The 57,671-nt window shown below is 39.0% G+C and carries 64 protein-coding genes and 2 other annotated features (2 of these 66 running past the window's edge); of the genes, 10 read left to right on the top strand and 54 right to left on the bottom strand.

Annotated elements, in window-relative coordinates:
• From H9647_RS14955 to H9647_RS14945, 3 genes are all read left to right on the top strand, one after another.
• A protein-coding gene (locus H9647_RS14955; RefSeq protein WP_191801281.1) for an MBOAT family O-acyltransferase crosses the window boundary here: on the top strand, window positions 1–1,221 show its 3' portion. It extends 186 nt beyond the left edge of the window; 1,221 of the gene's 1,407 nt are visible here — the last part of the coding sequence; its start codon lies off the left edge, out of view; the stop codon is at window positions 1,219–1,221.
• 13 nt (window positions 1,222–1,234) lie between these two features.
• Window positions 1,235–2,380, top strand: a complete 1,146-nt coding sequence (locus H9647_RS14950) for a DHHW family protein (RefSeq protein WP_191801279.1) — start codon at window positions 1,235–1,237, stop codon at window positions 2,378–2,380.
• Between the two features lie 313 nt (window positions 2,381–2,693).
• Window positions 2,694–4,049, top strand: a complete 1,356-nt coding sequence (locus H9647_RS14945; RefSeq protein ID WP_225229310.1) for an FAD-binding oxidoreductase — start codon at window positions 2,694–2,696, stop codon at window positions 4,047–4,049.
• 240 nt (window positions 4,050–4,289) lie between these two features.
• Here H9647_RS14945 and H9647_RS14940 read toward each other — a convergent pair whose 3' ends face one another.
• From H9647_RS14940 to H9647_RS14895, 10 genes are all read right to left on the bottom strand, one after another.
• Window positions 4,290–5,219, bottom strand: coding sequence for a tyrosine-type recombinase/integrase (locus tag H9647_RS14940; RefSeq protein WP_225229318.1), 930 nt, complete (start codon window positions 5,217–5,219; stop codon window positions 4,290–4,292).
• Between the two features lie 485 nt (window positions 5,220–5,704).
• A complete protein-coding gene (locus H9647_RS14935) occupies window positions 5,705–6,589 on the bottom strand; it encodes a TIGR01777 family oxidoreductase (RefSeq protein ID WP_191801277.1) in 885 nt (294 codons plus the stop codon).
• A 10-nt stretch (window positions 6,590–6,599) separates the two neighbouring features.
• Window positions 6,600–7,619: a DUF1835 domain-containing protein gene (locus tag H9647_RS14930; protein WP_191801275.1), complete on the bottom strand. Its 1,020-nt coding sequence runs from the start codon at window positions 7,617–7,619 to the stop codon at window positions 6,600–6,602.
• A gap of 226 nt (window positions 7,620–7,845) precedes the next feature.
• Window positions 7,846–9,264, bottom strand: coding sequence for an alanine/glycine:cation symporter family protein (locus H9647_RS14925; RefSeq protein WP_191801273.1), 1,419 nt, complete (start codon window positions 9,262–9,264; stop codon window positions 7,846–7,848).
• Between the two features lie 349 nt (window positions 9,265–9,613).
• Window positions 9,614–10,096 (bottom strand): hypothetical protein, encoded by a 483-nt coding sequence (locus tag H9647_RS14920; RefSeq protein ID WP_191801271.1) that lies wholly within the window; start codon window positions 10,094–10,096, stop codon window positions 9,614–9,616.
• Window positions 10,096–10,890: a DUF3100 domain-containing protein gene (locus tag H9647_RS14915; RefSeq protein WP_191801269.1), complete on the bottom strand. Its 795-nt coding sequence runs from the start codon at window positions 10,888–10,890 to the stop codon at window positions 10,096–10,098. Before H9647_RS14915 ends, H9647_RS14920 begins: the two co-directional genes overlap by 1 nt.
• Before the next feature lie 63 nt (window positions 10,891–10,953).
• Entirely contained in the window at window positions 10,954–12,213 is a 1,260-nt protein-coding gene (locus tag H9647_RS14910; protein ID WP_191801267.1) for a M20/M25/M40 family metallo-hydrolase, read from the bottom strand.
• A 286-nt stretch (window positions 12,214–12,499) separates the two neighbouring features.
• Window positions 12,500–13,183 (bottom strand): YjjG family noncanonical pyrimidine nucleotidase, encoded by a 684-nt coding sequence (locus tag H9647_RS14905; RefSeq protein ID WP_191801397.1) that lies wholly within the window; start codon window positions 13,181–13,183, stop codon window positions 12,500–12,502.
• A 242-nt stretch (window positions 13,184–13,425) separates the two neighbouring features.
• Window positions 13,426–13,830, bottom strand: coding sequence for an RDD family protein (locus tag H9647_RS14900; RefSeq protein WP_191801264.1), 405 nt, complete (start codon window positions 13,828–13,830; stop codon window positions 13,426–13,428).
• Between the two features lie 143 nt (window positions 13,831–13,973).
• On the bottom strand, window positions 13,974–14,618 hold the full coding sequence (locus H9647_RS14895) for a GntR family transcriptional regulator (RefSeq protein WP_191801262.1): 645 nt from the start codon (window positions 14,616–14,618) through the stop codon (window positions 13,974–13,976).
• A gap of 330 nt (window positions 14,619–14,948) precedes the next feature.
• Here H9647_RS14895 and garR point away from each other — a divergent pair, with 330 nt between their 5' ends.
• The 3 genes from garR (at window position 14,949) to H9647_RS14880 (ending at window position 18,757) form a co-directional block, all read left to right on the top strand.
• Window positions 14,949–15,857, top strand: a complete 909-nt coding sequence (gene garR / locus H9647_RS14890; RefSeq protein WP_191801260.1) for a 2-hydroxy-3-oxopropionate reductase — start codon at window positions 14,949–14,951, stop codon at window positions 15,855–15,857.
• The gene (locus tag H9647_RS14885; RefSeq protein ID WP_191801258.1) at window positions 15,844–17,280 is read left to right on the top strand and encodes a four-carbon acid sugar kinase family protein; all 1,437 of its coding nucleotides are present in this window, start codon (window positions 15,844–15,846) and stop codon (window positions 17,278–17,280) included. The genes garR and H9647_RS14885 overlap by 14 nt, the downstream gene beginning before the upstream one ends.
• A 157-nt stretch (window positions 17,281–17,437) precedes the next feature.
• Entirely contained in the window at window positions 17,438–18,757 is a 1,320-nt protein-coding gene (locus H9647_RS14880) for a gluconate:H+ symporter (RefSeq protein ID WP_191801256.1), read from the top strand.
• A 48-nt stretch (window positions 18,758–18,805) separates the two neighbouring features.
• On the opposite strand, the gene H9647_RS14875 is transcribed toward H9647_RS14880, so the two are convergent.
• From H9647_RS14875 to H9647_RS14865, 3 genes are all read right to left on the bottom strand, one after another.
• A complete protein-coding gene (locus H9647_RS14875; RefSeq protein WP_225229309.1) occupies window positions 18,806–19,201 on the bottom strand; it encodes a DUF5412 domain-containing protein in 396 nt (131 codons plus the stop codon).
• A 29-nt stretch (window positions 19,202–19,230) separates the two neighbouring features.
• Complete coding sequence (locus H9647_RS14870) at window positions 19,231–19,689, bottom strand: DUF5301 domain-containing protein (RefSeq protein WP_191801254.1); 459 nt, start codon at window positions 19,687–19,689, stop codon at window positions 19,231–19,233.
• Between the two features lie 84 nt (window positions 19,690–19,773).
• Complete coding sequence (locus H9647_RS14865; protein ID WP_225229308.1) at window positions 19,774–20,586, bottom strand: class I SAM-dependent methyltransferase; 813 nt, start codon at window positions 20,584–20,586, stop codon at window positions 19,774–19,776.
• A gap of 262 nt (window positions 20,587–20,848) precedes the next feature.
• Between H9647_RS14865 and H9647_RS14860 the strand changes: the two genes are divergently transcribed.
• Window positions 20,849–21,601, top strand: coding sequence for a DeoR/GlpR family DNA-binding transcription regulator (locus H9647_RS14860; RefSeq protein ID WP_191801252.1), 753 nt, complete (start codon window positions 20,849–20,851; stop codon window positions 21,599–21,601).
• Window positions 21,602–21,681: 80 nt separating this feature from the next.
• Here the strand turns inward: H9647_RS14860 and H9647_RS14855 are convergent, their stop codons facing one another.
• The 13 genes from H9647_RS14855 to H9647_RS14795 form a co-directional block, all read right to left on the bottom strand.
• Entirely contained in the window at window positions 21,682–22,251 is a 570-nt protein-coding gene (locus tag H9647_RS14855) for a hypothetical protein (protein ID WP_191801250.1), read from the bottom strand.
• Window positions 22,252–22,263: 12 nt separating this feature from the next.
• Window positions 22,264–22,614: a VOC family protein gene (locus H9647_RS14850; protein ID WP_191801248.1), complete on the bottom strand. Its 351-nt coding sequence runs from the start codon at window positions 22,612–22,614 to the stop codon at window positions 22,264–22,266.
• 108 nt (window positions 22,615–22,722) lie between these two features.
• On the bottom strand, window positions 22,723–23,898 hold the full coding sequence (locus tag H9647_RS14845) for an alanyl-tRNA editing protein (RefSeq protein WP_191801246.1): 1,176 nt from the start codon (window positions 23,896–23,898) through the stop codon (window positions 22,723–22,725).
• Between the two features lie 124 nt (window positions 23,899–24,022).
• On the bottom strand, window positions 24,023–24,844 hold the full coding sequence (locus H9647_RS14840; protein WP_191801244.1) for a hypothetical protein: 822 nt from the start codon (window positions 24,842–24,844) through the stop codon (window positions 24,023–24,025).
• Window positions 24,822–25,382, bottom strand: a complete 561-nt coding sequence (locus tag H9647_RS14835) for an RNA polymerase sigma factor (protein WP_191801242.1) — start codon at window positions 25,380–25,382, stop codon at window positions 24,822–24,824. The genes H9647_RS14840 and H9647_RS14835 overlap by 23 nt, the downstream gene beginning before the upstream one ends.
• Window positions 25,383–26,087: 705 nt before the next feature.
• Window positions 26,088–27,212: a hypothetical protein gene (locus H9647_RS14830; protein WP_318245315.1), complete on the bottom strand. Its 1,125-nt coding sequence runs from the start codon at window positions 27,210–27,212 to the stop codon at window positions 26,088–26,090.
• A gap of 239 nt (window positions 27,213–27,451) precedes the next feature.
• Window positions 27,452–27,931, bottom strand: a complete 480-nt coding sequence (locus tag H9647_RS14825; RefSeq protein ID WP_191801238.1) for a macro domain-containing protein — start codon at window positions 27,929–27,931, stop codon at window positions 27,452–27,454.
• 255 nt (window positions 27,932–28,186) lie between these two features.
• Window positions 28,187–29,212, bottom strand: coding sequence for a glycoside hydrolase family 53 protein (locus tag H9647_RS14820; protein WP_225229307.1), 1,026 nt, complete (start codon window positions 29,210–29,212; stop codon window positions 28,187–28,189).
• 205 nt (window positions 29,213–29,417) lie between these two features.
• Window positions 29,418–29,945 carry a GNAT family N-acetyltransferase gene (locus tag H9647_RS14815; protein ID WP_191801234.1) on the bottom strand — a complete coding sequence of 176 codons (528 nt, stop codon included), beginning with the start codon at window positions 29,943–29,945 and terminating at the stop codon, window positions 29,418–29,420.
• 31 nt (window positions 29,946–29,976) lie between these two features.
• Entirely contained in the window at window positions 29,977–30,654 is a 678-nt protein-coding gene (locus H9647_RS14810) for an HAD family hydrolase (protein WP_191801232.1), read from the bottom strand.
• A 315-nt stretch (window positions 30,655–30,969) separates the two neighbouring features.
• Window positions 30,970–32,055, bottom strand: coding sequence for an alpha/beta hydrolase (locus tag H9647_RS14805; RefSeq protein ID WP_191801391.1), 1,086 nt, complete (start codon window positions 32,053–32,055; stop codon window positions 30,970–30,972).
• Window positions 32,056–32,562: 507 nt separating this feature from the next.
• The gene (locus H9647_RS14800; RefSeq protein WP_404822630.1) at window positions 32,563–33,732 is read right to left on the bottom strand and encodes an MFS transporter; all 1,170 of its coding nucleotides are present in this window, start codon (window positions 33,730–33,732) and stop codon (window positions 32,563–32,565) included.
• Window positions 33,733–33,855: 123 nt separating this feature from the next.
• Window positions 33,856–34,896: an NAD(P)-dependent alcohol dehydrogenase gene (locus H9647_RS14795; RefSeq protein WP_191801228.1), complete on the bottom strand. Its 1,041-nt coding sequence runs from the start codon at window positions 34,894–34,896 to the stop codon at window positions 33,856–33,858.
• Window positions 34,897–35,026: 130 nt separating this feature from the next.
• Here H9647_RS14795 and H9647_RS14790 point away from each other — a divergent pair, with 130 nt between their 5' ends.
• Window positions 35,027–35,935 (top strand): LysR family transcriptional regulator, encoded by a 909-nt coding sequence (locus H9647_RS14790; RefSeq protein WP_191801226.1) that lies wholly within the window; start codon window positions 35,027–35,029, stop codon window positions 35,933–35,935.
• 76 nt (window positions 35,936–36,011) lie between these two features.
• On the opposite strand, the gene H9647_RS14785 is transcribed toward H9647_RS14790, so the two are convergent.
• From H9647_RS14785 to H9647_RS14770, 4 genes are all read right to left on the bottom strand, one after another.
• Complete coding sequence (locus H9647_RS14785; RefSeq protein ID WP_191801224.1) at window positions 36,012–37,463, bottom strand: DUF4179 domain-containing protein; 1,452 nt, start codon at window positions 37,461–37,463, stop codon at window positions 36,012–36,014.
• A 21-nt stretch (window positions 37,464–37,484) separates the two neighbouring features.
• The gene (locus H9647_RS14780; RefSeq protein ID WP_191801222.1) at window positions 37,485–37,994 is read right to left on the bottom strand and encodes an RNA polymerase sigma factor; all 510 of its coding nucleotides are present in this window, start codon (window positions 37,992–37,994) and stop codon (window positions 37,485–37,487) included.
• Between the two features lie 122 nt (window positions 37,995–38,116).
• Complete coding sequence (locus H9647_RS14775) at window positions 38,117–38,509, bottom strand: DUF3221 domain-containing protein (RefSeq protein ID WP_191801220.1); 393 nt, start codon at window positions 38,507–38,509, stop codon at window positions 38,117–38,119.
• Between the two features lie 188 nt (window positions 38,510–38,697).
• Window positions 38,698–39,312, bottom strand: coding sequence for a YdhK family protein (locus H9647_RS14770; RefSeq protein ID WP_191801218.1), 615 nt, complete (start codon window positions 39,310–39,312; stop codon window positions 38,698–38,700).
• 159 nt (window positions 39,313–39,471) lie between these two features.
• Window positions 39,472–39,698 (top strand) — a binding site (T-box leader).
• Between the two features lie 82 nt (window positions 39,699–39,780).
• On the opposite strand from H9647_RS14770, the gene H9647_RS14765 reads away from it, so the two are divergent.
• Both H9647_RS14765 and H9647_RS14760 read left to right on the top strand, forming a co-directional pair.
• Entirely contained in the window at window positions 39,781–41,142 is a 1,362-nt protein-coding gene (locus tag H9647_RS14765) for a sodium-dependent transporter (RefSeq protein ID WP_191801216.1), read from the top strand.
• A 222-nt stretch (window positions 41,143–41,364) separates the two neighbouring features.
• Window positions 41,365–43,140 (top strand): acid phosphatase, encoded by a 1,776-nt coding sequence (locus H9647_RS14760; protein WP_191801212.1) that lies wholly within the window; start codon window positions 41,365–41,367, stop codon window positions 43,138–43,140.
• 99 nt (window positions 43,141–43,239) lie between these two features.
• On the opposite strand, the gene asd is transcribed toward H9647_RS14760, so the two are convergent.
• From asd to H9647_RS14640, 24 genes are all read right to left on the bottom strand, one after another.
• Complete coding sequence (asd, locus tag H9647_RS14755) at window positions 43,240–44,325, bottom strand: aspartate-semialdehyde dehydrogenase (protein ID WP_191801210.1); 1,086 nt, start codon at window positions 44,323–44,325, stop codon at window positions 43,240–43,242.
• A 132-nt stretch (window positions 44,326–44,457) separates the two neighbouring features.
• Window positions 44,458–44,720: a binding site (T-box leader), on the bottom strand.
• 74 nt (window positions 44,721–44,794) lie between these two features.
• A complete protein-coding gene (locus H9647_RS14750) occupies window positions 44,795–45,259 on the bottom strand; it encodes a hypothetical protein (RefSeq protein WP_191801208.1) in 465 nt (154 codons plus the stop codon).
• Between the two features lie 62 nt (window positions 45,260–45,321).
• On the bottom strand, window positions 45,322–45,945 hold the full coding sequence (locus H9647_RS14745; RefSeq protein WP_191801206.1) for a zinc dependent phospholipase C family protein: 624 nt from the start codon (window positions 45,943–45,945) through the stop codon (window positions 45,322–45,324).
• A 12-nt stretch (window positions 45,946–45,957) separates the two neighbouring features.
• Window positions 45,958–46,419, bottom strand: a complete 462-nt coding sequence (locus H9647_RS14740) for an arsenate reductase/protein-tyrosine-phosphatase family protein (RefSeq protein ID WP_191801204.1) — start codon at window positions 46,417–46,419, stop codon at window positions 45,958–45,960.
• A 50-nt stretch (window positions 46,420–46,469) separates the two neighbouring features.
• Entirely contained in the window at window positions 46,470–47,330 is an 861-nt protein-coding gene (locus tag H9647_RS14735) for an ornithine carbamoyltransferase (RefSeq protein WP_191801202.1), read from the bottom strand.
• A gap of 55 nt (window positions 47,331–47,385) precedes the next feature.
• A complete protein-coding gene (locus H9647_RS14730) occupies window positions 47,386–47,880 on the bottom strand; it encodes a shikimate kinase (RefSeq protein ID WP_191801200.1) in 495 nt (164 codons plus the stop codon).
• Window positions 47,881–47,907: 27 nt separating this feature from the next.
• Window positions 47,908–48,414 carry a P-loop NTPase family protein gene (locus tag H9647_RS14725; RefSeq protein WP_191801197.1) on the bottom strand — a complete coding sequence of 169 codons (507 nt, stop codon included), beginning with the start codon at window positions 48,412–48,414 and terminating at the stop codon, window positions 47,908–47,910.
• A gap of 147 nt (window positions 48,415–48,561) precedes the next feature.
• Window positions 48,562–48,981 carry a hypothetical protein gene (locus H9647_RS14720; RefSeq protein WP_191801195.1) on the bottom strand — a complete coding sequence of 140 codons (420 nt, stop codon included), beginning with the start codon at window positions 48,979–48,981 and terminating at the stop codon, window positions 48,562–48,564.
• Window positions 48,962–49,201 carry a DUF3977 family protein gene (locus H9647_RS14715; RefSeq protein ID WP_225229306.1) on the bottom strand — a complete coding sequence of 80 codons (240 nt, stop codon included), beginning with the start codon at window positions 49,199–49,201 and terminating at the stop codon, window positions 48,962–48,964. Before H9647_RS14715 ends, H9647_RS14720 begins: the two co-directional genes overlap by 20 nt.
• 23 nt (window positions 49,202–49,224) lie before the next feature.
• On the bottom strand, window positions 49,225–49,758 hold the full coding sequence (locus tag H9647_RS14710; protein WP_191801191.1) for an HAD-IIIA family hydrolase: 534 nt from the start codon (window positions 49,756–49,758) through the stop codon (window positions 49,225–49,227).
• Entirely contained in the window at window positions 49,755–50,288 is a 534-nt protein-coding gene (locus H9647_RS14705) for a DinB family protein (RefSeq protein ID WP_191801189.1), read from the bottom strand. The genes H9647_RS14710 and H9647_RS14705 overlap by 4 nt, the downstream gene beginning before the upstream one ends.
• Window positions 50,289–50,580: 292 nt before the next feature.
• Window positions 50,581–51,048, bottom strand: a complete 468-nt coding sequence (locus H9647_RS14700) for a GNAT family N-acetyltransferase (protein ID WP_225229305.1) — start codon at window positions 51,046–51,048, stop codon at window positions 50,581–50,583.
• A 118-nt stretch (window positions 51,049–51,166) separates the two neighbouring features.
• On the bottom strand, window positions 51,167–51,508 hold the full coding sequence (locus tag H9647_RS14695; protein WP_318245314.1) for a GNAT family N-acetyltransferase: 342 nt from the start codon (window positions 51,506–51,508) through the stop codon (window positions 51,167–51,169).
• A gap of 19 nt (window positions 51,509–51,527) precedes the next feature.
• On the bottom strand, window positions 51,528–51,695 hold the full coding sequence (locus H9647_RS14690; RefSeq protein ID WP_191801183.1) for a hypothetical protein: 168 nt from the start codon (window positions 51,693–51,695) through the stop codon (window positions 51,528–51,530).
• A gap of 76 nt (window positions 51,696–51,771) precedes the next feature.
• On the bottom strand, window positions 51,772–52,344 hold the full coding sequence (locus tag H9647_RS14685) for a GNAT family N-acetyltransferase (RefSeq protein WP_191801181.1): 573 nt from the start codon (window positions 52,342–52,344) through the stop codon (window positions 51,772–51,774).
• A gap of 19 nt (window positions 52,345–52,363) precedes the next feature.
• On the bottom strand, window positions 52,364–52,846 hold the full coding sequence (locus tag H9647_RS14680; RefSeq protein ID WP_191801179.1) for a GNAT family N-acetyltransferase: 483 nt from the start codon (window positions 52,844–52,846) through the stop codon (window positions 52,364–52,366).
• Entirely contained in the window at window positions 52,847–53,404 is a 558-nt protein-coding gene (pyrE, locus tag H9647_RS14675) for an orotate phosphoribosyltransferase (protein WP_191801178.1), read from the bottom strand.
• 138 nt (window positions 53,405–53,542) lie between these two features.
• On the bottom strand, window positions 53,543–54,118 hold the full coding sequence (locus H9647_RS14670; protein WP_191801176.1) for a hypothetical protein: 576 nt from the start codon (window positions 54,116–54,118) through the stop codon (window positions 53,543–53,545).
• Between the two features lie 335 nt (window positions 54,119–54,453).
• Window positions 54,454–54,837, bottom strand: a complete 384-nt coding sequence (locus H9647_RS14665; protein WP_191801174.1) for a hypothetical protein — start codon at window positions 54,835–54,837, stop codon at window positions 54,454–54,456.
• 45 nt (window positions 54,838–54,882) lie between these two features.
• Window positions 54,883–55,338 carry a hypothetical protein gene (locus H9647_RS14660; RefSeq protein ID WP_191801172.1) on the bottom strand — a complete coding sequence of 152 codons (456 nt, stop codon included), beginning with the start codon at window positions 55,336–55,338 and terminating at the stop codon, window positions 54,883–54,885.
• Window positions 55,339–55,368: 30 nt separating this feature from the next.
• Window positions 55,369–55,860, bottom strand: a complete 492-nt coding sequence (locus H9647_RS14655) for a hypothetical protein (RefSeq protein WP_191801170.1) — start codon at window positions 55,858–55,860, stop codon at window positions 55,369–55,371.
• 92 nt (window positions 55,861–55,952) lie between these two features.
• Entirely contained in the window at window positions 55,953–56,462 is a 510-nt protein-coding gene (locus H9647_RS14650) for a metallophosphoesterase family protein (protein ID WP_191801168.1), read from the bottom strand.
• Between the two features lie 17 nt (window positions 56,463–56,479).
• On the bottom strand, window positions 56,480–56,689 hold the full coding sequence (locus tag H9647_RS26020) for a metallophosphoesterase family protein (RefSeq protein ID WP_263621322.1): 210 nt from the start codon (window positions 56,687–56,689) through the stop codon (window positions 56,480–56,482).
• A gap of 172 nt (window positions 56,690–56,861) precedes the next feature.
• Window positions 56,862–57,671 carry the 3' portion of a glycoside hydrolase family 32 protein gene (locus tag H9647_RS14640; RefSeq protein ID WP_191801166.1) on the bottom strand. 672 nt of this gene lie beyond the right edge of the window, so 810 of the gene's 1,482 nt are visible here — the last part of the coding sequence; its start codon lies beyond the right edge, outside the window; it ends in the stop codon at window positions 56,862–56,864.

Below are 57,671 nucleotides of genomic sequence, written 5' to 3'. Positions count from 1 at the left end.
CTCCTAATGGATCGATATGAGCAGCGCGAGAAAATACGCCGATTTATCCTTGTATTCTCCCTGATCGTAAATATTGGCGTACTCAGTTTTTTCAAATATGCTGATTTTCTTATTCATTCTGCGAACGATCTGCTGGGTACTAACTTTGCGGCTCTCGATCTGCCGCTTCCGATTGGAATTTCTTTTTATACGTTCCAAACGATGTCCTATATGATTGATGTTTACCGGCGAAATGTTCGTGCGCAGCGGAGTTTTATCAACTTTGCAGCATTTGTATCCATGTTCCCGCAGTTAGTAGCAGGACCTATTGTCAGGTATGAAGATATTGATAAACAGCTCGCTCGCCGCCACGTATCCATGGAGCTTTTTGCAAGTGGTGTGCGCCGCTTTATCATCGGTCTAGCCAAAAAAGTACTGCTTGCCAATAACATTGGAATGCTTTGGGACACTACGCTATCTGGAAGCAGTGAATTAACCATCATGGGTGCGTGGATTGGGATTCTTGCGTTTGCTTTTCAGATTTATTTTGACTTCAGCGGTTATTCAGATATGGCCATTGGACTTGGTAGAATGCTCGGCTTTGAATTTCCTGAGAACTTTCGTTATCCCTACATATCTGAAAATGCTTCCGAGTTCTGGCGAAGATGGCATATTACGCTCGGCTCGTGGTTTCGAGATTATGTATATTTCCCGCTCGGGGGAAGCAGGGTTCGTAAGTGGAGGCTTCTCGTAAACCTATTTATTGTCTGGTTTTTGACTGGATTATGGCATGGAGCGAGCTGGAACTTTGTGCTGTGGGGCTTGTACTTTGGTTTCCTTATTGTGATCGAGAAGTTATGGCTTGGAAAATGGCTTGAAAGGATCTGGCGTCCTTTCCGGCACCTGTATTTTATAGCTGTCATCCTGATTGGCTGGACCTTATTCGCTATTGAGGATCTTGCTCTACTTCCTCACTATCTTTATGTGATGCTTGGATTTAGCCAAGCGGAATGGATAAGTAGAACGAATCTTTACTATTTACAATCGTATGGAGCACTGCTCGTGATATTAACGTTCGCCTCGACACCTATTGCAGCTCGTTTGGCATCAAAATTAAATAACAGAATGAATCGTACAGTCATGGCGATCCTCGAAGCGATTGTCTTAACCATCCTTCTGCTCGCTTCCACAGCGTACATTATTGATGACTCGTATAATCCATTTCTGTATTTCCGTTTTTAGGAGGTGATGATGATTGGATCGTAAAAGAGCAGTTATCGTAACCAGCGGCTTTCTTCTATTTATCAGCTGTTTTGGTATGTGGAGCTTATGGGAACCGGACCGGACCTTATCTGAATTTGAAAATCGTGTCTTAGCTAAGTTCCCCTCCTTCTCCTGGGACAAACTCTGGAGTGGACGATACACAGATCAACTGGACGATTATCTGGTGGATCAGTTTGTAGGTCGTGACAACTGGGTCGGACTCAAATCAGATATGGAGCGAATGTCAGGCAAAACGGAGAATAATCAAGTATTCTTTGGTAGTTCAGGATATCTGTTTGAACGGTTTACTTACGATGAGGAACAGCTGGGCCAGAATATAAAACAGATTGCTCGTTTTGCTGAGCGTCATCAGAAGGATGTAGATTCGTTATCTCTTCTGCTTGTTCCCAACTCCCAAACGCTGAATGGCGAGTATTTACCCAAATATGCGGAAGCAACGGACGCTCCCCAGTCACCACTGATGGATCAAATCTTTAGCGAACTGAGTGGACGGGTTGCGCCCGTTGATATCAGAGAAGTACTACAGCAGAAGAAAAGTACCGCACAAATCTATTATCGTACCGATCATCACTGGACGACACGCGGCGCGTACTATGGATATCAAGCCTTTGCGGATACGATTGGCCTCTCTCCTACTCCTGAAGCAGCACTTGAGGCAAAGCAGTTCAGCGATTCGTTCTACGGTACATTTTATACCAAGGCAAACCAGCGTAATATTACTCCTGATCATCTAGAATTGCTGGAGACTTCTCTTCAGGAATACGAAGTCTGTATCGAGGGACAGAACACATGTAAGAATTCTTTTTACGATTTGAATGCACAGAATGAGCGGGATAAATACAAGGTGTTTTTCGGCGGAAACTACCCGCTTGTAACGATCAACATTCCTCATGAGGAAGCTAATAAAGATCGCAGTATTATCGTGTTTAAAGACTCCTATGCTAATGCAATGGTGCCGTTTCTAGCCCAGCATTACTCTACCATTCATATGATTGACATGCGTTACTTCCGGATGGATGTAGACGAGTATCTAGAGGAACATCATTTTGATGATATGCTTCTGTTATATAGCGTAGCGACTATAGCTCAAGAAGATATTTTTAAATGGCTTAATTAACATTTAGGATCTCCGTAAAGAAAAAGTTGATGATGACTTTTATCTTTACGGATTTTTTATTTTGCAGATGAATCATTCGGTTGATCTAATTTAGTTAACTTAATATTTATTATGTAAACTAAATTAGAATTTTTTACAATGTTCGATGTTTTCTTAACACGCCTATTAGATACGATCTTAATCTCCGAAGTTTCCTCTATCAGAGTTCCATTATGAGTATTCACCTACACCATAGTCTACTGTCCTCCATATAATGGACGATACCGTGTTTGTAAGATATCGGTGTAATCCATTTTTGCACTAGGGAGTTGTTATGGTGAATTCAAAAGTGAAACTGACTGGTAAAGTGATTTTCCGAGGAGATCCGGGATATGAGGCTGCACGTAGAAATTGGGATCCTCATACAGACAGATATCCGAAAGTCTTTGTTTTTGCTCTAAAAACGCAAGATGTGGCTAATGCTATAAAATGGGCTCGTCATCATCATGTCCCCATCCGGGCCAGAAGTGGACGACATGCACTCGAGAACAACCTCTCGCAAGTTAACGGAGGCATAGTTATAGATGTGAGCAAGATGCAAAGTATTAAGCTGGATAAGAAGAATGGGACGGTCATTGTTGAGACAGGTAACCTAGTCGGGAGAATTGCTAAAACCCTTGCTGCACAAGGATTTATAGCTCCATTTGGTGACAGTCCAACCGTGGGGATCGGCGGAATCACACTCGGTGGAGGAATCGGGCCGTTACAGCGTACAATTGGGCTTATCAGCGATAATCTGATTGGACTAGAAATGGTCGATGCAAATGGAAAAGTAATTATTGCTAATCATAAGAAGAATGCTGATCTTTTATGGGCTTCCCGTGGGGGCGGCGGCGGTAACTTTGGAATATGCACAAAATACAAATTCAAAGTGCGCAAAGCCCCTGCGAAGGCTACCGTATTTAAGATTACATGGCCATGGAACCAGTTCGAAAAGGTATTGAAAGTATGGCAAAGGTGGGCTCCTTCTGTCGATACAAGACTTGGAAGTGAACTGAATATTGGTCCTAAAAAAGGCGGCAACGTCACCATGGAGGGCTTGTTCCTCGGATCAAAAACAGAGGCAGTCCGCCTACTTAAGCCGATTACATCCGTCGGAACTCCAACGGAGAGTATTATCCGGTTATTACCTTACACGGAAGTGGTGAACTTCTTATTAGCACCAGATCCAGTACTTACCCAGAAGTATAGCAACCAGTTCTCTTCAGGTTTCGGAAAGTCTGTTTTTCCTGACAAAGCCGTAAAAGTAATGCGGGAATTTCTAGAGAATGCAGAGGCAGATTCGACAGCCGGATTTTTCTTCCTCAACTGGGGCGGTGCGGTAAGCCGCGTTTCACCAAAAGCAAGTGCTTTCTTCTGGCGTAACGCCAAATTTTATGTGGAATGGAATACCTCCTGGATTAATCCAGCCGATGCTGCTAAAAATATCGCCTTAACTCGTAATACACGCCGAAAGCTACAACCCTATATCGTAGGGTCTTATATTAACGTACCAGACCAAGGCATCAAAAATTCAGGACCGGTATACTATGGAACAAACTATGCTAGATTACGTAAAGTGAAAGCGAAATATGATCCTAAAAATGTGTTTAATAACCCCCAAAGTATTCCTCCTGCTCGAAAAGGATAGACCAGCTCTAGTGTGACATTCACTATTACTCAGAGAATGGGTTAAAGCATCTTTATAAGTATGAATATGAAAACACTTTTGATAATGAAGCAAAGGGCTGCTTTATTGGCAGCCCTTCTTCTATTGATCTATGTTATTGAACCATGTTGTTAAACCGTCTTAATCCAAATTCTTAATCAAGAAATCTACTAAATCGTTTGTTAGTTTACATAATAAATATTATGTAAACTAGATTATCAATTAAGATAGATCGATCTCAAGCATAGCCATGGCTTGTTCCTTCTCTCTATTGGTAACGTGGGTATAGACGGTTGTAGTCTCAATAGATGAATGCCCGAGCAACTCTTGCACGGTTCTGAGATCGGCACCTTTACGAAGCATCATCGTCGCAAAAGAATGTCGCAATTTATGACTGGAGTATGCCTTTTTGCGGGTGATCCCTTCATTCTCTTGAAAACGATCAAACGTCTCAGCTGCAATCAACTGTATTGTCCGAATGGACAACCTTCTCCCTTGCTGGGAGATGAAGAATGCTTCTTCTTTCGATTTACGAGGTTCAATTCTCTCGGCTAGCACTTCATCAAGCACATCTCTTACTGCAGTGGGAACGGGTAACGTACGCCACTTTCTCCCCTTACCAAATACATCGATCGTACTACGCTGCGAATTATAATCTCCAACATTCAAAGAATGAACTTCTCCTACCCGCAGACCCATATATGCCATAAGCAGAAAAATCGCTAGATTGCGATTCCGATATTTCCCCTCCACCGATTTCATGAATTTCGGCAGATCTACTTCATCTAAAAATACGGGTGCTTTATTTTTCTCTGTTCTCGATTTCTTAATTCCTGTTGCCGGATTCACTTCGAGAAGTTCGAGTTCAATCAGCGCCTTGAAGAAACAATGCACCGAAGCGTGTTTACGATTCCGAGTTGAATCACTGATCCCCCGATCACGAGCCTTGGACAGAAAAGAGAGAACATGTAGCTTCTTCACTTTATCTAGTGACTTCCCATTTAGAGAAGATAAAAACTCAAACACATCACTTTTATAAGATTTAATGGTGTGGCCAGTGTACCCCGCATCTTTCAGCCAGATATCAAATGCTTCGAGTTCTTCAGCATAGGTTTCTAAAATAGTTTCTAAGATTTCTGCATTCAACATCATCACCTACCATTCTTCAAAATTAGAGTTTATAAGCAAAATACGTGTCGATCTACGTCTACGAACTTAGGTAAGTGGTCGACTCTCTTTAATAAATCGAATATAAACAGATACTGCGTATAATTTATATTATACGCAGTTTTTTGATGTAATGAAAGCTGTATTTTTTCGCTATATACGGTTGTTATACGAAGTTTAGAAATAATCCTTATTTGCTAGTAAAATAACGACGTTTTATGTAATACTATGCCTTAAAATAGCCGGTAAACCTCCTAAACCCGCTACATAATTAGACATAACAAAATAAATGCCGAATTACGCTATAAGTGTTTGCTCTCTTTTATTCCCTATATAAGCATAAAAAGAGGTGCCTGATTCGTATGAATCAGACACCTCTTTTTGCGTTGCGATTTTTGATAATGATAATGTAATTCGACATCTTATGGTAGCCGTATGTGATCCATCGAGCTTTAAATAAACAACCGGATTTATTTCAGCACAGCTTCTAATGTATCTTCTATTGTGGGATAACGAAATTCAAAACCTTCCGCTAATAATCTTTCGGGTACTACCCATCTGCTTTTTAAAATCAGTTCTGTTTCGGTCCGAATGAAAACAGCCCCCATCTCTAACATCCACCCAGGAGTAGGAATTCCTAATGGAACATGCATCTTCCTACGCATTTCAGCCATTAACTTTTCATTAGATATAGGATAAGGAGACGCCGCATTAAACACACCGCTGAGATCCTCACGCCGCTGGATAAACTGTACGATCCGGTATAGATCTTCCACATGAATAAAACTGAATTTTTGTGTTCCAGGGCCTTGCTTACCCCCGAGCCCAAATCGAGTTAGGTAAAGATAAGGAGTCATCACTCCCCCGTCTTTACCCAGCACAATGGAAATTCGTAGGGCAACCTGCCTGGTCCGTTCTAGTGTAAATGAGAAAAAGACTTCTTCCCACGCTTTTGCTACATCTACTGAGAAGCCTGTTCCGATCTCTCCCTCTTCTTCCGTCATAGGCCGATCTTCTGCATGTCTGTAGATCGTGGCCGTGCTAGAGTTGATCCATAGCTTGGGCGGTTCTATACAAGCTTCTATCGCTTCTCCTAAGATCCTAGTAGTCCGTTTCCTGGATTCCATGATTTCACGCTTGTTGCGCTCATTATAGCGGCAATTGACTGATTTTCCTGCAAGGTTAACGAGCAGATCTGCTCCTTCCAGTGCTTCAACAATTGAAGATTTATCATCCCAAGAGATATGCCCCTCTTGCCTTGATATAATGTATACGGTGTCGCCTTTGCCCTTAAATTCCTTCTCGAAAAATTGGCCGATAAACCCCGTACCGCCGGCTAGCACAACCTTCCCCATAAAGCTCACCTCATTCACTAAGATTTATACGAACCGAGTAATATCTCATGGCACTAGGTACCCCTCGAATCTCAAGTTTACCCTCATAGATTAAGCTCCGTAATCGATACTCAAAAAACGAATCGCCGATATACTGCTCCAAATACCCCATAGCTTCCCCTACGATCCGCGCTGCTTTCAAAAAACCATCTTGATTAGAGCGACTCTGTAACTTGTAGACAGTATGAAGCAAGTAATCATCTAAATAATTTTCTTCTACTGTATTTACTTCCCCATTATCCCACAGCCTAAGCACCTGCTTTGACTCGGCATATCTCAACCATTCTTGTTCGTACTTACTTCTTTGTTCTGTAGTTAATGGATAGATTCGTTTCATTTCATGAAACACTTCAATAAGGTCTTCCGTCCTAATTTCTCCCGTATGGCGATAATATTGTTGATGCTTCGGTATATTGTACTTTCTTTCACATATCCTAACAGCATTGATTTCAATTATTTCATTCTTATACTCTTTTAATAAATATTGAACGTACCTTGATCCTATTTTTTCATGAGCTGAATCTCCATCCCAGATTACAATTCGAGCTTGTTCTGGTATCTGCTGAACCATTTGGATAGGATTCAATTCACCATGATGAGTGAAATTATTATCTGTATATTCTGGATCGAGGTGAGTTCTCATCCATTCTTCACGATATCGTCTTCCTTCTGGTTCATGAAGTTTCCATATAGGTCCCACAGAAAACAGATCTGGAAAACAGATGATCCCATCGGACTTCTGTAAACTCAGCTGTTTGATGGCCTGTCTTACACTTCCTGCTGTAGAATGACCGAACACGATATGGACTGTTTCCGTCTTACGATTTGGAACTAGCCTTTGCTTTGCTGCTTCTTCCGGGGTAACGACTAGTTCATTGTATATATGGACAATGTCTGAAATGAAAATATCCTTTTGGTCAGGTTCTTCCTTATACTGCTTGACTGTATATAGATATGCGAGAAGAGCCTGCCTGACATCTTGGTCTTCCATCTGATGAATGATATCTTTCAGCTGCCTCAGCGCTATTCCCCCTTATTAAATAATGACTTCCTAATTAGAATAATTAATAGAAAATTTTGGGTATTTGTTTTATTATAATGAATTTAACCACTTCATACAATTGATGACACAAAAAAAAGCTCCTACCGAAAGGTAGGAGCCCGATTGTAGACAAACTAACTTAAACTAGTCTGTCTACAATCTTTGATAAATTACATTAGGATTTCACTTTAGGTGATTCTTCCCAGCCTGTTACATTCTCGATTCCTGGAATGGAATCTTTGTAGAATACAGGATCTTTGCCTTCTTTTCTTTGTTTTGAATAATCCTTCAACGCAGCGAATGCGACCTTTGATAAGAGCGTAATGGCTATTAAGTTAACAATAACCATGAAGCCCATAAACAGGTCGGCCATATCCCAGACAAGCTTCACGCTAGCGATCGAACCAAACATGATCATAGCAAGAACAGCAATTCGGTAAACCACAAGCGTTGTTTTGCTTGATTTAATGAACTCGATATTTGTTTCACCATAATAGTAGTTACCAATCAGCGTACTAAATGCAAATAGGAAAATCATCAATGCAAGCATACCTGACGCCCAATCACCAAAATGGATGCTCAGTGCAGTTTGTGTAAGTACAATCCCTTCTGTATTAACAGATGGATCTGTGTAAGCACCTGAGAGAAGTACCAAGAAAGCAGTACTTGTACAAATAATCAGCGTATCAATCAAAACGGCTAAAGCTTGAATTAAACCTTGTTTAGCTGGATGACTTGTTGTTGCTGTAGCAGCCGCATTCGGCGCACTACCCATACCTGCTTCATTGGAGAAGAGTCCTCGTTTAACCCCTTGCATGAGAGCTCCACCAAGCGTACCACCCGCAAATTGTTCAAAACCAAATGCATGTTTAACGATGGTAGCAATCATCGCAGGAACTTCAGTAATATTCATTATTACTGCAATTAGAGCAATACCGATATAAATAACGGCCATGACAACGACAATGTATTCAGAGATTTTAGCAATTCGTTTAATACCGCCAAAAATAATAATCCCGAACGCTACAACCATCGCAATACCGAGCCATAACGGATCAATGCCAAATGAATTTTGGAAAGCTGTTGCTACTGTATTGGCTTGAACTGCATTAAATACGAGTCCAAAGGATACTGTAATCAAGACAGCAAACAGGATTCCCATCCAACGCTTGTTAAGCCCTTGTTCCATATAGTAGGCAGGTCCGCCGCGGAACCCTTGTTTGTCCTTGATTTTATAAACCTGAGCAAGTGTACTTTCCACAAAACTAGATGCAGATCCGATGATCGCGATAATCCACATCCAGAATACAGCACCGGGACCCCCAATACCGATTGCGAGAGCGATACCCGTGATGTTACCTGTTCCGACACGAGCAGCCATACTGATGCAAAATGCTTGGAAAGCGGAAATTTCATTTTTGTTCTTCTTGTTTGATCCTTTGAGTTCACGGAACATATCTTTTATGTAAGTGAACTGCATAAAACCTGATTTCCATGTGAAGTAAAGCCCGATCGTAACCAATAAGACGATTAGAACGTAAGACCAAAGCACATCGTTAATCAAACTAATTCCTTTTTGTAAAATGTCTTGCATCTCAAACCTCCATCATGTTGTATATTCGTTTAAGGGAACGATGTCCTTAACGATCTCTTGTTAGTATTATTAACATTGAAATTTAATAACGCATTTTTTTATTATACTTATTTTTATTAATTTACGCTATATTAATTTTATAGTATAAAAATGATTTTTTCATGTCAAGATATATTACAAACAGGACATCTTGCAATTATATACACACTTATGTTTTTTTATACCTGGAGATATATACAGAGCAGAAATACAATGTCTTTTTATCCGAAATAAAAGAAATAACCTATTCATAGGAACAGGTTATTTCTCATTTCTTTGTATAGTATTTGCATAAGTGAAAATAGTATTACTAACGAGTTAAAGAAAGACCAATTTCGGATAAAATGGCACTACCAAGGTATGTGCCGGTAAATACGAATAATGCAACAATAGCAACGCGCCAAGATGTTTTACGAAGATCTGACAGACGGTCTACTACGGAGATCCCAGCGAAAGCCAAAATAGGTGTAGTAATTGATAAGAAATTAACGGCTTGAATAGCTTCTACAAAGACGTCAGAACTAAGGCAGAATACTAAAGACGTAATGGATACCCAGCCAAGCACAGGAAACTCTTGCAGTACTTTAACAGGTACTTTCTTCATTAAAGAGGAAATCAAAATGCCTATCATCGAGAACAACCATAATACAGCCAGTCCACCAATCGTATGCCATGAGACGGTAACACCCTCACCGATCCGAAGTTGTTTCATAATATCCGTAAATAGGATAAGCGAGACACTTAGCAAAAGTACAAGTCCAGCTTTCATCCAGTGTTTTTTATCCAGTACCATTATCTCACTCCTCCAGTGAACAGATTATACATAAAACGTTGCAGCGGAACAGCCAAAAATACCATGGTGTACGTTCCAAGGAAGCTTGTAAGCAATTGACTCGCTGCAGCATAACTGTTGATGACTTCAGCTTGATCTGGAGCTATCGCAATCAGGGATGAAGAAGCTCCAACCATCATACTAGATGACCCCACTCCAGAAGACATAGCCAGTGCTTCAATAGAGAAACCTAAAGAGTGAAGTACAGGTGCAATAATACTAAAGAACAAGGTTCCAAACAGTGTACCTATAATATACAGTGATAATACCCCGCGTCCTTCGCTAGAATCGAGTGTATATTTCTCAGAAATATAAGCAAGTTCACCTTCACGACCAAGCCCCAGGGTGGCTCCAATCGCTTCCCTGCGAAGACCGAGTAGAATCGCCACAGGAAGACCAAGCAGTACGGTTCCGAGGTTACCGATCTCTTGCAGCAAGAAGACCCAGCCAACATCAAGAATTTCTCTTAATTTAGGAGCAACATCCGCTCCGTAACGTGCCATAAGAGGTAACATGATGTAGATCAGATATTTACTTGCGAAGTTCACGTTTTCTTTACTGTACACCTTTTTCATAATACCGCATCTAAAAATAGTAGTTCCTAGAATCATGGCAATAAGAATAGCAAACACAAGTGGGAGCAAGTTAATGGTTATGTCGCCGATCGGTATGGACTGGGTTCCAATCCATTCTGCCGCTGTAATGAGAAATAAAGCAAATAAGATAAGATAAACAAGATGTCCTTTTGATTTCATGAACCAAAATCCTCATTTCTGTATATTCTTTGTTGTCTCATTGATCTATTTAGTGGATAAAGATTACTCCGTAATGGATGCTAGAAGTGCTTCATACTCATCGAACGTACGGCGATAGATTCTAGATTTGTCGAGCTGACCGTTCATTTTGTTAAAGACTTCTGTCAAAAATCTAGGGAAAATTTCATAAATGAATTCCGGATCAATATCTTTGAAATCATCACCATGAATCGTACCTGTAAAACCACTGTAACCGATTTGAATGCAAGGCATCATGAAAGATAAATCTCCAATATCCCCTGCTGCACTGATTGCGTTACCTTCAAGTATTTCTTCAATCGCTTCATTCTCTTTATATGCAGCCAGCGCAAATTCAGAAAGATAACGATCTTGTACAAATGGCAAATAGCCCATCTGTGTAGAAGCTTCAACCTCTCCGCCCATGGCAATGGCACTGCCTTTTGCAGCTTGATCCATCTGCTTAGCAACTTCCTTCATATATTCGACAGACTGTGTACGTAGGTCCGTTCCAACTGTGATTTGGTTAGGGATTACATTCGTAGACATATCCGACTGCATCACAATGGGGTTCATTCTCACCTTTTCTGCATCTTTAAAATGCTGTCTCTGCATACCCAGCGCTACATTGAATAAAGTCGACATGCTATACGCATTAGTACCTGAGGATGGATCAAAACCGGCATGAGACGCGCGACCTTTAAATGTGTACTTCTTATACAGAAAACCTGCTAGATCACAATTGATTTCAATGGTACGTTTCGGATATTCTCCGCCCATGGAATGAACACATACTCCCAGGTCAATATCGTCAAATATGCCACGTTTCATTGCTTCAGGTTTACCGCCGTAGTAGGTTATTTCCCCTTTCGCTTTCAGTGCATCACGATAAGGTAAATCAAGATATTCTTCCGCAGGAACAAAAATAAAGGTAAGTGAAAAGTCTAAGGATTCATATGCTTTCGTTGTAAAATAGTGCTTATATAGTGCGAGGGCTATTGCTACTTGCGTGTAATGTCCGCAGTTATGTGCTGCACCGGTTTCTTGATCTGCCTGAAAATGAGACGGTGCATAAACTGCATCGAGTTCAGCAATAAATCCAAGATTCAGCGATTTACCTGAACCGAGTGTCGTTTTAATGCCTGTGCCGCAGAATAGCTCATAAGTAAGCTCAGGATTCACTTCGAGTAAAAATTCAAGAACTGTTTGGTGTGTTTTTTGTTCCTTGTAACCTAATTCAGGATTGTCAAAAATACGGTTAGCAATTTGTTTGATTTCTTCATACTGTTTTGTGAAAGTACTCATGCTGTGTCCCCCAGTTAGGTCGTTTTATATTCAATTAAAAATATATGCATGTCAAAAGAACATCCCCATCATAAGTAAAAAGCAGAACATTGTCAATAATTTTAGGAATTTTATGTCGAATTTCGTTTTATTTCCGAACATTATGTTAATAAATCAGGTAATTGTGAGGATTTTCATAGAGTGAAACATTGAATGTTTCAACCTGCAGGTTGAGTGCAACTTCATAAAAAAAGAAGAAACCACATTGTATATAAACAATGCGGTTTCTGGTTTAAATAGTGGTTTTTCATAATATGCTATGTAACTGATGTAAATCTGAGATTTCATATGTTGGGATGATATCTGTAGAATTAACTAGCCCTTTCGGATTAAACCAGCAGGTATCAAGACCAGCAAGCTCGCCCCCTTTAATATCTGCACTTAGCGAATCGCCAATGATCAATGCTGAGGAAGGATGAAAATCAGGAATTCGATCAAATACATAATCAAAAAATTCTTTCATTGGCTTCTGATAACCGGTATCTTCAGATACAAAAATCTGTTTCATATACGGATAAAGACCTGAATTGCGCAATCGAATATCTTGCGTTCTTGAAACCCCATTGGTTACGATATAAAGATCATAACGATGTTGCAGCTCCGTTACTAATTCCATGGCCCCATCAATCAGCATATGTCCTTGTTCAAGATAGCTTCGATAGGTTTGCTCTAACTGGGTACCATCCGCTTCAAGTCCCCATTCTTTAAAGAAAAGAGAAAATCGAGTATGTAACACTTCATCTCTACTAAGCGTCCCTTCTTCAAAAGCTCTCCATAATTGCTTGTTAATCGTTCTGTAACTGGCTTCTATTTCAGGTGTGAAAGGAACCTTCATATCTTTACATAACAGCTGAAGGGCATTGTTCTCTGCCGCACCAAAATCAAGCAGCGTGTCATCTACATCAAAAAACAACGTCTTATATGTATTCATCATGTGTCATCTCTTTCTTTTATACTTTTCTGAAAATCAGTTTCTACCAGTATATGGTGAGCTTTAATTTTATACCTAATGACCTGATTAGAGTATTCATTTTTTATTTAGTTTACATAATAATTATTATGTAAACTAAATATGTTTTCCTTCTGAATATCTTCCTCCCAATAAACGCTATGGATTGATATTACAAAAATCAGGACATTGAGAAAATCCCAATCGTCCTGATTTCGTAGTCATTATTTAAATTGAACTACTTCTGTCCCCGCAATAAAATCGTGAATAGCACGTTTATCTTCTCTGAATACGACCATAAACAAGCTGATAATCCAGCCAATGCCGAACGTAATTCCATATACGAAGCCCGCTACCAGATTGCGCAGCAGCATGGTCCCGATCCCTGGAGGTCCTTCGTCTGATACCTTTTGTATTTTGATACCACATATTCGTTTCCCGATGGTACACCCTCCCCAGAAGACAGGGAGAAGCAGCGAATAAAGAAAAGTAAGCAGTTGCAATAACCAATTGTCGTTACTAGACCCGGTCAAAATATTAGACAAAATGTACAAAGGGAGACCCACGATGATTCCATCAAGCAGCCCCGCTAAAAAACGCGACCAAAAACCAGCTGGTTCACTTACCATACCGTCACCACCTATTCGTATTCGGCTATCTGTATTCATATGTAGGTAATAACGACATGTGGTATGAATCAGTTACGAAAAATAGAAAAAAATCCTGATCTTAAGTGAAGTGAGATTGTTTTCATACCTATTAGAATGAAACACTAGTCATTACTCATGACATGCAGATAAAAGTTCAAATCATTTTCTAGGTGTTTTTTCATCAAAGCTTCAGCCTTTTCGCCATCTCTTGCCTTAATTGCCTCATAGATGTCTTCATGTTCATCAATAAGATGAGGCCGATTATAGATAACAACGGTTTTTCTCAGCAAATAAATGATAGCTTGCATCCGGTCAATGATATCAATCATCATCGGATTATTGCTTGCTCTCACAATATCATTATGAAAATCCTCATTGGCAGACATAATCTCTTCTTTCGTTCCCTTTCTGCCAATCTCCACATATTCGTACAGTTTTTCAATTTCATTTTCTTTTAAAAAGATTGCCGCACATCGAGCTGAGTATCCTTCCAGCAAGATTCTGACACTAAATATATTTCGTAAGTCCTTCTCCGTCGGCTTTACTACTTTCTTTTGAACAATAAGTCCTTCATTTTCTAATTTGCGTATGGAGTCCCTTATTGGTGTTCTGCTGACGCCAAGTTCTGTAGCAAGTTTTTCTTCGACGATCTTCGTACCGCTAGAAAGCTCACCGGTTAATATTTTATCACGGAGAATTTCGTAACATTGATGATACGCCGGTCGTGAGTTGTTACCTTCAAGCACTAACTTCACCTCCGTTTTCATTACTAGTTATTACTCATATTACCAAATTAACACAGAAAAATCTTTTATATATAAATGGCAAGAGAAATATAGCATACGATAAATTCATAGTCGTCTACAACTAACACAGTTTTTGTATACAATTTAAAGTTAAATTGTATACAAAATAATCTTTATAGTATACAATAAGAACGAAAACACGAATGTAAGCGGTTGCCTATTTACTTTCCACAGAATCACTGATCTCAAGATGATAAGCGAATGACTGATTATAGTGAAGTACATGGGTAAAAATCAACTCTATGTCGAACCAGGCCTTACATAAAAAGATACTATTAGGAGGAAAAAATCATGGCGCATAAAGTAGGATTCATCGGACTAGGTATTATGGGGAAACCAATGGCTTTAAACCTCAGAAAAGCCGGACACACACTGATCGTTAATGACCTAAATCAAGAAGCAGTTCACACATTATTGGAAGCGGGTGCAACCGCTGCGAATACACCAAAGGAAGTTGCGGAAAACAGCGAAATCATCATCACCATGCTTCCTGCTTCTAAACATGTACAATCTGTTGTACTCGGTGAGAACGGAATTTTAGCTGGAGCAAAAGAAGGTTCCATTATTATTGATATGAGTTCAATTACCCCTGCTGTTACCAAAGCACTTGCTGAAGAAGCAGCCAAAAAAGGCGTCGGTTTCTTAGATGCACCAGTTAGCGGCGGTGAACCTAAAGCCATTGATGGGACATTAGCTATTATGGTTGGTGGTAAAGAAAGCGTATTCGAAGCAGCAAAAACAGTTCTGTTTGATATGGGTAGTGCTGTTACACTCGTCGGAGACAGCGGCTGCGGTGTTACTGCGAAACTCGCAAACCAAATCATTGTAAACCTTAACATTGCTGCCATGTCAGAAGCTCTCGTCCTCGCTGCAAAAGCAGGAATTGATATTGAAAAGATGTATCAAGCCATCCGAGGCGGACTAGCAGGAAGTGCAGTACTTGATGCTAAAGTTCCTTTAATCTTGGACAGAAACTTTGCTCCAGGTGGAACGATTGCGATCAATATGAAGGATATTACGAATGTAATGGATACTGCTCATGAGATTGGTGTACCTCTCCCTCTATCCAGTCACCTCTTAGAAATTTTCCATGCCTTAAAAGTGGACGGCAAACTAATGGATGATCACGGTGGTATCGTACAGTATTACGAAAAACTAGCGAATGTCGAAGTTGGGGGTCTTAGCAATGAGCACAAATAAAAGATCTGTGGAGGAAGTCTTCAGCAAAATCCCTTCTTTTGATACAACTCATGTGAATGAAACTATTCAAAAAGAACTATCAAATTTCAATAAAAAAATCATTGTTCTCGATGATGATCCAACGGGTGTTCAAACCGTACACGGCATTTCCGTTTATACGGATTGGTCTTTGGACAGTATCGAAAAAGGTTTTCAGGAAGAGAACTCCATGTTCTTTATTTTAACGAATTCACGTGGATTTACGGCTGCTGAAACAACAAAGGCGCATCAAGAAATTGCTGCAAATATCGTGGAAGCTGCGAAGAGAAATCATCGCGAATTTACCATCATCAGCCGTGGTGATTCCACATTACGCGGACACTATCCACTGGAAACACAAGTGTTGAAAGAAACCGTGGAAGCGAATTCGGATATGAAATTTGATGGTGAGATCATACTTCCTTTCTTTAAAGAAGGCGGTCGCTTCACTATTGATAATATTCACTATGTTCAATACGATACGGAGCTCGTTCCAGCCGGCGAAACCGAATTTGCGAAAGACCGCACCTTTGGTTATACCAAATCACATTTAGGCGAGTGGGCTGAAGAAAAATCGAACGGTGAATATAAAGCCGAACATATGACTTATATTTCGCTGGATAGCCTGCGCGCGGTAGATATCAAAACGATTGAACAGCAACTGCTGAAAGTCGAAGATTTTAATAAAGTGATTGTAAATGCCGTTGACTATTCTGATGTAAAAGTCTTTACCATTGCCCTAATTCGAGCAATGAATAAAGGAAAGAACTTCCTGTTCAGAAGTGCTGCGGCACTTACGAAGGTAATCGGAGGCGTGAGCGATAAAGACCTGCTCTCTCGTGATGAGATCATGAGTGAATCTACTAACCACGGCGGACTCGTTATTATCGGATCCCATGTTAAAAAAACAACGGAGCAATTTGAGGAACTAAAAAAATCAAATGACATCGAATTCATTGAGTTTGACGTTCATCTTGTGTTAGAACCTGAGAAATTCGAAAAAGAATTGAATCGAGTCATTGAAGAAACCAATAAACTTATTTTAAATGGGACAAATGTTGCCGTATATACAAGAAGAGAACGTTTAGATCTTGGAGAAGGCAAACAAGAAGAAGAGTTGAAACTTTCTGTAAAAATTTCAGATGCAGTTACAAGTATCGTAAAACGTTTAGAAGTTAGACCTTCTTATATTATTGCTAAAGGTGGCATTACCTCAAGTGACATTGGAACAAATGGTCTTGAAGTAAAAAGAGCGACGGTAGCAGGTCAAATTCGTCCGGGAATTCCTGTCTGGACCACAGGTGATGAGAGCAAATTCCCTGGGATCTCCTATGTTATCTTCCCTGGTAATGTAGGGACGAAATCGGATTTAAGAGATGTTGTTGAAATGTTAAGCAAAAAGTAATCTATTTTATTTTTAACTGAGCCCTGAAGTAAGGAGTGTAACTTAGCAATTACTCTTTCGTGAAGAATGTTTATTCATCTAAAAGTTAATATGTGAGTACACTCCTTATGGAAGTGGCCTTCTTTAATGAAGTGATAATGGAAAAGAGGAAAAACAAATGCCGATTATATCTGTTACTATTGGGGTTGTACTATTATTAGTATTAATGATGGTTTGTAAGTTAAACGCTTTCTTATCTCTAATTATTGTTTCTCTAGCAGTTGCTTTGCTAGAAGGAATGACACCGACCGAGGCCATAGGATCGATTGAATCTGGGCTGGGAGGAACACTTGGGCATCTCACCATGATTATTATCTTCGGGGGGATTCTTGGGAAGTTAATGACCGACTCAGGTGGTGCGCAGCGTATTGCGACAACGATGATTAGTGCCTTCGGTGAAAAGAGAACTCAGCTTGCGGCTGTCTTTACAGCTGCTATTGTTGGAATCGCTTTATTCTTTGAAACTGGTGTTGTTGTCTTGATTCCATTAGTATTTACGATTGCTATTGCAGCTAGAGTTCCGGTGCTTTATCTGGGTATGCCTGTAATCGCCGCCCTAATTACGATGCATGGTTTTGTGCCCCCGCACCCTGGTCCAACAGCCGTTGCCAATGTGTTTGAAGCTAATATTGGGCTCACTATGATCCTTGGAATCATTATTGCTATCCCTGCCTTTCTTCTTGCAGGTCCTGTATATACTAAGTTTTTCAAAAAAGAATTTTTAGAAATTGAAATTCCAAAAGGTCTATTTAATCCAAAAGAATTTAAAGAAGAAGAACTTCCTAAATTCGGAATCAGTCTTTTCACTGCTCTGCTACCCGTGATTTTAATCGCACTGCAAACCGTGGTTGAACTTGTTGCACCCGATTCAGCGATTGCACCCATCACTAATTTTATCGGTAACGCGAATGTAGCTCTATTAATCTCCGTTATTGTCGCGATCTTCACTTTAGGTTTAAATTTAGGCAAAAAGATGCCGGAAGTTATGCAATCTCTTAGTGAATCTGTAAGCGGTATCGGCATGATTCTCCTCATTATTGCAGGTGGCGGTGCGTTCAAACAAGTGCTGGTTGACAGCCATATTGATCAGTATATATCCGATCTTATGTCGGGTTCGAGCCTCTCTCCATTGCTTCTTACGTGGCTGATCGCAGCCATTCTAAGAATTGCGGTAGGTTCTGCTACAGTAGCAGGAATGACAGCCGCTGGTATTGCCGCACCTCTTGTTGCTGCAACCGGCGTTAGCCCAGAGCTTATGGTACTTGCTGCTGGCGCGGGAAGCGTTACCTTCTCACACGTAAATGATGCAGGTTTCTGGATTTACAAAGAGTACTTTAACCTTAGTATCGGTAAAACCATTAAAACCTGGTCTGTCATGGTAACCATTATTTCGTTAGTAGGACTTGCTGGTGTCCTCATTTTGGATCTATTTATGTAACTTTAAAAGGCACTGTTCCTACGGAGCAGTGCCTTTTTTGTATGTATTTTATTGTGTTCTAAAATCGAATTTCTCATTAGGCATGTTTAGAGTATGCCCATTAATATGTACCGTGTCGCTGTCAATCCATTTCACAGTTGCGTTATCTTCGTGATCATTCCAATAGATCGTTTTGGACTTGCCTTTCTGGTCGTTCGTTACTAGCTCCCCTCTTATCGCAAAGGATGTAGTGGCTCCTCCATTTACACGGTAAGCTTTTAATGTATATGCTCCGTCTGGTGAGGTAACTTCTGTAAGATATTCTCCTTTTGGTAATCTATTCGTATCGAACAAGGCCCAATAGACTCCATAACCTATAATACTGATACAGGCTAAACCAACAATTATAATTACGCGAAGCGTCTTTATTCTGATCTTCTTTATTTCTATTAACTCATTATCCAATATCTCTCCTCCTCTTCCTTTATATCTTATTATTGATGAGACAATACCTCCGCTGGATCATTATCACTTATGATTTTATATCCCTGAGCATATGATTTGTGATTTTTCAACTCACCACTAGTATGGATATATAAATAATTATCTGCTCCATAGACAATAGTAAATCTATCGTCATATTTGTTCCCTACAATCTCCATTTTGTAAATCATTGAATCGAAGGATGGGATATCCTTTGTTCTCATCAGTCGAATGTCAGCTAAATCATCCATTATCTTTTGAATTTGTTTCTGATCCGTAACTTCAATCCACTCTTCATCCCGTGGTGTATAACTGATTCGGAGGGATGTCACTTCATCTGTATCGCTTATGTGTCTCATAACGAGATATTGGAAAGAAGTAAAGGTACGAGCGTATTGCACCCCTATAGTCACTCCAACAAGGCTTACGATGATAAAGAGAAAAATCATAAAGAATGTCCTCTGTTTCAAACCATTCATCCTCTCGCAGGGAAGTTTTCTTATAAAAAAGACCGAGAAATATCTCTTTCGAGAAGGTTCCCGGTCCGCTCCTTATTACATACATTCTTTTTCTTTCTGACAGACGTATATCAGTTCCGGTTTCGAATCCGCGGGAGGATTCTCTTCCCAGTCTCCATACAATTCAATAACCTTAAGTCCATGTTTCGCGAGTGTTCTTTCCATCTCCATCGGATACGTATAGCGGAGTTTCAATCTGCTTTGATGAACAGACTGAACTGTTCCATCTTCTCGTTTTAATCTGCGTGATATTTCATACTCTTGCACTTGCGTCAGCGCATCGTAATCACTTTTCGTATATACATCTATTTCTTTCCCGTGCTCGTTCATATAAGTCTTCCAGTATTCCTCTTCTGCCGGTGCTAGCAACTCTTCCTTGTTAGGGAAACGCGTGTTAAATATAAATATACCGCTTTCCTTTAAGTGCTTACATACGGAATGAAGCAGATTATCTTGTGCTTCGTTCGTTAGAAAGTGCTGAAAACCATTACCTACCATAAATATAAGTGAACTTTTCACATCAAGGTTCAGTTCCTCACAATTCTGTAATTCCCAACGAATATCAGAATGCTCTTGTGCAGACTTATGTCTAGCACGTTCAAGCATACCTTCATGAAGATCGATCCCAATCATAGGGTATCCCCGCTCTGCTAAAGGGATTGTCGTTCTTCCGGTCCCGCAAGCCAGATCTATGACCGTGCCTCCCATGAGCGATGCCCATTTCTCAACAAAAGCAAAATCACTATCAAATCCTTCATTCTCCGCGTCATATAGAGCTGGATAATCGTACTCTTCTTGGTTAGTCATTGTCATATGGTCCTTCGTTAAGATATCTAAATTATCATTCATATTATTTTCCTCTAATTCCCTTATTTTCAAGTATTCTTCTTTAATGTACATGAAAATTTCTGATTTGAAAAGCATATAGAGCTTATAAACCATTTCAAACCTTTCGAATCTTGGATCGATATATCTGATATAGATCAAAACAACAAGATTTATTTACAAAATTAACACTTATCAGTCTAATATCGGGTGATTTCTATACTTTTTCTTGATTTCAAATTATAATAATCATACAAATATTGCCTCGTTTCAGAAAGGAGTTCGTATGCTCGCAGCCGAAAGACGCCAGATGATCATCGATATTGCCAACAAGGATAAACGAGTACTCGTATCCGAACTTAGCCAGAAATTTCAAGTCACCGAAGAGACCATACGGCGAGATTTAGAGAAACTGGAGAAGGAAGGGGTGTTAACCCGGACCTATGGCGGAGCTATTATGAACCGACATTCCAATGAAGATCTCCCCTTCTACACACGTCATGCTACCAATTTGCACATTAAACAAGATATCGCACAGAAAGCGCTTTCCTATATTCATAATGGTGACACATTGATGATGGATCCTAGCACCAGTTCCATTGAATTACTGAAGATATTAAATATGCGTCAAGGTCTTACCGTGATTACAAGTTCTATTATACTGCAGGAATTTGCTGCCTCAGGTCACCAGATCATTTCTACGGGGGGTACGCTAAGAGCTCCTTCTATGTCATTAGTAGGAACTGTTGCACACGATACTGCCCGAAAATATCATGTAGACAAGTTTATTATGAGCTGTAAAGCCTTATCTCTTGATCACGGTATTATGGATTCTAATGAAGCAGAATGTGAGCTTAAGCGGAAAATGATTCAACAAGCTGAACAAGTTATTCTCTTGGCTGATCATACTAAGTTTGATCGAACCGCTTTTGTTCATTTGTCTCATTTTGAAAACATTCATGTTATCATTACGGATCAGGAGCCTTCTGACACATGGAAACAACTGTTTCAGGAACATGAGATTGAACTTATCTATTAACAACATAACTTGTAAAGACAGCGTAATGAGACAAGCCGAAGTCATGAGACTACGGCTTTTTCTTATTCTATTATATGATGTTACACTCCGGGAGCTCGCCAAAATATGGCGTTCTCTGATGTGACATGAACACTAGTTCGATATGCAGATTCAGCCGTGAGTTCAAGGGGATAATAATGTTCCGGTACTAAGGCACAGAACTCTTTCTTCTGGTTGGTAGCTTCGTAATGAAATTGACTATCACATGGGCAAAGAAACCAGAACAAATTTTTGGCACGCGCAGGAAAACCTAAACTGAGATAAACTTCAGTTAGTACCGTTGCAATTACGTAACAATTCACTTTCATATCTGCATGTTCCGTCATCTCTAACACAGAAAGGGCATGAACAAGTTTCGGTGGAGGTTCATTCCCATGAATCAGACGTTGATCGACCCACTTCATCAAATTGATAATCTGTGATACTTCATCCCCTGTACCCGCAACTTCGTTCAATTGGTATTGCTCACGGAGCTTCCTAAGATGAGAATCATTTGGATGTTGATATGTAAATTCATAAGAAGGAGATATTGACTGATCGGTAGCGGTAAAGTTAGTGTATTTCAGCAACATAGTGTAGTGCACCGTGAATTCCTCCATATACCCAAACATGACCCACCTCCGCTACTCATTCATATTTTCAAAGAAACCTAGCCGGTTCCCCCAAGGATCAGCAAAAGTAGCCCATTTAGAAGGCACCTCTTCTCTTGCGTATATTTCAAAATGATCCATATGAAGTTCACTCATCAATCTGCTTCTTTCTTCTTCAATTGAAGTTACTCCGAGCCGGATGGGGCCGCTACCTTCAGAAGGAATACCTTCGGCTACTTGAAGCCAACAACCAGGTAATATCTCCCATTCAGCAAAACCGTTGTGAGGAATTAAATCAGGTGTCCTTTGTAATAACGTTGTATACCAATGCAGCCCTTTTTCAAAATCCGCTACTCGAATTTGTATGGTCAGTTCAGAAATCAAGTTATCCCCTCCAAAAGTCTGGTATTCACCTAATTCGATAACATTTCGCTGTATCCTTTCACAAAAAAAGGACAAGCCCTACTAGGCTCATCCTCTTCTAGTCTTTTTCTATTGTTCTTTAAGTGCCTGTGAGGAATATTCATAAAATGCTTGAGCATCCTCCCAAGTTGAAAATCCTGCCTGAGCCAGTATGTCGCTGCCTCCGCCTTTTCCGTTATAAGTTCCTAAGTGAGCTTTGAAAAATGCTCCGCAGGAATGACCTGCTTCCTTATTCTGTGACAAGACAACTTTATTCTCTGCCTTGCTTGCCAGCAATATCGCAGCGTGACTGCGAGCGGAAAGTGTACTTGCCAAGCTTTGCAGATCCTTAACTGATTTATCTTCAAAGATCTCAGCAATGAGGTTTCCGTCTTGATGACTTAGCAATTTCGCTGCAAGATATTCGTTATTTTGTTCTTTAAGCAGAGTAAGCTCCGCTTGTAGTTGTTTTTGCTCTTGCTCCCATTTCTCAATTCGGTGAAGAATCTCATCCTTCGCTGTTTTGAATCGGGAGGACAAGGCTCCAAGGATCCGCTGTGATTCATTAAACTCTTCTAGCGCTCTATATCCACATTTAAAATAAATACGAGTGTTACCCTTCTGTTTTTCCATTTTGAGCAGCTTAATGATACCGATTTCGCCCGTTGACGAGACATGTGTTCCACCGCATGCGTTGTATTCCACATCTTTAATTTCTACAATACGAATATCATCACTCACGGTAGGCTGTTTCACTAGGTTGATTGATTTCACTTCTGTCTCATCCACCCAGTAAGAGAGAATCGGATGATTGAGATAAATGTGGCGGTTCACCTCGCGTTCAATGTTCTCAAGCTGCTCCGCTTTTAGTTCAGCTGTTTCCACATCAATCGTGCAATAATCAACCCCTAAATGGAAGCTTAGTGTTTTTATTTCATACAAGTCCAGACATACTGCAGAGAGTAAATGCTGTCCACTATGCTGCTGCATATGATCAAACCGCCGGTCCCAATCGATTTTACATGATACCGTACGATCCTCAGGAACACGCTCAAGCTTATGTAAGACACGATCTCCATGAGTTACTACATCTAAAACTGGAATGCCCTGAATGTAGCCTGTGTCACAGGGTTGTCCACCACCGTGCGGATAGAAAGCAGTCTCTTCCAAAACGACATCATAACCATCTTCTCTCTCGATTGCTTCAATTATATTTGTCTCCCACTCGGTTTGATAAGCAGAATCGTAGTACATCTTTTTAGTCATGTTTTATTTCCTCTCCTATGTAATTCATGATTTCATATTATAGTTGTTTGTGTATACAGTCAAAAAAACAAAAGCAAGCGCCAAAGCGCCTGCTCATCGTGAGTTATTTAAGATGGGTATTCCTTTAAAGATAGCTTTTAGCCAGCTGGATTAACTCTTCTTTTGTAACATTTCCCTGCAGTTCAATAGAGATCACCTGATGGTCCGAATTTTTGTAATTAATTATCAATAAGTTTTTATCACCGGTTGTAGTATACATCGCCAGCGCATCATTAGCTATTTCGATATTTTCCCATGAGGCATCTTGGAAGGTGAGAGACATTGTGATCTCATCCCTTATTGATTGTGTCATCGCTGGGTCCAAATTCTGTTTAACAACAACATCGTTTTGATCCAGGCGAAACACATCATAAATCCCGCCCAACCACCATTCATCTTCTGACTTTACTCGGTAGTTGGTATCATGCGCCAATACACCAAATGATTCAGATAAAATATAATGATGATCTATCATATCTATCATTTTCGGTCTTAATGCGGTAAAACCCATTTGTTCTTCCGCTTCTTCTATGGATACAATCTTCCAAGTATCACTCATCTTGGATATGGCTTCATCCAGATGCGTTTTATAAGAAGTTGTACTGCCCACAGAGGTATTTGTAGTCGAACCTTCAATAGAACCATCAATCATAACCTGAATCCCGTTCCAGTCTGTTTTAAAGAATGTGGCCGCACTGACGGATACCGTTGTGACGAATAGAAGTGCTGCCGCTGTAAGCCACACCGGGTACTTCCGTATTTTTCTCCCTAAATCTTTCGTATAATGGAATCTGTGAAAGCTATGCACCCGATCCATTACACGATCCCTCACATCCATATCAGGTAAGCTTGTACTTTGACTTTGCATGCACTTAATCAATTGATCAACTTTCTGTTCGTTGTTCATACTTCCAAGCCTCCCACTGGGTTCTATTCTTATTTAATTTGTTCTTCAATCGTTCAAATCTCTTTCTCCCGGCTGCCGGACTAATACCTAAGATCTCAGAAATCTCATCAAAAGGCTTATCTTCGATGACTCGCAGCGCTAACATCTCTTTCTCGCCTGGATTTAATATTTCCAGCCAGGGCAGATGAGGATTAAATTCCTCAGAAAAAATCTGTTCTGCACTTTTCTCGGACTCTTCATTACGAATCAATGGCATGAGAAGCTGCCACATTTTCTTCCTTCGCAGTAAACTGCTGCAGTAATTCGAGGCAATCTTATACAGCCATGACTTAAAGAGTGCTTCACTGTCATGTCGATAATTGCCCAAATTTCGATAGGCTTTAAAAAACACTTCTTGCGTCGCATCTTCTGCCTCCTGCCGGTCACCAAGCATAAAATAACAGAAGGTAGAAATACTTCGCTGATGTTCCTGCACAATCTGCTCAAATAACTCCACACGACCCTGGAGAATCTGATCAATACGATTTTGTATTCCCAACGCCCCGTTCCCCCCTTTCGCCCACCATTTTTTTAACTGCTTATGATATATAACTATTGGTACGAACTTAATGTGACATCTGTGTACGAAGCTTATATACAAATCAATGGTGAAAGTGAAAATGCCCTCAGCTGATTGCCAGGGCATTTTGCCATAGTGAAGTGGTATTTAAAGATGATCTGACAAATCGTTTTCAGTCGGTGATACTATGTATTTGAAATTAAAAGTTGTTGAAAAAACAGATGGCTTCGAAAATATTGAATTAATTAAAAACTTCCAAGATAATGGAGAAGTTGCAGAAAGTATAGCTAAATACTTAATAAGTTAATAAAGAAGGTGATATTATCATCAACATAAGAAAATGGGCAATTAATGTTTTGGTGTTTTGGGGAATCTTCAAAATTTTATTTTTTATTTTTAAAGATATCATATTCCAATATATCATATTCCCTGAACCACTTAACGCCTTCTTACAAATAGCAAGTTTAGGTATCATCGTCTTATTAACATTTATATTCACAGCATTATTGGTTAAAGGTAACAATAAAAACGAGATCTCTTAGAAACAAGGCAAAGACCCTACCAGGCACTTCGCCAGTAGGGTCTAGTTTTATGTATCTTAATGCACTTCTTTAACAAAATAAAGCCCCAAAATATCCTCTATACTGATAATAATTTCTTCCTTACCACTTTTAAAGGATTGTTTTATTTAATGTGTGAGTCTCGAAGAAATGCGGCAAAGTGTTCATTATCATCGAATCGATTAATGATAACACCATTTGCTTGAAGATGACGTTCTAGTAATGTGCTCAGGCGCTCTACAGCTGCTTGTAATACGGATAAACGATTAACATCTAATAGTGGAATCAGTTCAGGAAGTCCCGCTCTTATATATGCATCCATGTAGGCCGAGTGTGAGGTCAGGTTTGTTGGCCAGTGGCCCTTTTCAGCGAAATATAAAAAACGAGCAGTTTCATCCTGCACATGAATGCTATTAAAGAAGGCAGTATCATAATCACCCTCTTCACAAGCTGTAATGATTTTATCTAATGCCCCTTTGAACTCTTCATAAAATCCTTTCAGTCGATCGGGGTATGAAGGAGAGCCCGGGTACTTTTCTTTTTCAGCTAGAATGATTTCAAGTGTTTCCTTTGTCAGCTGCTGACAAGCTTGTAAGATGTCTTCTCTTCTATCACTATGTAATATGATGTTCATGTCTTTCTCCAAGTTAGCTGGTTTAAGAGGAAAGTCCATGATTTGCTCTCTATTCTTACCGAAACCTTTGGTGAAATACGTTTGATTTAAGAGTGCTAGACTTTCAAGCAAGTTCGTTAGGATAGCGTGAGCTTCAATTCGGTAAAAAGTGATCTGATTAGGAAGACTTGCTGCCTCTAACTTATATAAGTGTACATATACATTTTCCAATTCCGATTCTGCTTTTTCAACCCATTTCATACGATTCTCTGGTTTTTGAAAGTCCGATATAGTATCACGTAATTTCATGAAACGCTCTTTATCTTCCTCAGAACGAACATAGAGAAGTTTACTGTCTGCGATAATTGTCGTTTTTGATTCATGAAAAGAAGCCATTCGTTCCGAGCGTTCCCAGCTGATCGGCCAAAAATCAAAACTGATCTCGTCTACAATAAATTGGATACTGGCTTCATACCCCTTCATTGTCGCGGGAATGAAGAAGAAATCCAAATCAGACCGGAATGTAGCCGTTCCCTGGGCATAAGAACCATAATAAGCGACAATGGCGATGTCCTCCGCATAATGCATTCTTACATGTTCAATGATTTTATCAGAAACTTCAAACACGTTGGTCACTGTAACCACTCCTTCCATTCTTTTATATTAGATGGATTCATTTTACCATTAATTCCCTATATGTAAGATGTAACAAATCGATATATTGAAATAGTACCATCACTTATTCATTTCTCTGCTTTCATCAAATAGATATTAAAAACAACAAAAACCGTCAAAATGACGGCTTCATGAAGGAACATACGATGAAATAAGCTATATGTATGTATGACAGCTTGCTGAGGGCATGAGTATGTAATTCACTCTTCCTCACTTTGATTTTCTAGATCAATAATAGAATATAGAGTGACCGGATAATCAGCGAACACCCGGTGAATTATATTAAGGATATCTCGGTACTCCGTACCCGTCCGATTAAAGCTCATACGATAAGGCAAAGCAATAGAATATTGATGAGACTCAGCAAAGTGGCGAAGTTCCACTAATGCTTTTTCTAACGCTTTTTTATTACACGATTGCTTTTTACGTAATATACCTCTTTTATAATATTTCTGTCCAAAGAGATTCGCGATGAACTTTCCTTTGGTCTGAATAAATTGAACTTGTCCTAATAGTGAAATTTCACTATTGGTCAGTGTAATGTAGGAAGAATAAGCTTCTGGGTATTCTACTTTAATTTGTTTTGCAATACTGCCTCCCATGATTCCCTTACAATTCACCAGATGGCCAATGATATCCTCCGCAGCATAAGCAATATCACCTCTTACAATCTCAACCAACGATTATCCTCCCCTCTTTGTCTTGTTAGTTCAGCCTTTCCCTTAAGCCATCTTGGCCTGTTATTAATATGTAGTAAGAGGAATAATCCCTTTGGCTAATTATAGCCTATGATTTATCATTATATCTATGTAATTCTTACACTTTATACGATCTATGGAGTGAAAGCCGGTTTAATTGCGTGATAACAAAAAGAACCGCGTCTATTCGCGGCTCTTTCTGTCTATTTTAACGGTTCGAAAAACATAAGCGTACTATTAATTCAAGAATCCATCTAATGCGATGGTTGGTTTACCATCTGCTTGCCAAGCTCCTTTATTGTAACCCCCATTATATCCTGGTGTAGCTTGCGGTTCCCAATAAAATACGCCTAAACCTTTACCTCCAGAGATATTGCGGAATTCCGTTTTTATTTTGGTAATAAAATTTTTAGCCTCAGTGGGTTGATTGTAGTCCATTCCAATTTCGGACATGAGTACTTCTTTCCCATACTTTGAGACCATAAGTTTCGCATTTGTTACTGTCTTTGTTACTGCGCTAGACCAGTCCGTAGATGACGGGTACAAGGATAGACCAACAGCATCGAAATTCGCTCCGTTCGCAACAAGTCCTCCAATATTCCAATCAAGTACCGTTCCGTTATCACCATTCGCTATATGAACGATGGTCTTCGTACTGCTACTAACCGATTTAACTGCATTATGACCTGAATTTACGAGCCATGCGTAATTTTTCATGTTCACCGATGCTTTCCCGTCATCCCACAACATACCATCATTCGTCTCGTTGCCGATCTGCACCCAATCCGGTGTAACTCCTTTGCTCTTCATCGTATTCATCACATAGACAGTATGAGTCCACACAGCATCCATTAACTGTTCAAATGTATAATTACGCCATGCATAAGGTTTGTTCTGCTGTCCTGGATCTGCCCAAGAATCACTGTAATGCAGGGTGAGCATTACACTCATACCCAGATTTTTTGCACGTAAGGCTAGTTCAGATGCTTTCTCTGCATTCATGTAACCGCTTGCGTAATCGCTCATATTGGGATTCACCCATACACGCAAACGAACAGAGTTCATTTGATAATCGTTTTTCAATATCTCCAGTACATCTCGAGTGACTCCGTTCTTGTCTTTCCATTTGTACCCTTGTGCTTCCATTCCTGCAACCCAGCTTATATCAGCTCCTTTAGCAAAACTAGGTGCAGCTTCAACAGGCGAGTTACCTACCGAACCTAGCGTCAATAGAAGCATAGATACACTGAGTAATACGGTCATTAATTTCCTCCCTAATCCCTTCTTTTTCAACATCATTCATCCTCCTATTCGGTGGACCTTGTATCATCCACGCTTGGTTTCAAAAGTAATTGTAAGCGTTTTCTAAACTGTTTTCTAGGATGTTTTCTCAAGATTTTGAATCTTTTTACAACAAAAAACCTCAAATTTCGAGGTTTTTTGTCATAGGGAAGTTATGATCTTTACACTACAGCTGTATCACCATATGTATATCTTTAGGTTCTTTATCAAAAAGCTCCTGATCCAACTCATCAGTTATGGTGCTGCCATTGCTTCTATAAAAAGACACCGCAGACTTTGTTTCCGTAGAGGAAATATATAACGTCTTGGCTCCCCTTGCTCTAGCTTCATCAGCTAAATCCTTTAATATTCGTGTACCAACACCCTGCCTTCGGTATTTCCTCGAAACATACATCAAGTCCACCTGAAGTTGATCCTGGTTCTTCCCTCTAAACTGGTGTGCAAGAACTCCGAATCCGATTAACCGTTCTCCATCAAAAGATCCGATTGCTGCTCCCCCGTTATGTAGCTCGAATAAGTAACGTTGTTCGATCTCTTGAAGTAGTACCTTGTCCCAATTCGGACACTCATGATTGGCAGAAATCTCGATTAAATGATCACGGTCCATCTCGTATATCAGATCAATATGTTCAGAACGATCAATCTCTTTTAATTTCTGGGCATGTTCTGCCTTCAATCTTTGGTAGGTAATCATCAAGGAATCCTCCCTTATATAGGATGCTCTACTATCCTTTTTGGCTGTGTACGATCTGATTTGCACTGAGAAGTTCAGCGAGTTCTTGAATGCTCTGTGCTAGATACGTAGGCTGAATATCGATAAGTTCCTCTCTGCTGCCAAACCCATAACCAACTGCAATTGAAGCAATTCCATGATGATGTGCTCCTATGATGTCATGTTTGCGGTCTCCAATCATGACAGTTTCTTCAGGATTCAGATTGAAATTCTCCAGTAGATAACCGATAATCTCCGCTTTGGCTGATCTCGTTCCATCAAGTTCACTACCACAAACATATTCAAAGTACGAACTGAGTTCAAAGTGATCTATGATCTGCTGGGCAAAAACCTGCGGCTTCGAAGTAGCTACAAAAAGACGATTGCTCGTATCCTTAGTAAGCAGCTCCAATAGCTCTTTTATTCCTGTATACACTTCGTTTTCGTAAAGACCCGTTACACTAAAATATTCCCGGTAATATTCAATCGCGGTATTCGTCTTCGCTTCATCAAACCCGTAAAAATCTTGAAAAGAAACAGCTAACGGTGGGCCAATAAATATCTCAAGTTCATCCAAACTTTCTACCGTTATTCCCATTTTGTTTAGAGCATAGCTAACTGATTTTGTAATTCCAATCTTCGGATCGGTAAGAGTTCCATCTAGATCAAATAATATATTCTTATAACCCATTCGTAATTCCCCTCTTCTCTTTATTTTATGGTTTACGTTACGGTCTAAGAAAGAGCCCTGACCTCTATATTATTCTATGATAAAAGGACCTTGACCTTCTTGTCCGGTTATTTCTCAAAAGCGAATGATTTCATTTGTTCTCTCGCAAGCTGATCTGATCATCGTTAGCGTTCTAGACAGTGGAACTGGAATATCCGCGAATCAATGGCCGGCATGGAATCTTTTTAGACAAAAAAATGTGAATCCCGGCAAGATAAGTAGGATTCACACACTATTTTTATTCAAAGCACCATTGATTTTCTCACATGTTAAGCCTCAATAGCTCTTCAGATTTTCTTTGAAGAAAGACTCGAGCTTATCAAAAGGAATTAAATTCACCCGGTCGTATAGATCCACATGACCTGCACCAGGAACAGTGTAAAGTTCTTTTGGTTCGGCTGCCAGCTCGTAAGCGTCTTCGCTGAACTCGATGGAATGGGAATTCTCACCCGTAATGAAAAGCATAGGACGAGGAGAAATTGTTTCTATATCTTCAAAAGGGTAGAAATTCATGAACTTTATATTACTAGTAAGAGTCGGGTGTGTCGTGAATTCAGATGACGTGTCCTTTGGAGTGAACTCACCTCTTGGAGTGCGATAGAAGTCATAAAACTCACGTTCTATAGCGGTTGAGTTTTCATTCAAATCATGTACTGCTCCACTGGTATATTCGGTTTTGCCTCCTGTGAACTCCACATAACGCTGCTCCGCTGCCTCTTCGAGAATCTTCTTTCTCTGCTCGATCGTCTGCGAGTCTCTTATCCCATTTCGGTTTGCGGTACCCATGTCGTACATACTGACTGTCGCAATGGCTTTCATACGCGGGTCGATTTTAGCTGCACTGATTGCAAAGCCTCCGCTGCCACAAATCCCAAGAACACCAATCCGATCCCTGTCAACAAACGACTGAGTTCCAAGGAAATCGACTGAAGCGCTGAAATCCTCAGCATAGATATCCGGGGAAACGGCATTGCGAGGCTCACCCTCACTATCTCCCCAAAACGACAAATCTAAGGACAGTGTTATGAATCCACGTTCAGCCATTTTCTGAGCATACAAATTTGCACTTTGTTCTTTAACCGCTCCCATAGGGTGGCCGACAATAATCGCAGGATTCTTGGTGTTCTTCTTCAAACCTTTAGGAATATAGATATTCCCTGTAACATCCATGTTGTATTGATTTTTAAACTCAACCTTCTTCATCGTGACCTTTTTGCTCTTGTAAAAGTTATCTGCTCCATTGGACATGTCCGGCGTGTATGAAGTGCCTGCTGCAGTTGTGGATTCAACGATGGTCGAAGTTAATAGCAAGCCCATCCCTATCACTATGAATACTCGCTTAATCGTAGATTTTTTATTCATTTTGACCTTTTTCACAATCGACATCATTAATTCCACCCTTCTTAATTATTAATATTTGACAATGGTCTAATAAGAGCATTCGAACGGTCTTCACGACGAGCATCAATCCTTTTTACAGTAGATACATAAACACCAACCTTTCTACTATGGAAATTACTATCAATTCTAGCTATACACCTTTGATAAAGCCAATATCTATATCTTATATCGTGATATGCTTAATATGTATTTCTGTACCTGTACTGAATATACTGAAATCATTCTTTTATTGTTCTCATAGAAAGAACCCGTTTTGATCAATTATTTCAAAACGGGTTCTTTCTATGTACTGCAACATATAGGTTCCTATGAAGTCACAGGCTAATTCTATTTTTAATGCAATGCTAACCAAATTATCATGCATATAATAAATGAAATAATTAAGGCTCCATATATGAGAGTAACAACAATACTTCTTATTGAGAAAATTTTCCTGAAATGCGAAAAGTCCGATTGTTGTTCGCCTATTTAACCGAACCTTTTCGTTTGTTTTATATTCATATAGTTTCTGAGTAAGATAAACACCGCTGTTAGTATGATCGATAACAATCCTACTAACACAACGTATTGTGTACCCATTGCTGATATAAATAACCCGCCTACAGCTGCGCCAATTGTCGTTCCTATATTACAAGCTGATAAAAATAAACCGTTAGCGAAATCAGGAGCATCTTCGGCTGCTTTTGTAACCACATATTGATTGATGTTAGCGGCTAGTCCCGCTAATATCCCCCAAATTAAAATAATAAGTGCCATTGGTAAAGTAAACTGTCCTGCGAAAAACAATATGATATAGGTAGCCCCCATCAAAAAAGGAAGAGTTACAATCGTTTTAACAGGTTTATCAATGAGTAATCTTCCAGCTAGGATGTTTCCTATAATATTAGCTGCACCATAAATAAATAACATGAGACTGGTTATATTAGATGATACATTTGTTACCGTTTGTAAAAATTCAGCTAGATAGCTATAAACACCAAATATAGCCGAATTTATTAATATGACAATGATAATCGCAATCCATGTGTTGGAATGTTTTAATACATTTAACTGTTTACCATAAGAGATTTTCTCTTTAACAGGTATGGACGGTACGAATAGTAATGTAGCTATTAGTACTGCAATATTAACAATAGCAAAGAACGCCATCGCCATCTGTAAATTGGAAATCCCAGCGATAAAGCTTACAATTGGCACACCAACAACCATTCCTGCTGATACACCAATAAAAACTTTCGCTACTGCTTTTGGAGCTTCTTCCTTACTGACTGAATCAGCAGCAACAGAAAAAGCAAGAGAACAGTATACCGGATGGCAAAGAGCAGGGATAATTCGGGCAATTAGCAAAATAACGAAGCTAGTTGTAAAGATAGATATGAGGTTTGCAATTACGAAAACACTAAGAACAAATACCATCACTTTTTTCCTATCAAACCTTGAAAACAGTAATGGCATAATTGGTCCGGATATGGCAACACCGATCGCAAAAATACTAACCAGCCATCCGGCTGTTGATACACTAACATTAAAGCGATCAGCGATCTCCGGTAAGATCCCAATTACCCCCATTTCAGTATTCAGGATGCCGAAAACGCCTATAGTTAAAATAAATACAAGTAATTTTTTATGATTTGCCAAAATATTAACCTCCAAAATCATCTATGAAGAAATTAACTTCATCCAGATATTACTCCTGACGTAAAGCATGACTAAAAACTAGGCTATTTAGTCATGCTAGAAATTACTTTTTATTTTGTCAGCTCACATTGTACTGATATCAATCACGAATCGATACTTCACATCGGAAGCTAAGACGCGTTCATAGGCTTCGTCAATTTGGTCGGCTGAAACTTTTTCAATCTTGGGAACAATGTTATGTCTAGCACAGAAATCAAGCATCTCTTGGGTTTCACGTATTCCACCAATCATTGAGCCAGCAAATGATCGACGATGGCCGATCAGCGACATCACATTGAGTGATAACGGCTCACCAGGAGCACCTACATTAACTAGAGTTCCGTCAAGAGTGAGCAGTGAAAAGTAAGCATCCATGTCTATTTTTGCACTTACCGTATTTATAATTAAGTCAAAATAACCGGTAAGTGTATTGAATGTTTCTGGATCGCTACTCGCATAGTAATGGTCAGCTCCAAATTGCAAGCCATCTTCCTTTTTATTTAATGTTTGTGACAGCACAGTAACTTCTGCACCCATGGCGTGTGCAATTTTTACAGCCATATGTCCAAGACCGCCCATGCCAACTACTGCTACTTTCTTTCCTGGGCCGGCTCCCCAATGGTTTAATGGGGAAAATGTCGTAATACCTGCACATAGTAAAGGTGCCGCAACGTCAAGTGCTATATTATCAGGTATCTTGAGTACGAAGCTTTCAGGTACGACGATATGAGTAGAATAGCCACCTTGCGTATATTGACCGTACTTGTCAACTGCAGCATAGGTGTCTATTTTTCCATTAAGACAGTATTGTTCTTCTCCTTTACGGCAATTTTCACATTCACCACAGGAGTCAACCATACATCCTACCCCTACTCGATCTCCAACCTTGTATTTCGTAACACTGGGACCCACATCTGTGACAATACCCGCAATCTCATGACCAGGGACTAAAGGGTAATTCACAGGACCCCAATCTCCATGGGCCGTATGGATGTCAGAATGACAGATGCCTGCAAACTTAATTTCAATCAGAACATCATGTGAATCAAGATCACGTCTTTTAATTTCTGCTTGCCGAAATGGTTTGTCTGGACCATCGACAGCTCTAGCTTTAGCAATTATCATAAGTAAAACCTCCTTGGTTATTTATTTTAGCTTGTTTATCGTACATAGCAATTGCCTATATCTTATATCAACATATGCTTTATAAGCATTTCATAAATGTATATACTAAAAATAGAAAGGAGAATGTGATATGGAATTAAGGGTTCTGCGTTATTTTCTCACTGTCGCAAGAGAAGGAAGTATAACAGGAGCAGCCAATTTTTTGCATGTAACACAACCCACTTTGTCGAGACAATTGAAAGAGCTCGAGGAGGAGCTAGGAAAGAAATTATTTATTCGGAAAAGTCACCATGTTGTTCTTACAGAGGAAGGCATGATCCTAAGAAAAAGAGCGGAAGAAATCATTAATATGGTCGTTAAAGTGGAAGAAGAATTTCATTCGATGGAAGAAACGATAGGGGGAGATATTTACATAGGAGGCGGAGAAACAGATGCTATGAAGCTAATTGCGCGAACCGTAAAAAGTTTGCAGATTAAATATCCAGCGATTAGATACCACTTTTATAGTGGAAACTCCGATGATGTGACAGAGCAACTTGATAAGGGGTTACTTGATTTTGGAATTCTGATTCAACCAGCCGATTTATCAAAATATAATTATATCAATATCCCGGCAAAAGATGTGTGGGGAGTTGTTATGAGAAAAGATAGCCCCCTAGCTGTAAAAGAAAGAATACAAAAGACGGATTTAATAGGCTTTCCTCTCCTTTTATCGAGACAAGCTATTAAAACAGGACTATCTAGGAATGAATTTTCTGAGTGGTTTGGGGAAGATTACGATAAATTAAATACGATTACGACATATAATCTAGTTTATAATGCTGCCATATTGGTTGAAGAAGGTATTGGTTATGCAGTTACCCTTGACAAGATAGCAAATACATCTAGTGACAGCAATCTATGTTTTAGACCCTTAGAACCAAGACTTGAATCTGGATTAAATATTGTTTGGAAGAAACATCAAGTGTTTTCCAAGGCCGCTAATATTTTTTTCGAAGAGATTAAGGAGACATTTTCCAAATGTAAATCGGATGAATAATGCATTTGGAATGGTTTATATAAGCAATAAAAAGCAGTGTTCTACGGCATGTAAATCCCATAGTCCACTGCTTTTTTTATTTAGAAGATGAATACAACTGCAAAGTTTGATTTTCCAATATAGGGTTCCAATAATTTATGATCTTGATTGTAAGCGGCTGCGGGTAGTCTACTGCCTCTGCTCCAAAATTATAAGAGTAATGTTCTTCTCCAGTATCATCTTTTGAAGATGTGGTAAGCCCACTTCCCCCCATGCTCCCACTTGTATCTTGATCATGACTTACTCCTTCAGCATCCTGAAATTGTGAATCCAACCACATGGAACTGCTTCTCAAAGATACAGCATTTTCAATTTCACGTTGAAATAACATATCGCCGACATCTGCTTCTTCCGAAGACTTTATCATTTGCAGATCGTTGTCCGGAGCTTGAACAATCTCATTCTTGCTCAAATCAATTACAATTTTCTTCTGATCTTCTTCAAGTGCCGAGATCCCTTGAAGTTTCAGTGCGATCGAATCATAATGATTAAGTTTACTGCTGTAAAATACGAGGGTCCTCTGGTTCTTATTTGAAAATAGACCCGAATTACTAGGAGTAAGTACCTTTGGATAAAATAACTTTTCGGATTTATCTCCTGATTTCCCAATCAATACGGGATTGATCAGCTGAGAGATATCTTTTGTATTCATCGAGTCATATTCCAAGTCCACATAAGTGTGTAGCGGTGTATAGACAATTTTATCGATATGAATTTTTTGTCCATCCATTTCCATCGTTTTATTGATATCGAATGACTGAATCTGGCTTTCAAACATATTTGAATCTAATTTAAAAGCGACTTCTAGGCTAGTTTGACTCTGGTTTTCGGTATATACATTAATTTCGTAAATTGCCTCATGGTTACTATAGATTGACGCTGAAAGATTTGTCATATAGATAAAGTTTTTAGTGGCATTTGGTTGTATGAGACTGTCACCTGGTAGTGCCATATCTGTAGAAGCACCCGTATCGGAAACTTCATAATTTCCATATCGAAAACTTTTCCCTACCTGATCTACCACTTGATCTGTTTTGTTCTCTAAACTGTACAAGACATACATTTTCCGACCATCCGTGACAGCACCAAGTACTTCAAACCGGACTCCATTTTTTTCTATGCTCTGATATATGGGCTGAATTAAGTCGTTACTTAGCACGTTCCCGAGTGCCTTTGTTAAGCCAGGAGCTTCAACAAACAAGTCAGAATCACTCCAACTTTTAGAAGTAACTGAGTGGGTTACTGTCTGTCCTGTCAAAGTATTCTCTCCGTTATTCGGCTGTACAATGGAAGACATGATAAACAGTACGACAATCGCTGTAATGAATGCACCGCCTCCATAGGAGAAGAGTCGTTTCTTCTGCCGCCGTTTCCCTTGTTCAATCCCCCGCTGAACCGCATTCGTCAATTTCATTTCTCGAACTTGTTCACTATTTCCCTTCATTTCTTGTGCATCGTCACTAAGAATACGTTCTTCTTTATTCCACATGTTTTGTCCTCCTCTCTATTCCTATAAGTACTTCCGAAGCTGTATGAGTCCTTCACGAAGCCAAGTTTTAATCGTCCCTTCCGGTTTTTGTAGTATTTTTGCAATCTCAGGAACCGTCATGTCTTGGTAATATTTGAGCATAACTACATGTCGATATTTCTTCTTGAGCCGATTCATTGCCCGCTCCAAATCCATTCGGTCGTTTCTTTTCATTTCATCTGATGGTTCTTTCACCCAACGATCTACAGGAAATACACGTTTTTTTCTTCTTAGCTCGTCCATACAGCAGTTAATCGTGATTCGAATGAGCCAGGGGGTGAAAGATTCTTCGCTATTCAATTTCTTTCGCTTCATCCAAGCCTTGCAAGTGGCTTCCTGTACGATTTCTATCGCATCTGCTTCATTTCGCATATAACTGTATGCGACCGAGTATAGTTTTCGTTGCTGACTAGATAGATAATTACTAAAATGTTCTTCATCTAGTAGATCAAAATCTGTTGCTCTCGATCTATTATTTATTGCTTCCTCCACAGTTTATCGCCCCTCCTTTTCAAAAAAATTTATGTACTAGGAAAACCTTATATCCTATTCTCACATTACTAAGACGGTATAGAACAGGAAAACGATTGGAATTTATATATTTATTTCCGGAATCATATACTAGTTATCACTACTTCTATATTCGTTACCTCTACTTTGGCAATTCTGCTCAGTTTATATTTTCCAGTCGTCGTTACATTTACAATGTCCCCAATTTTCGCTTCAGTAGAAATTTCAGACAACGAGAACTGGTACATATCTGTGTCATAACTTATAATTTCTTCTGCTGTTTTGTTTTGGATTTGATCCTTTGTTAAGTTTGTTGCAATAACCATATTTGAGTTGATTTCTACTACAATCCCTTTAATTACATGATGAGTTGATTCCTGTTCCATTATGTTCACCCGTGTCCCCTCCTCTTCAACAGTCCGATCTGTTGAAGAACTATTTCCGCAACCTGACATAACAAAAAACAAACATGCAAATAGTACAAAATATAATTTCATTCTAATTCCTCCTCACATATATTAAATTTGACGCAATTAAATATAATCCAGAATAATAAATTCAGATATCTAACCAAGTAACTGCGGAATTACGGTTTATTCCATACAAAAAAAGCAACCTCCTAGTTGGCATTTGGAAACCAAAAAGAGGTTGCTTATTTTAATATCATATAATGAATTATTCATATTTATTTTGCGGAAAGTTCCTCGTCTGTTACCCATTTATGGTTTTTTACCGGTTCTCCACCCGTTGTTGGAGTATAGTCCACCATATACACAGTAGTCATCTCTGAAGAATCAATGACTGCAGGTGCGTCCTTCATTCCAGGCATGTGATCTGCTTCTAAAGTGACTTCTGTTCCATCTTTCAACGTTTGGTTTGTCAGGTCTTTAATTTCCTCATGAACGACCCATTTATGATTTTTCACAGGTTCTCCGCCTGTGGTTGGGGTATAAGAAACTTCGTACGCAGTCGTTTCATAAGCACCTACAATAGTTGCTTCTGCTCCATTCATACCTTCCATGTGGTCGGTTTTTAGGATTACTTCACTACCAACCGGATAGGTTGGGTTATCGGCTTCTTCTAAACCATTGGGTACTTCTCCTGAACTCGAATGATTCATATCCTCTTGGTTCGTATCATTTTGTTCCGTTTGGTTCTGATCTGTTTGATTTTGCTCTGTCCCACTTTGCTCCGTTTGAGTCTGATTCGTGTTCGGATCTGATTGTTCAGTCGACTCACTTCCACATCCACCTAAAACAATAATTGCTGCTGCACTCAGTAATACTAGTTGTTTTTTCATTTGTTTTGATACCTCATTCTTTTGTATTTTCATGCTCGTACAATGAAATTACCCATTACGGTAAAATAGTAAACAAATGCTCATCTCAAAAGGAGGATCAAAAAATACTTGACCGCTGGGAATTCCCATACTATAATTTCGACTATTATCATAAATACGACATAAGCAACGAAGAGAACTTTATTAAGCCGGTCTCCCTGTTTACAGAGAATCAGTGGTTGGTGGAAACTGATACATAGATTTGGTGAATTTCATTCTTGGAGCTTTTTTATGCTGCATCATAAGTAGCAGTGTAAAAACGGAGGAAACCGTTATTTTCTCAAGTGGGAAGCAGTATCCTTTGCTTCCAATTAGGGTGGTACCGCGTGAATAGCCACGTCCCTATCTATTATAGATAGAGACGCGGCTTTTTTTGTTTTCTACTTTAATCTGTAGAGGACGTAATAATAATAGATTGGATGGATTAACATGCAAACTTCTGAGCAGTGGTCATCGAAGATCGGTTTTATTTTATCAGCAGCAGGGTCAGCCATCGGAGTAGGCGCGATATGGAAACTCCCTTATGTCACGGGCATAAGCGGAGGAGGCGCATTTTTTCTTCTTTTCATTCTATTTTCTTTATTCATGGGTTTCCCCTTATTGTTAGCAGAGTTTGTGATTGGACGCAGCACACAAAAAGAAGCCATCAGCGCCTATCGTAGTATCGCTCCCCACACGAAATGGCATTGGATTGGGAAATTAGGGGTATTCACTTGTTTCCTATTATTATCTTTTTATAGTGTAATTGGCGGCTGGATCGTGATCTATTTTGTAAAAGGATTGTTTGGCGGCATTATAAGCGAGGGTGCAGATTATGCTTCTGTTTTTAATCAGACGATTGGAAATCCTGCTCTCGTTATCGCTGCACAGTTCGTATTCCTCGCGTTTACTGTTCTTGTCGTCGCAAAAGGAATACAAAATGGCATCGAAAGAGTTAGTAAAATATTGATGCCTGCTTTATTTGTATTATTCTTGGTCCTGATCATTCGCTCGCTTACCCTGCCTAACGCGGTTGAAGGTGTAAAATTCTTTCTATCACCTGACTTCTCGAATATTACTTCTGAGAGTATTCTATTTGCGATGGGACAGGCCTTCTTCTCCTTAAGTGTCGGTGTGTCGGTAATGGTTACCTACAGTTCATATCTCTCTAAAAAAGAAAGCTTAATTCAGCCTGCCATTTCGATTGTATCGATGAATTTACTGATAGCGCTATTGGCAGGGTTAGCTATTTTCCCAGCGGTATTTTCTCTAGGATTAGAACCGGCTGAGGGGCCAGGACTGCTATTTGTCGTCTTACCGGCGGTTTTTGATCAGATTATTTTTGGAGAAGCGTTCTTAATTGGTTTCTTAGCATTATTTCTATTCGCTACCTTAACTTCAGCCTTTTCAATGTTAGAAATTATCGTCGCCTCTGTTGTGAAAGGAAAGGAAGAAAAGAGAACGAAGTATGCCTATCTTATTGGTGCTCTCATTTTAATCGTAGGGGTTCCTTCCGCTTTATCGTATAGTGTGCTTTCAGATCTCTTGATTTTCTCTAAAACGATATTTGATTCTGCGGACTACTTAGTTAGTAATATTTTAATGCCGCTCGGCGTATTTTTAATCTCTTTTTTCGTGACCCAAAAGATTAAGAAAAGCACGCTGCGCGAAGAATTGTTACAGCATTCGCGTTTAGGTGAAAAAGCATTTCAGATTTGGTTCTTTATTATGAGGTATATTATTCCTATCGTGATCATCATCGTCTTTCTTGATATTACAGGAATTCTGGATAAGCTCATGTCTATTTTTTAATTTAAATACTACTCTTACCGGAGTGATATCGTGAAAAACGAAAGTGCTGAATGTAAGCAGAACAACCCTGCCTACTTCCGCACTTTTTTCTATTTAAAGAGAAATTTTCTTTTCCTCACAATAAAATTACATACATGTTTACTTTAGTTAACAAACCAAAGATACCATTATAAAAGTAGGATATTACAACAAAATGGAATGAAGAGAGGATCGGTTTATAAAATGAACAAGAAAAAGACACCTGTATCTGCCGCAGTATTATCTATGAGCATACTTCTAAGTTCTCTTGGCGGTAGTTACGCCAGCGCTAGTGCTAGTGCAGCTATTACAAATGTAAATCCCCCGGCAGCTCCTGCTTGGGGCCATTTTGTGGATCAATATAAAAATAATGTGGCGGATAACAATACCGTGAGTACCAATCCAACGATAGGTCTCCTATCTGAATTTAATAAACTTTGGACTCCCGGTGATTCTTGGAACACAGGGACCATACTGGACCATAGCGTGCTGGGTCTGAATATTCAAAAGGTATTCAATACGTCACTTCGACGCACAGCAAATGAGGAAAAAGAGGCCTATTTAGATGATCGCAGGAATCAGAGCTACAGTGTGATTGACGGTCTTGGATCACTAGCTGATGACTACCGTTTAAAAGCGAAGGCGACGACAACCATACAAGATGTAGCCGCAGATGCCACAACTAAGAAGTACAGTGATGAAGGAAATAATGCAGGGGATCCCGAGTCTGAACTCGGTAATATGGTGAACTTGGTGAATACGCTTCGGGGGCAATATTCTTCGACCAACCCGGCAAAAAGCTATTTTAGTTATCCTCGTCCCTTCCGCTGGGTTAATAATTCAGTAGTCCTTCCCACTCTGATCCCAGTACAAAATGCAGACCCTACGAAAGACGGCGGTTTTCCTAGTGGTCATACCAACGCTGCCTATCTTAGTGCCTTTGCTCTAGCCTATGCGGTACCAGAACGTTATCAGGAGCTGCTTACCCGTGCATCAGAGCTTGGGAATAACCGTATCGTTGCAGGAATGCATTCCCCTTTAGATGTGATGGGAGGGCGTGTTATGGCTACAGCAACCGCGGCGGCTATCTTATCAGATCCAGCTAATAGTGAGCTCAAAAAGGCTGCTTATCAGGAAGCACATGACCTGCTGTTAACACAAGAAGGAACGGGAACAGAAAATGATAGCAATTCTGCTACAATTAAGAAGGAATATACGGAACGTCTAACCTATGGATTTAAAAAATCGAATAAAACAACTTCACCGGTCGTAGTTCCAAAAGGTGCTGAAGTACTGCTCGAAACGAGACTTCCCTATCTAAATGATACGCAGCGCCGCCGGGTACTAGCAACAACAGGACTTGCTTCCGGCTACCCAGTACTGGACGATCCAGAGGGCTGGGGACGACTAAATCTCTTTGCAGCAGCGGATGGATATGGAGCATTTGATACAGATGTTACGGTGACGATGGACGCCAATAAAGGTGGCTTTTATGCAGAAGACAGCTGGCGTAATGATATTTCCGGCAAAGGAAAACTGACTAAAAAAGGAACCGGAGCATTAAAACTCGAAGGTAACAATACATACTCAGGCGGGACTCTTATTGAGCAGGGCACGCTTGAAGGTACATCCAAGACCGCATTTGGGACAGCAAGTGTAACCAATAACGGCGGGATTCTTAGTGAAAATGTAGATGGTCAATGGAAAATTGGCGGTAGTTACAGACAATCTGATAAAGGTACAACGAAACTAACGATTGGCAGTAAAAAAGATTTGCTCAAAATAAAGAAAGAAGCTGTACTTGGCGGGAAATTGAGCCTTAACTTTACAAACAATTATGTTCCCAAAAATGGGGATGCTATTATCACTTATGACAAACGAAAGGGTTCATTCTCTTCCGTAGAAATCAAAGGCTTGCCAAGTAAGAGCAAAGTGCAAGTAGTCTACACCGCTAAAAGCATTAAATTGAAATTGAAGTAAACATCATTAAAATGTTGCAAAAAAAAGAAGCCCCATGATTTCGGGCTTCTTTTCTCTATCACTTTATAAACCGATGAAAAGCATAGGTTAGATTGATTCCTATTTTGCTTGAATGTATCCTTCTGCTTTCAACAGTTCCGCGATCAGAACAGCACCACCTGCAGCTCCACGTAATGTATTATGTGATAGTCCGACAAATTTAAAGTCATAAATCGAGTCTTCGCGTAATCTTCCCACGGAGACACCCATACCGCGTTCAATATCACGATCGAGCTTCGTCTGTGGTCTGTTGTCTTCTTCAAAATAAGTGATGAACTGTTTTGGCGCGCTTGGAAGACCTAACTCTTGCGGACGACCTTTGAACTGTTTCCAGCGATTCAGAATTTCCTCTTTCGATGGCTTATTCTCGAACGAAGCAAATACAGTTGCTAAATGACCGTCTGTTACAGGAACGCGGATACACTGAGTTGTGATCAATGGCGAACTTGCTTTTACAATTTCTCCATTTTGAACACTGCCCCATATGCGAAGCGGTTCTTGCTCACTTTTTTCTTCTTCACCGCCGATATACGGGATTACGTTATCCAGCATATCCGGCCAATCCGTGAAGTTTTTTCCTGCTCCCGAAATCGCTTGATAAGTAGAAGCAACAACATTCGTTGGTTTGAAATCAAGCAAAGCATGGAGTGCAGGAACATAACTTTGAATAGAACAGTTTGGTTTCACTGCAATAAATCCTGTGGAAGTTCCCAGGCGTTTTCTTTGCGCTGCGATTACCTCAATATGCTCTGGATTGAGCTCAGGAATAACCATAGGAATGTCAGGCGTCCAGCGATGAGCTGAATTGTTCGAAATGACAGGCGTGCCTGTTTTCGCATAAGCTTCTTCTAACGCTTGGATTTCATTTTTCTTCATATCTACTGCGCAGAAAATAAAGTCTACATCCTGAGCAACTTGCTCCACTTTCGATGCATCTTGAACGACAATCTGTTTTACGTTCTCCGGAATTGGTGTTGCGAGCTTCCATCTTCCGTTTACAGATTCCTCATAGGTTTTCCCTGCAGAGTTACTGCTTGCTGCAATCGAAGTTACTTCAAACCAAGGATGACCGTCCAGCAATTGAACAAAACGCTGACCCACCATACCTGTTCCACCGACAATACCTACTTTAAGTTTCTCTGACATACGTTATTCAATCCTTTCAAATGGTCTTCTAGTTAACTATTCAAACCATACGATTTGGTGTGTGTTTCTAACATTTTATCTCTATATAACAATGTATAACAATAAAAAAATCCCACCCCCAAGACGGCAAGTCTTAGGGACGAGATTATTATACTCGCGGTACCACCCCAAATTTGCTAATATGTCGCCATATCAGCCTCATCGAGTACGGTATTATAAAATACGTATACTCTAGCTCTATAACAGGAGCTCCTGGCACACCATCCACTACAAAGTAAAGTTTAGGGTGGGCTGCTCTGAGTCTTTGTTCAATAAGGAATCCTTTCCTCCTTTTCAGCTACCGGAGTTCTCTGTACAAGAATTCATTTATCTACTCTTCTCTTCATCGCATTTATTATGATTATGATCATTATATATAAAACCTTTTCATGGGTAAACATTTTTATCAAATTTCTGAGAGGATTGTTAATTATTTTAACAATGCCTGTATGGTTGATAGGTCAAAACCACCCACAGCTTCATAGGACCAGCCGTATTTCTTATGGATACTAAAACTATTTCCTATACGCATTATTTTATCATCTGCAAAATTTACACTTAGCGTAGGTCCGTTATCTGGTTGGATTCTTACCCGGTATCTTTCCCTTAAATCCGGATGATCGCTTTCACTCCTCTTTAATTTGAGATCCGCAAAAACATTCATTACCTTATTTATCGTTTCCATGTCCGTTATTTCAATTGATTTATTAAGTGAATTACCGTTCCACTCTGAAATACTTATTAAGAAGATTTCTTGTGAACCATGTGAGTCACCGATCTGATCTATCACTAGTTCTTTAAATGAGGTTCGGGAACTGACCTCTGAGATAATAAGTCCACTAAGGATGAGCAGCGCGACAATGGATAAAATAATCGTCTGTGAGCGTTTACTCAAGCAGCAACCCCCTTTCTTTTCTTCTGGCTTCGAGGTTCATAAACATGCGCACTAACGAATTGTTATCTGAGCTTCTTTACTTCATTAATACGTTGTATATGAAACGTCCCAAGTTCAACACATGTCTCTATATAACCAACCATCTGAGTAAACGTAAACACATTCAGATTCTCTTTTATCATTTCCTTATCATAATTCATATCGTCTAATACATAAGGAATGAAATCATGTGCTTCTTTGGACGTAACTTCTTCTAGATCCAAGACTTCAGGAACAACACTCAATTCTTTTCTCAGTTCATTCGTAAAATTATAGTACTCTAGTAATTTCCCGTTCAATAACCAAAAATCATGGTAATATAAATTGAAAAGTTCTTTATCTGCTTCCATTCTGTTTCGGAGCCAAGGAAGATTAAAACCTCTCAGCCATACATCATCGGCGATTAAATGAGTGTAATATCCCCTAATATAAGGAGAATCTGCTTGCGATCTATATTTTTCTAAAAAGCTTTGATAATCAACACTTCTAGAAAAATCTTGTACATCACCAATAAAGAAATGGGATAAATCTTTAGGTGAAACTGCATCCGGAGCAATGCTCCCCAGTAAAAATAAGGTTCTGTCTTTCATAGACAGATTCTCTGCTATTCGATTCGCAATAACCAAATGCATTATTCTCGAACCCATAGTTCGCCCTCCCTAATTTTGATAATCCTTTATATTTTTTATCACAACAGGTATGGCGTTATTGAAAATTTGGATCAATTCCATCATCTTCTCATCAAAACCTTCCTCATCAGGAGCCCCTATGTTTACAGGAGTATTTTGACTTTTATAAACTTCATTAAATAAATAGATGTCCCGATTGTACTCTTTTCTTACAAAGTCCCTATGTAATTCACTCATTCCAATAATAAAATCATAATCCTCAAATGACTTTTCTCCGAATTGTGTTCTCTTAAACTGTGAAACATCAATGTCCATGTCCCTCATCACCTGAAAATGAAGATCTGAATAGCTGCTGATATCACTACTGGCCCTAATTCCAGCCGAAGCAACGGTGATATCCGTGATATGGTTCGTTTTCAGGTAATTATTCGCGCAGAACTCTGCAATTACGCTGCGAGTATAGTTGTCAGTACACAGAAATAAAATATTCATATGATCTCACTTCTTTCTTTATTGGCATTGTCCTTCTCCATAACTATCTCTTAGTTTTCAATTGATAAACCTAAAGATCGAATGATGATTGCTTGCTGAACATATAACAAATTCTTCTTAAAAGAATGCCCGACAAAGTAATCAGACTCCATTACATTTTCACTAACTTCTTGATTTCGATCGAAGGGTGGACAAGGATTGAGAAGGGCACCTGGATTCGTTAGCCGCATTCTCTCTAGATTTATTTGATATTTTTTAATATAATCATCGGTTTGGTATTCGGGAGGAAGCGAATCTGTGAGCACCACATCACTACCCACGAGTTTATCTTCAAGCTCCGCCCAAAACTGATAATTCTGACCGTCTATACAGACCCTATTTCCTGGGCTGCAAACGTGTTGTAACGTGAGACCAAGTACTTCAGCTATTTCTATCCATGAATTTAGAATATTCTGCGGCGGACCGATAAAGGTGTAGGTGAGTTCTTGAAAGTTAGGCTTCATAGTTCGGATCGTGTATAGGTCAGCAACAATTTCACATGGATGATTTTCTGATGACATGGCATTAATAATAGGGATTGCTGCATGTTCCGCTAAATCATTCATTACCTCAAAACTAGGGTGCCTAATGATTACTCCATCGATCCACTGATTCAGATATCCCACTACATCCGAGAGTTTCTCCTTTTTATTGAGGGACTCAGGAGGGAAAAGAATACATTCCCCGCCAAGCTCTTTGATTCCTTTTTCAAATGTTATCCTGGTCCTTATACTCGTATTTGGAAAGAATAAAGCGAACGTCTTCCCTTCTAAAACCCTCTTGAAATCCCCGTTTTTTATTTGGTCTGTCATGTTAAATAGTTCTGAGATATCTTCTTGAGTTAAATCCCTTAACGCTAAAAAATGATTCATTCGCTTACTCCCCCGTGTAATGGATTCAAAGTTGCTCCATTAATTAATTACAGCATCATTCATGAATGACCCCAATCAATTCACTTACACAATCTTCTATACTTTTATTTGAGCAATCTAGAATTGTATCACTATACCTGATGTATAAAGGAATCCTTTCATCAAAAACATCCTTCAGACTTTGCCCTTCCTTTATCACAATTCCTCTAGTTGTTATATCACTTAGTCTTCTTTCCAGTTCCTCATAAGGAAGTTGTAAATAAATAATCTGCCCATCTTGTTTAAGGAAGTTCATCGCTTTTTCGGAATATATGACACTTCCACCTGTAGATATGATGCAATTTTCCAGTTCTAACCCAGACACTACCATCTCTTCGATCTCCATAAACTTAGAGACACCATCTTCAGCAAGGATATCTTGCAATAACCTGTCTTCATGATTTTGTATGACAATATCGGTATCTACATAATTCATTTCTAATGTTTTTGCGAGCAACACACCTAATGTGCTTTTACCAGCTCCAGACATACCTATAAGAACAATATTCATAAGCCAACTCCCACTTAGCAAGATCACCTAGCATAAATCCATTGTTATAAGCTGTTTATAACGTTTATTATCAGTTAATCTGATAAGTTTGTGATTATATAAGCTCAAGTTTGCTTCAAAAGCTTCTCTATCCTTCTCGAAATCACTTGTCCACTTATACATCATCTTTAACATAGCCAAATCTGGTATGTAATTACACTTTTCAATACGAAGTTTTTGTTTTAGGAACCTAGTAAAAATCCTAATTCGACGTTTCCATAACGGAGGATCAAGAAAAATAATAGTATCAGCCATTTCATATAAACAGCGATATGATTCTCTATCAGTACCTTCCAAAATCCAGGGTCCCTTTCGGTCAATATCCATAATTACCTCAACCTGCTCGTCTGGTGTACGTTTAACTCTTCGATCCGCTGTCTGATGATAAACGATAGAATCTAGTTCATACCAAGATATATTCATGTCCTTAGATAATTGCTTTGCTAGAGTTGTTTTGCCGCTAGCTACAATTCCTATGATAAAAATCTTTCTCATCTATTTCGGCTCCTAGTTTTATCGGTTTCTATATATTAAGGTTCTTGTGTCGGTCTTCTGGATCCCTAATTCGATATGTATTAATGAAGCGCCCCTGCCTTAGATAACTTATATCCATGCATAGGACGCTTTGTATTTGCTATCTAATCAATACTCCACTAAACTAACGATCCATTCAGTTAAATCAGGGTACACCGCACTCCATACCATTGTATAAATAAACAAAGTCATGAAGATATGTGGGCATTTTTTCTTTAGATGCCTAGTTGATTGAAACATACTTATCAGGATAAGAGGAATCGTAAAAAATGATGTGATGTGCCAGCCTAGTTGTTTGTCCTTAGACCAACTTCCAATCCCGATGTAGTTTAAGAAACTATCCAATAAGGAGTGTCCATATAAGTGATTGCAACCTAGGATCAGTACCACAAACAATACAGCTATCCATAACCAACCCATAGACACTTGATTTTCTCGTTTAAACAAACAATCTCCTCCATACATCAGGAAGATTCCAGCACCTCCGCCGAGATCGCCTGTAGCATTCTTATAATCCAGAGAATCCAATCATTAATTTAAATTTCCTTCTATCCTTCTTAGAGAACTTCATGCCTTCCTTGGAATCAATGATCAAAACATTCGTACCAATCCATACCCGGATATATGCTGATTTCATTTTGAATGGCTTTATAAATCCTTTCATTTCACTTTCCGACCCGTCGTCGTGTTCAATCTCTGTTCTAACAAACCAAGTATTCCCGATTCCGATTTCGGTATATTTCTTCAAAGATATAACTCCTTCAAGATTCATTAGATATGTGCATTTAGTATCCATTCCACTGCATCATTGATATGCTCCGCTATATAATCAGGTTCGACTTCTTGCCAATTATGTCTGTAATCGGACAGAGAAGATGTACCCCAACCGGTTTTTACCAGAATTTTAGTTGCACCCACTGCATGAGCTGCTAGCATATCTGTTTCCCCCACATCACCAATTACCACACACTTAGATAAGTCTAATTGATGCTTTAAGGCTGCTTCCTGCAACATACCAGGTTTAGGCTTTCTACAGTTACAATGATCTTGTTCACTATGAGGACAGATATAAGAATCATCAAACCCATATTTCTCGAATTCATGTCTAAAATCTTCTATAGTTGCTTCACTGCGTGAGATTCTATGCTGATTCGTAAAAGCAAACACCTTGTACCCTGCTTGCTTCAACCGGTTGATCGCTTCCTGAGCACCTTCATATTGTTTAAAGTTACTTGGATGTATAAAATGACCTGTGCCACCTATTGTCCCGTCACGGTCGATAAATACAGCTTGAAAGTCCTTCATCTAATCCCTCCCTTATTTAACGTTGACCATTTTCGAAGCTGATTAATATGAGCTTGATGATATCGACTATGGTCAGCCATATGCCATATCACCCATCGTATAGTTGCTTGTTTTTCATTGTCATGTCCAAAATTAACAACTTTGTCTAGATCCGCATCGATTAACTGCGTACATGCTGCTTCCAACATATTTAATACTTGTTCATAGTTATACATTAGTGTGTTCAAAGACACCCCTTTAACCATGGGGAGCTGATTATTTTCATCGATCATGGGACCATATTTTTCTGATAATGACTGAGGAAGTGGTTGTTCCTTTATTCTATAAACCCAGTTCAGATCAACATAGGTGATATGTTTTATTAACTGAGCAGTACTGTTCGATTTATTATCAGGTCCTTTGTAATCTACTTCTTCTTGTGACATCCCATCAGTAATACACGTAAGTCGGTGGCTGTTCTCTTTTACAGCGGAATATAACATACCCACAACTGGTGACATATTGGCTTGCCCTTGTAAATCATAGATCACTCGGTGACTCCCCCTTATTGCTTAATTCATATCTGATAATTGAAAAGGGTACGATTTTAGCACTTCTTTTGGGCCGAAAGTCATAACTTCAATTCGCATTGCCTCTGCGCCTTCAAATAATCTCACAGGGTTTAACATCGAAACATAAAGCTCACCGTTTCTATTCGGTCTGAGTTTGGTTTCCTCTTCTATACGCCTAGTTTCATATCCAGATTTTCTTTGTAGAAAGAATCAGTCTAGATTCAATGTGATCCGGTTCCTTAATTTTATTCTAATGTCCGCTATCTAACATTTATTCAGAAAACATATTTTCCATTGGTTCCTTACAATGCTGATATCCATTCCTTTTATAAAAATCTACACCTTCATCACTTGGCCATACGATAATAAATTCATATTTACTTTCTTTAGCCCAATCATTGATTTGCGATATTAAGTTACTACCGATGCCTTTTCCTCGATAATCCGGTTTTGTATAAACATTGGTCATATATGCAAAAGGATTCGTGATTCTACCTGGTCTGGGAACTTTATGTATAAGCTCTATGTATATATTTGATACAATAATTCCGTCTTCCTCAGCAATCCAAACATACCACTTGCGACTTTGAAATATATTTAATAAAAAAGCTCTGCATTCATTGTAGAAGATATCATAATTTTCATTTTTGAGTTTGCCTTCAACATCGTATTCCATTGTATAGTCCCACCTCAACCGAATGAGTTGATCAATATCTTCCTTATTAGCTGTTCTTATCATCAATAATCCCTCCAGAATATGTGGCAATCTCGTAAGCGAATATAGGTTGTTAGAAGAGATGATTAGATTACAAGCCCGCCCACAACTTTTTAGAATACCTAATAAACCCTAGTGATCGTTATCGATGAAGATGATTCCAAGTATCTTTAAGCAACCCATATTCTTTAATATCACTATACGTACCGTCTTTAAGTATCATCTCCTGTTTAAATTCTCCCTCTAAAACCATTCCAAGCTTTTGCAGCACAAGACCTGAAGCAAAGTTATCCGAATGGTGCCATGCTTTTAACTTATGGGCATTAATCTCTTCGAAAGCATACCTTGCGATCTCTTTTGCAGCTTCACTAGTAAATCCTTTCCCCCACCACTTTGAGCCGATATAATAGCCAATCTCACACTTCGAATGTTTATTAGATAACTCAGGAAAATGGATGGATCCAATCACTTCATTATCTAACACTATAGCCCATCGATAGAATTCAGGATTGGTATATCCAGATATCCATATGTACATCCCATGCTAAATATTTTGTCATCTCAGGATCACTGGTCATGTTGTTATACACGGATTCCAGATCATCCTCTGCAAACCGACGTAAAAATAAATGTTTCGTTTGTAGTGGTAGAGTGCCTTTGTGGACCAACATGTTGTTTCCTCCTAGTCAGCAAATTGATTAATGCATATTCTCAATTGCTACTATTTTACGAGATATTTCCCTCTATTCACCCTATCTTACTCTTCATGAATATTGCGACTTCTCCATCTAAAACGTCATTGTTTGTATAATAAGACAAATCAACCCCCTCTATTTCAAATCCGCATTTTCTATAAAAATTTATAGCATTCGCATTGGTATTCTGCGTTTCCAAATTGATTGCTCTAATTCTATTTACCTTAGCAAGACACGTTAATTCATTCATTAGCTGCTTTCCAATAGACTTCTTTCTCCAGTCTTCAGCGACTTGGAAGTGCCAAATCAATAATGTATTATTCCATTGCATCTCCTCAGCTATTACTACCCCGACCAACTCAGTACCTATGTAAGCCCCTAATGAATATCCCGTTGAAGCGATCTTACTATAACGCTCGTAATCCTCTTCACTATTTGTATATGATTTATGAATCATGCTTTCAAGTTCAATTAATTCGATTTCGATCACAGTTCTTTCTTTAGTTTCCCTTTTGCTTACTCTATATTTAGAGTCTGTAACATATCCAAATTCCCCAAGGTTCTTTTGTTCTTCATTCGTGTATTTATGTATCGGTTTTATCTGTATTGTTTCTATTGAAATCACCCTTTACTAGGATTCACTTTTAAATAAGTTCCCTGCTCATATGGATCGAAATTATTCTCTTATCGTCTATATTGGTAATTTTCATATCATAGGGTTTGAATCCATACTTCGAATAAAATGCTAACCCTCTTGAATTTGTATTATGACAAGCTAATCGTATCGTTCTCACTCCTAAATGATGTTTGGCTTTTTCAAACATGACATTAAGTAGATATGCGGATGCACCTTGGCCCCTATACTTAGGGGAGACAATTACATTACCGAGCCAACAGATACTTTTTTCTAAGTCATATCCATATATATTCGCGTAAGCAATCACCTCATCCGTTGCTTGCTCTATAATTACAGTTGGTTCTAACCGATCCTTCGATAAATCTACTATTTGATTGGGTGTTAAGGGGTAATTAAACCCCGGACTTATATATTTCAATTCTTCTTCCGATTGTGGAAATGTAGAGATCGCTTTCAAGTCTTTCCCTTCAAGACTTCTGTAGACATACATTCATGCCTTCTCCTTTATCAAATTCAAGTCACTGCCATCTTGAGCTGCCTCCATTAACTCTTCCATCTTAAATAATGAATGTAATGTAAGTCCTTCTGCTTCTAATCTCTTTCTGCCTTCTATGTCTCTTTCTATTACAATCACAACATCGGTGACGATTGCCCCGGCTTCTCTTAAGTCTTTAGCACTTAATATTACTTGACCACCTGTTGTTACCACATCTTCAACAATACAAATTCGCTTTCCCTTCACATCGATACCTTCAGCTAATTTACAAGTACCATATGCTTTGGCCTTTTTTCTTACAAATGCTGCGGGTATACCTGATTTCAAAGAGAGTGCCGTTGCTACCGGTACACCACCCAGTTCAAGCCCTGCAAGGACTTCAGTGCCTTGAGGTATCAATTTTTCAAGCTCTGATGCGATTTTGGATAACAAATGAGGTTTTGCCTCGAATAAATACTTATCGAAATATTCGTTAGATACTTTCCCTGATCTTAATAGAAACTCTCCAGTTAAATGCGATACTTCATAAATTTCTTTAGCTAGTTCCTTCATAAAATGACCTCCAAGTATTGTTTTGATAGTTCTCGTTATTTTATCTTTCGTTTGTGCATTCAGGACACTTAACTCTTGCTCAAACTGTTGTTATCAGATGTTTGTGTTCTCGTGTTTCCTCATACCGATGATAGCTCATCACTTTAATACTAATCCTTGTAAAAACTGTTCCATTAGATCATTTGATAGACGAATGGCTTCTACCCGGTTACTTGCTGGGGCCGTTATCATGTACCCATTTTCATTATTCCATGACTCGCCTATATTCCCATCTGACTCATTTCCATTTTGATCTGATAATAAAATAGTTACCTTACTAAAATCGCTATTTATAAAGAGTGATCCATACGGATGAATATTTGTACGGTCTACCACATCATTCTTTTTACTGGATGTAAAATAGGGATAAGTAATTGCACCCCACCCATCGTTTCCTATTAATATATCCAGCTTTCTCAGATCTGGTGGAACTGGAATTTCCTCACCCTCAATGTCTATCGTTCCTTCAAATCTTCTTTCACCAGAAATACGCTTGTATAACTTTCCTTCAATCTTTACAGCTACAAGTTGCTCAGATCCTTTCTGTTCCTTTCCTAATCTGTATTTTATACCTTGTTCGTCTATATTTACTTCCTTAGGATACAGATTGATCACAAGAACAATTGCTATGGTCGTTAGAATGATGAGGATACCCATAACAGTCAGTTTCTTCACGCTGACCACCTTTTGTTTGAAATATTTCTGATAAATGTTTGAGATTCACGAAGGTATCATTCAATCGGCATTCTCATTCCAATATTATACAGTTTTCTACTAAAAGGCGATAGCCTTTCAACGAGCTTACACTGTAAATAGATGAGTGACACTCCAAATGGGACGATAATTTTACGGTTCAATTCTACCATCCCACTTCCTGGAATTTTTATTCAGCGCAATATTAAGAGGCAGTATAGAACGATTAAGCTCCATACTGCCTCCTTCATTTAGTCTGCTTTTCCTTCAGCCTCAATTGGAAATAGATTGTTTAAGTTATCCATATCCTTGCTTGGTCATAGACTTTCGTATTTGCTAAGCCATTCTTTCCCTGTACTCCAGCCTTCGATCTGTCTTTCATCCTTTAATATGTCTTCACATGCTTTCGCCATGATCCATTCCTTTAATCCATCTTCCTTACTATTCTTGAGCTCGTTAAGTAAAAATTCCAAACCTTTATCTCCGGATGCTAATATCTCATCATATAAATTTTGATTGTCCTGAATATAGGCGGCGGGATTACTTGATGCAAGTACACTATTGTTATCCATGATCGACATCAAGTTTTTCTCTATTTGATTGCCTATATCATTTGGCTTGGCATTTTGACTAGATTGACATGCTATGAGAATGGATAAATATAGAACTGTCGTTATACTAATGAATATTTTTCGTTTCATAGAATAACCCTCTCTTATGGGCAGTATTAATATTTCAGCCTCTAATTAATGCTTTCTACTTCTTATCCAAAATACAACGACTATAAGAACCGTAAGACTAAAAATTGAAACCGGTAGTAACGTCTTTCCGCTGATACTTTGTATTGAACTTTTTTGAGATGCAAAGTAAAACTTATTATCAATTTTAACTGCTACCATATCTTCAGTATTGATATCCTTAATTTCAAAAATCAAACTTCCAACAGGTGTATCATTTGATTCACCGTTCTTCTTTGGCATGGGATCTCTTTGGCGTTCAATCTTCCCAATCTCCTTGCCAATGTTGTTTATATCTATCTCTACACCGGAAACTAGGTACACGTAGTTATTCAAAGCGATTGCACGAGGATAACTTTCGGCGAATGCCTCCCCTGTATTTAATAAAGTCACAATGAATAGAATGACAACGAACAGGAGTCGTTTTACGTTATACAGAATCTCGCCTCCTTTTAATCCGGACAATACTTAACTTAAACACAAAATGGATGGACATTACTCATTAGGTGTTTTGGGAGGTTTTTGAGCTTGTCTAACCAATTTTCCTCCGATAAAATGTTTTCCATATTTCTTTACATTTTCTTCAATTTCATGATCAGTAGGAATGTATTTGATTCTCCAAGTTAAAAAATAGGCTTGAACCTTACCGCTATAAAAAACCCATGAAAAAAATCTCTCCGCAAATTTATGAGAACCTCTCGTTCTGAAATTATTCATTGATTTTCCATCTTTCCATACCGTAACGGTCTGACCAATTCCCCCTTGAAGTTGTCCTGAGAGTTCTGCATATAATAAATTATCATTCTTAATCAGCTGTTTCTTTATAAACTCATTCACGATTCCATTAATAATAGTTCTGAAAACATTAAATTTCTCTCCGCGTGTTACTGATATAATCGCTGTCTCTGGAAGAGGTATATCTTTATCTCCAAAAGTAAACCTGGCTCCATATTTATTATTTGGATCTTGATATTTCACCCATTTCATATGAAACACCCCCAATTAAATCTTCACTTCCACGCCCAATTACTTATAAAGTCATCATCAATTCTATGTTTGAAAAATTAGTTTCAGAATATTTAAGCTCCATGAAATATCTTCAATATAAATTCCCTGTCTGGAACTTTAAGTTTTTCGTATGAATTCAAAAAATCAGTATTATCATATGAAATTTGAATGCTCTCCACATTTATGCCTGATTCACTTACTTCTACTAAACCATATCTTGCGATAGGTTTATGATTACAACCTAAGGAGCCAAGATTAAAATATACCCTCCGATCTGACGTTAAATGGTGAATAACATGATGATGTCCAAAACAAACGAGGTCATAATCAGAACTTGAATAAAAAGAATCCAGTTGTTCTATTGATGGATTTTTCTCAATTGTAAGGTAATGGTCTGTCATATCTAAATGATAATGAGCAAAATAAAACGTATACCCTAAAACCTCATATATTATCTTCTTAGGAAGATCGGTAATAAATTCAATATAGTGCTTATCTATTCGATCAGCCAACCATTGATGATGTGCTCTTTCATTATGATGTCCGAGAGGTGGAGCTTCGCCTCTAAAGGCTGCCGCCACAGCGAGTTCATGATTTCCTAGTACGAGATGTTTTGTGTATCTAATAACATTGACATCACTTCATTACTGTCCGGTCCTATTCCTACCATATCTCCTAGGCAAAAAATATGATCTGCTTTTCGTTGTTTTATATCTTCAAGTACTGCTGCTAAAGCAGAGGCATTTCCATGGATGTCTGTAATAATGGCATAAGATTTCATTTGATCACTACTTTCTGTCCTTTTCAATTCCTCTAGCATTATTTATCCTAATATAGCTTTAAACGTGTTCACTCGATAAAAGTTTTTAAAATCCTACATTTCAGAATAAATATAATATGCTGATAACTACATTGCTAAACAAAAAAGACTGCTTTCGAGTCACTGTAATGGCTCAGAAAAGCAGTCTTTTGTTTCATCGTTATTCAGCTTGCCAGATATCTTTTAATTTCCAATATGTCATTCCGTTTACCTTAGCCTCTCCGCCTTCGGTTACGAGTTCAATGCCTAATAGCTTATCACTCGGATAGATGCGGCTTGTCATCGTAGCTTGTCCTTCATTTGCAAACAATTCAATCGATGAGCGATCCACATATACATGCAATGTCAGCTGACCCTCAGCACTTAAAGCTGTACGACGAACGCCATCTGTTTTCTTGCCTGATTTGGAACAATCAAGTATAAGCTTCTGATCCGGGATTGAATAAGTGATTACTGTTTCCTCATGATTAGTACCACGAAGCTTCAAGCCTACGAGATCCGCACTTGTTTTCGTCAAGTCGAACACGACCTTCACTTCTAGCAGATCAGCTTCAACTTCCGTCAATGAGCTTCCGGAAATAGCTTGATCTTGAAGAACAATATGTTCACTTTGACGAAGCAGCTTCATTTCATCAACAGGATTCATGAGAACCTTGTTATTCTCACCGAGTGTAAGTACACGTGGAATCGTCAGCGCACCGCACCAACCATCTGCTTTTGTCGGCATTTCGGATTCCCACATATCCATCCAACCGATCGCAATACGGCGACCTTGATCATCTAGGAAGGTTTGAACTGCATAAAAGTCATGACCGTTATCAAGCTCTATAAACTCGCCATGCTTGTATTCATTCGTGTCATAATCATATTCACCGACATAGTACCCCGTCTGGAATAAGTTATTGTACTTATCTCCCTCAGCATCAATACCTTGCGGGGAGAACATAAATACATGTTTGCCGTCTAGCTC

It is taken from the genome of Paenibacillus gallinarum, from assembly GCF_014836635.1.
Classification (GTDB): Bacteria; Bacillota; Bacilli; order Paenibacillales; family Paenibacillaceae; genus Paenibacillus; species Paenibacillus gallinarum.
Note: the sequence above shows the minus strand (reverse complement) of the source record. Positions and strands in the feature narration are given on the sequence as shown.

Coding starts and splice junctions, on each gene's coding strand:
- H9647_RS14945 (WP_225229310.1), top strand. CDS start 2,694: ATGGTGAATTCAAAAGTGAAACTGACTGGTAAAGTGATTTTCCGAGGA.
- H9647_RS14795 (WP_191801228.1), bottom strand. CDS start 34,896: ATGATAATTGCTAAAGCTAGAGCTGTCGATGGTCCAGACAAACCATTT.
- H9647_RS14820 (WP_225229307.1), bottom strand. CDS start 29,212: ATGACCGTATTACTCAGTGTATCTATGCTTCTATTGACGCTAGGTTCG.
- garR (WP_191801260.1), top strand. CDS start 14,949: ATGGCGCATAAAGTAGGATTCATCGGACTAGGTATTATGGGGAAACCA.
- H9647_RS14765 (WP_191801216.1), top strand. CDS start 39,781: ATGCAAACTTCTGAGCAGTGGTCATCGAAGATCGGTTTTATTTTATCA.
- asd (WP_191801210.1), bottom strand. CDS start 44,325: ATGTCAGAGAAACTTAAAGTAGGTATTGTCGGTGGAACAGGTATGGTG.
- H9647_RS14770 (WP_191801218.1), bottom strand. CDS start 39,312: ATGAAAAAACAACTAGTATTACTGAGTGCAGCAGCAATTATTGTTTTA.
- H9647_RS14790 (WP_191801226.1), top strand. CDS start 35,027: ATGGAATTAAGGGTTCTGCGTTATTTTCTCACTGTCGCAAGAGAAGGA.
- H9647_RS14700 (WP_225229305.1), bottom strand. CDS start 51,048: ATGATAAGAACAGCTAATAAGGAAGATATTGATCAACTCATTCGGTTG.
- H9647_RS14730 (WP_191801200.1), bottom strand. CDS start 47,880: ATGAATATTGTTCTTATAGGTATGTCTGGAGCTGGTAAAAGCACATTA.
- H9647_RS14930 (WP_191801275.1), bottom strand. CDS start 7,619: ATGGAAGACCAAGATGTCAGGCAGGCTCTTCTCGCATATCTATATACA.
- H9647_RS14865 (WP_225229308.1), bottom strand. CDS start 20,586: ATGAATGATAATTTAGATATCTTAACGAAGGACCATATGACAATGACT.
- H9647_RS14735 (WP_191801202.1), bottom strand. CDS start 47,330: ATGAATCATTTTTTAGCGTTAAGGGATTTAACTCAAGAAGATATCTCA.
- H9647_RS14880 (WP_191801256.1), top strand. CDS start 17,438: ATGCCGATTATATCTGTTACTATTGGGGTTGTACTATTATTAGTATTA.
- H9647_RS14760 (WP_191801212.1), top strand. CDS start 41,365: ATGAACAAGAAAAAGACACCTGTATCTGCCGCAGTATTATCTATGAGC.
- H9647_RS14935 (WP_191801277.1), bottom strand. CDS start 6,589: ATGGGGAAGGTTGTGCTAGCCGGCGGTACGGGGTTTATCGGCCAATTT.
- H9647_RS14725 (WP_191801197.1), bottom strand. CDS start 48,414: ATGAGAAAGATTTTTATCATAGGAATTGTAGCTAGCGGCAAAACAACT.
- H9647_RS14710 (WP_191801191.1), bottom strand. CDS start 49,758: ATGAAGGACTTTCAAGCTGTATTTATCGACCGTGACGGGACAATAGGT.
- H9647_RS14680 (WP_191801179.1), bottom strand. CDS start 52,846: ATGTATGTCTACAGAAGTCTTGAAGGGAAAGACTTGAAAGCGATCTCT.
- H9647_RS14840 (WP_191801244.1), bottom strand. CDS start 24,844: ATGAACAACGAACAGAAAGTTGATCAATTGATTAAGTGCATGCAAAGT.
- H9647_RS14805 (WP_191801391.1), bottom strand. CDS start 32,055: ATGAATAAAAAATCTACGATTAAGCGAGTATTCATAGTGATAGGGATG.
- H9647_RS14895 (WP_191801262.1), bottom strand. CDS start 14,618: ATGAAAACGGAGGTGAAGTTAGTGCTTGAAGGTAACAACTCACGACCG.
- H9647_RS14740 (WP_191801204.1), bottom strand. CDS start 46,419: ATGAATATTTTATTTCTGTGTACTGACAACTATACTCGCAGCGTAATT.
- H9647_RS14665 (WP_191801174.1), bottom strand. CDS start 54,837: ATGAAACGAAAAATATTCATTAGTATAACGACAGTTCTATATTTATCC.
- H9647_RS14785 (WP_191801224.1), bottom strand. CDS start 37,463: ATGTGGAATAAAGAAGAACGTATTCTTAGTGACGATGCACAAGAAATG.
- H9647_RS14900 (WP_191801264.1), bottom strand. CDS start 13,830: ATGGTAAGTGAACCAGCTGGTTTTTGGTCGCGTTTTTTAGCGGGGCTG.
- H9647_RS14910 (WP_191801267.1), bottom strand. CDS start 12,213: ATGAGTACTTTCACAAAACAGTATGAAGAAATCAAACAAATTGCTAAC.
- H9647_RS14855 (WP_191801250.1), bottom strand. CDS start 22,251: ATGTTTGGGTATATGGAGGAATTCACGGTGCACTACACTATGTTGCTG.
- H9647_RS14815 (WP_191801234.1), bottom strand. CDS start 29,945: ATGATTACCTACCAAAGATTGAAGGCAGAACATGCCCAGAAATTAAAA.
- H9647_RS14940 (WP_225229318.1), bottom strand. CDS start 5,219: ATGATGTTGAATGCAGAAATCTTAGAAACTATTTTAGAAACCTATGCT.
- H9647_RS14860 (WP_191801252.1), top strand. CDS start 20,849: ATGCTCGCAGCCGAAAGACGCCAGATGATCATCGATATTGCCAACAAG.
- H9647_RS14745 (WP_191801206.1), bottom strand. CDS start 45,945: ATGGGTTCGAGAATAATGCATTTGGTTATTGCGAATCGAATAGCAGAG.
- H9647_RS14925 (WP_191801273.1), bottom strand. CDS start 9,264: ATGCAAGACATTTTACAAAAAGGAATTAGTTTGATTAACGATGTGCTT.
- H9647_RS14845 (WP_191801246.1), bottom strand. CDS start 23,898: ATGACTAAAAAGATGTACTACGATTCTGCTTATCAAACCGAGTGGGAG.
- pyrE (WP_191801178.1), bottom strand. CDS start 53,404: ATGAAGGAACTAGCTAAAGAAATTTATGAAGTATCGCATTTAACTGGA.
- H9647_RS14905 (WP_191801397.1), bottom strand. CDS start 13,183: ATGAATACATATAAGACGTTGTTTTTTGATGTAGATGACACGCTGCTT.
- H9647_RS14915 (WP_191801269.1), bottom strand. CDS start 10,890: ATGAAATCAAAAGGACATCTTGTTTATCTTATCTTATTTGCTTTATTT.
- H9647_RS14885 (WP_191801258.1), top strand. CDS start 15,844: ATGAGCACAAATAAAAGATCTGTGGAGGAAGTCTTCAGCAAAATCCCT.
- H9647_RS14775 (WP_191801220.1), bottom strand. CDS start 38,509: ATGAAATTATATTTTGTACTATTTGCATGTTTGTTTTTTGTTATGTCA.
- H9647_RS14690 (WP_191801183.1), bottom strand. CDS start 51,695: ATGTTGGTCCACAAAGGCACTCTACCACTACAAACGAAACATTTATTT.
- H9647_RS14920 (WP_191801271.1), bottom strand. CDS start 10,096: ATGGTACTGGATAAAAAACACTGGATGAAAGCTGGACTTGTACTTTTG.
- H9647_RS14655 (WP_191801170.1), bottom strand. CDS start 55,860: ATGAAATGGGTGAAATATCAAGATCCAAATAATAAATATGGAGCCAGG.
- H9647_RS14810 (WP_191801232.1), bottom strand. CDS start 30,654: ATGGGTTATAAGAATATATTATTTGATCTAGATGGAACTCTTACCGAT.